This window comes from Vreelandella andesensis, assembly GCF_003989795.1.
Lineage (GTDB): Bacteria > Pseudomonadota > Gammaproteobacteria > Pseudomonadales > Halomonadaceae > Vreelandella > Vreelandella andesensis.
In genome coordinates this window covers 57,672-115,342 of record NZ_RZHG01000021.1, presented here as the reverse complement: position 1 = coordinate 115,342, position 57,671 = coordinate 57,672, and the positions used below count along the sequence as shown (strand labels likewise).

At 52.4% G+C, this 57,671-nt stretch carries 52 protein-coding genes and 1 tRNA gene (2 of these 53 cut by a window edge); 35 read left to right on the top strand and 18 right to left on the bottom strand.

Annotated elements, in window-relative coordinates; genetic code table 11:
* Positions 1–9, top strand: the 3' portion of a protein-coding gene (locus tag ELY33_RS12400; RefSeq protein WP_126948225.1) for an inositol monophosphatase family protein. Its footprint begins 786 nt before the window's first position; 9 of the gene's 795 nt are visible here — the last part of the coding sequence; its start codon lies off the left edge, out of view; its stop codon occupies positions 7–9.
* A gap of 99 nt (positions 10–108) precedes the next feature.
* Here the strand turns inward: ELY33_RS12400 and secF are convergent, their stop codons facing one another.
* The 5 genes from secF to queA all read right to left on the bottom strand — a co-directional run bounded on the left by secF (position 109) and on the right by queA (position 5,745).
* The gene (gene secF, locus ELY33_RS12395) at positions 109–1,035 is read right to left on the bottom strand and encodes a protein translocase subunit SecF (protein ID WP_126948224.1); all 927 of its coding nucleotides are present in this window, start codon (positions 1,033–1,035) and stop codon (positions 109–111) included.
* A 109-nt stretch (positions 1,036–1,144) separates the two neighbouring features.
* Positions 1,145–2,998, bottom strand: coding sequence for a protein translocase subunit SecD (gene secD, locus ELY33_RS12390; RefSeq protein WP_126948223.1), 1,854 nt, complete (start codon positions 2,996–2,998; stop codon positions 1,145–1,147).
* A 134-nt stretch (positions 2,999–3,132) separates the two neighbouring features.
* Positions 3,133–3,459, bottom strand: coding sequence for a preprotein translocase subunit YajC (gene yajC / locus ELY33_RS12385; protein ID WP_083001259.1), 327 nt, complete (start codon positions 3,457–3,459; stop codon positions 3,133–3,135).
* A 71-nt stretch (positions 3,460–3,530) separates the two neighbouring features.
* The gene (gene tgt / locus ELY33_RS12380) at positions 3,531–4,649 is read right to left on the bottom strand and encodes a tRNA guanosine(34) transglycosylase Tgt (protein WP_126948222.1); all 1,119 of its coding nucleotides are present in this window, start codon (positions 4,647–4,649) and stop codon (positions 3,531–3,533) included.
* 64 nt (positions 4,650–4,713) lie between these two features.
* Positions 4,714–5,745, bottom strand: a complete 1,032-nt coding sequence (queA, locus tag ELY33_RS12375; RefSeq protein WP_126948221.1) for a tRNA preQ1(34) S-adenosylmethionine ribosyltransferase-isomerase QueA — start codon at positions 5,743–5,745, stop codon at positions 4,714–4,716.
* Between the two features lie 113 nt (positions 5,746–5,858).
* Between queA and ELY33_RS12370 the strand changes: the two genes are divergently transcribed.
* Positions 5,859–5,945 (top strand) — tRNA-Leu (locus tag ELY33_RS12370).
* 64 nt (positions 5,946–6,009) lie between these two features.
* Here ELY33_RS12370 and ELY33_RS12365 read toward each other — a convergent pair.
* Entirely contained in the window at positions 6,010–7,026 is a 1,017-nt protein-coding gene (locus tag ELY33_RS12365; protein WP_126948220.1) for a tyrosine-type recombinase/integrase, read from the bottom strand.
* A gap of 536 nt (positions 7,027–7,562) precedes the next feature.
* On the opposite strand from ELY33_RS12365, the gene ELY33_RS12360 reads away from it, so the two are divergent.
* A complete protein-coding gene (locus ELY33_RS12360; RefSeq protein ID WP_126948219.1) occupies positions 7,563–8,318 on the top strand; it encodes a hypothetical protein in 756 nt (251 codons plus the stop codon).
* Positions 8,319–8,421: 103 nt separating this feature from the next.
* Positions 8,422–9,582 (top strand): hypothetical protein, encoded by a 1,161-nt coding sequence (locus tag ELY33_RS12355; RefSeq protein WP_126948218.1) that lies wholly within the window; start codon positions 8,422–8,424, stop codon positions 9,580–9,582.
* A gap of 515 nt (positions 9,583–10,097) precedes the next feature.
* Here the strand turns inward: ELY33_RS12355 and ELY33_RS12350 are convergent.
* The 4 genes from ELY33_RS12350 to ELY33_RS12335 form a co-directional block, all read right to left on the bottom strand.
* Positions 10,098–11,777 (bottom strand): DUF3987 domain-containing protein, encoded by a 1,680-nt coding sequence (locus ELY33_RS12350; protein ID WP_126948217.1) that lies wholly within the window; start codon positions 11,775–11,777, stop codon positions 10,098–10,100.
* 129 nt (positions 11,778–11,906) lie between these two features.
* Positions 11,907–12,707, bottom strand: coding sequence for an XRE family transcriptional regulator (locus ELY33_RS12345; protein ID WP_126948216.1), 801 nt, complete (start codon positions 12,705–12,707; stop codon positions 11,907–11,909).
* Positions 12,708–13,090: 383 nt separating this feature from the next.
* Positions 13,091–13,552, bottom strand: coding sequence for a helix-turn-helix domain-containing protein (locus tag ELY33_RS18390; protein ID WP_422822293.1), 462 nt, complete (start codon positions 13,550–13,552; stop codon positions 13,091–13,093).
* Positions 13,553–13,728: 176 nt separating this feature from the next.
* Positions 13,729–14,874, bottom strand: coding sequence for a YagK/YfjJ domain-containing protein (locus tag ELY33_RS12335; protein ID WP_167470083.1), 1,146 nt, complete (start codon positions 14,872–14,874; stop codon positions 13,729–13,731).
* Positions 14,875–15,492: 618 nt separating this feature from the next.
* On the opposite strand from ELY33_RS12335, the gene ELY33_RS12330 reads away from it, so the two are divergent.
* From ELY33_RS12330 to ELY33_RS17885, 17 genes are all read left to right on the top strand, one after another.
* A complete protein-coding gene (locus tag ELY33_RS12330; protein ID WP_126948214.1) occupies positions 15,493–15,849 on the top strand; it encodes a hypothetical protein in 357 nt (118 codons plus the stop codon).
* Between the two features lie 118 nt (positions 15,850–15,967).
* Positions 15,968–16,936 carry a DUF932 domain-containing protein gene (locus tag ELY33_RS12325; protein WP_126948213.1) on the top strand — a complete coding sequence of 323 codons (969 nt, stop codon included), beginning with the start codon at positions 15,968–15,970 and terminating at the stop codon, positions 16,934–16,936.
* A gap of 134 nt (positions 16,937–17,070) precedes the next feature.
* Positions 17,071–17,265 (top strand): hypothetical protein, encoded by a 195-nt coding sequence (locus ELY33_RS12320; protein ID WP_126948212.1) that lies wholly within the window; start codon positions 17,071–17,073, stop codon positions 17,263–17,265.
* 63 nt (positions 17,266–17,328) lie between these two features.
* Positions 17,329–18,114, top strand: a complete 786-nt coding sequence (locus ELY33_RS12315; protein WP_126948211.1) for an ERF family protein — start codon at positions 17,329–17,331, stop codon at positions 18,112–18,114.
* Between the two features lie 50 nt (positions 18,115–18,164).
* Positions 18,165–18,776, top strand: coding sequence for a lambda exonuclease family protein (locus tag ELY33_RS12310; protein ID WP_126948210.1), 612 nt, complete (start codon positions 18,165–18,167; stop codon positions 18,774–18,776).
* A 91-nt stretch (positions 18,777–18,867) separates the two neighbouring features.
* Entirely contained in the window at positions 18,868–19,365 is a 498-nt protein-coding gene (radC, locus tag ELY33_RS12305; RefSeq protein ID WP_126948209.1) for a RadC family protein, read from the top strand.
* A gap of 147 nt (positions 19,366–19,512) precedes the next feature.
* Positions 19,513–20,592: a hypothetical protein gene (locus tag ELY33_RS12300; RefSeq protein ID WP_126948208.1), complete on the top strand. Its 1,080-nt coding sequence runs from the start codon at positions 19,513–19,515 to the stop codon at positions 20,590–20,592.
* Complete coding sequence (locus ELY33_RS12295) at positions 20,592–21,266, top strand: hypothetical protein (RefSeq protein ID WP_126948207.1); 675 nt, start codon at positions 20,592–20,594, stop codon at positions 21,264–21,266. The genes ELY33_RS12300 and ELY33_RS12295 overlap by 1 nt, the downstream gene beginning before the upstream one ends.
* Positions 21,263–22,234 carry a hypothetical protein gene (locus ELY33_RS12290; RefSeq protein WP_126948206.1) on the top strand — a complete coding sequence of 324 codons (972 nt, stop codon included), beginning with the start codon at positions 21,263–21,265 and terminating at the stop codon, positions 22,232–22,234. Before ELY33_RS12295 ends, ELY33_RS12290 begins: the two co-directional genes overlap by 4 nt.
* Positions 22,235–22,353: 119 nt before the next feature.
* Positions 22,354–22,947 carry a type I-E CRISPR-associated protein Cas6/Cse3/CasE gene (locus ELY33_RS12285; RefSeq protein WP_126948205.1) on the top strand — a complete coding sequence of 198 codons (594 nt, stop codon included), beginning with the start codon at positions 22,354–22,356 and terminating at the stop codon, positions 22,945–22,947.
* A gap of 204 nt (positions 22,948–23,151) precedes the next feature.
* Positions 23,152–25,170, top strand: coding sequence for a helicase C-terminal domain-containing protein (locus ELY33_RS12280; RefSeq protein WP_126948204.1), 2,019 nt, complete (start codon positions 23,152–23,154; stop codon positions 25,168–25,170).
* A 186-nt stretch (positions 25,171–25,356) separates the two neighbouring features.
* A complete protein-coding gene (locus ELY33_RS12275; RefSeq protein WP_126948203.1) occupies positions 25,357–26,469 on the top strand; it encodes a FliC/FljB family flagellin in 1,113 nt (370 codons plus the stop codon).
* 141 nt (positions 26,470–26,610) lie between these two features.
* Positions 26,611–27,525, top strand: a complete 915-nt coding sequence (locus ELY33_RS12270; protein ID WP_126948202.1) for a hypothetical protein — start codon at positions 26,611–26,613, stop codon at positions 27,523–27,525.
* 10 nt (positions 27,526–27,535) lie between these two features.
* Positions 27,536–28,723, top strand: coding sequence for a tetratricopeptide repeat protein (locus ELY33_RS12265; RefSeq protein WP_126948201.1), 1,188 nt, complete (start codon positions 27,536–27,538; stop codon positions 28,721–28,723).
* Positions 28,720–29,148 (top strand): FAD synthase family protein, encoded by a 429-nt coding sequence (locus tag ELY33_RS12260; RefSeq protein ID WP_126948200.1) that lies wholly within the window; start codon positions 28,720–28,722, stop codon positions 29,146–29,148. The genes ELY33_RS12265 and ELY33_RS12260 overlap by 4 nt, the downstream gene beginning before the upstream one ends.
* Entirely contained in the window at positions 29,145–29,582 is a 438-nt protein-coding gene (locus ELY33_RS12255) for an HIT family protein (protein WP_126948199.1), read from the top strand. The genes ELY33_RS12260 and ELY33_RS12255 overlap by 4 nt, the downstream gene beginning before the upstream one ends.
* Positions 29,583–29,840: 258 nt before the next feature.
* The gene (locus ELY33_RS17885) at positions 29,841–30,308 is read left to right on the top strand and encodes a hypothetical protein (protein ID WP_167470082.1); all 468 of its coding nucleotides are present in this window, start codon (positions 29,841–29,843) and stop codon (positions 30,306–30,308) included.
* Here the strand turns inward: ELY33_RS17885 and nadS are convergent.
* Both nadS and ELY33_RS12240 read right to left on the bottom strand, forming a co-directional pair.
* Positions 30,201–30,554 carry a NadS family protein gene (nadS, locus tag ELY33_RS18385; RefSeq protein ID WP_126948197.1) on the bottom strand — a complete coding sequence of 118 codons (354 nt, stop codon included), beginning with the start codon at positions 30,552–30,554 and terminating at the stop codon, positions 30,201–30,203. The two genes, ELY33_RS17885 and nadS, sit on opposite strands and share 108 nt — an antisense overlap.
* Entirely contained in the window at positions 30,551–30,730 is a 180-nt protein-coding gene (locus ELY33_RS12240; RefSeq protein WP_208644238.1) for a type II toxin-antitoxin system RelE/ParE family toxin, read from the bottom strand. The genes nadS and ELY33_RS12240 overlap by 4 nt, the downstream gene beginning before the upstream one ends.
* Before the next feature lie 334 nt (positions 30,731–31,064).
* Here ELY33_RS12240 and ELY33_RS12235 point away from each other — a divergent pair, with 334 nt between their 5' ends.
* The 12 genes from ELY33_RS12235 (at position 31,065) to ELY33_RS12180 (ending at position 47,553) form a co-directional block, all read left to right on the top strand.
* The gene (locus ELY33_RS12235) at positions 31,065–31,481 is read left to right on the top strand and encodes a DUF6088 family protein (RefSeq protein ID WP_126948195.1); all 417 of its coding nucleotides are present in this window, start codon (positions 31,065–31,067) and stop codon (positions 31,479–31,481) included.
* The gene (locus ELY33_RS12230) at positions 31,478–31,831 is read left to right on the top strand and encodes a nucleotidyl transferase AbiEii/AbiGii toxin family protein (RefSeq protein WP_126948194.1); all 354 of its coding nucleotides are present in this window, start codon (positions 31,478–31,480) and stop codon (positions 31,829–31,831) included. The genes ELY33_RS12235 and ELY33_RS12230 overlap by 4 nt, the downstream gene beginning before the upstream one ends.
* Positions 31,832–32,539: 708 nt before the next feature.
* The gene (locus ELY33_RS12225) at positions 32,540–38,977 is read left to right on the top strand and encodes a calcium-binding protein (protein WP_126948193.1); all 6,438 of its coding nucleotides are present in this window, start codon (positions 32,540–32,542) and stop codon (positions 38,975–38,977) included.
* Positions 38,978–39,166: 189 nt separating this feature from the next.
* Positions 39,167–39,934, top strand: coding sequence for a helix-turn-helix transcriptional regulator (locus tag ELY33_RS12220; protein ID WP_126948192.1), 768 nt, complete (start codon positions 39,167–39,169; stop codon positions 39,932–39,934).
* Between the two features lie 130 nt (positions 39,935–40,064).
* Positions 40,065–40,421: a RidA family protein gene (locus ELY33_RS12215; RefSeq protein WP_126948191.1), complete on the top strand. Its 357-nt coding sequence runs from the start codon at positions 40,065–40,067 to the stop codon at positions 40,419–40,421.
* A 1-nt stretch (position 40,422) separates the two neighbouring features.
* Positions 40,423–41,358 carry a bifunctional Delta(1)-pyrroline-2-carboxylate/Delta(1)-piperideine-2-carboxylate reductase gene (gene lhpI, locus ELY33_RS12210; protein ID WP_126948190.1) on the top strand — a complete coding sequence of 312 codons (936 nt, stop codon included), beginning with the start codon at positions 40,423–40,425 and terminating at the stop codon, positions 41,356–41,358.
* A 134-nt stretch (positions 41,359–41,492) separates the two neighbouring features.
* Entirely contained in the window at positions 41,493–42,566 is a 1,074-nt protein-coding gene (gene dctP / locus ELY33_RS12205; protein WP_126948189.1) for a TRAP transporter substrate-binding protein DctP, read from the top strand.
* Positions 42,567–42,623: 57 nt separating this feature from the next.
* Positions 42,624–43,169 carry a TRAP transporter small permease gene (locus tag ELY33_RS12200; RefSeq protein WP_126948188.1) on the top strand — a complete coding sequence of 182 codons (546 nt, stop codon included), beginning with the start codon at positions 42,624–42,626 and terminating at the stop codon, positions 43,167–43,169.
* Positions 43,166–44,440: a TRAP transporter large permease gene (locus ELY33_RS12195; protein ID WP_126948187.1), complete on the top strand. Its 1,275-nt coding sequence runs from the start codon at positions 43,166–43,168 to the stop codon at positions 44,438–44,440. Before ELY33_RS12200 ends, ELY33_RS12195 begins: the two co-directional genes overlap by 4 nt.
* An 18-nt stretch (positions 44,441–44,458) precedes the next feature.
* Entirely contained in the window at positions 44,459–45,493 is a 1,035-nt protein-coding gene (locus ELY33_RS12190; protein WP_126948186.1) for a histone deacetylase family protein, read from the top strand.
* Complete coding sequence (locus ELY33_RS12185; protein WP_126948185.1) at positions 45,494–46,600, top strand: class II histone deacetylase; 1,107 nt, start codon at positions 45,494–45,496, stop codon at positions 46,598–46,600. It begins immediately after the preceding gene.
* Positions 46,597–47,553 carry a branched-chain amino acid transaminase gene (locus ELY33_RS12180; RefSeq protein WP_126948184.1) on the top strand — a complete coding sequence of 319 codons (957 nt, stop codon included), beginning with the start codon at positions 46,597–46,599 and terminating at the stop codon, positions 47,551–47,553. Before ELY33_RS12185 ends, ELY33_RS12180 begins: the two co-directional genes overlap by 4 nt.
* Before the next feature lie 57 nt (positions 47,554–47,610).
* Here the strand turns inward: ELY33_RS12180 and ELY33_RS12175 are convergent, their stop codons facing one another.
* From ELY33_RS12175 to ELY33_RS12150, 6 genes are all read right to left on the bottom strand, one after another.
* Entirely contained in the window at positions 47,611–48,720 is a 1,110-nt protein-coding gene (locus tag ELY33_RS12175; RefSeq protein ID WP_126948183.1) for a pyridoxal phosphate-dependent aminotransferase, read from the bottom strand.
* A gap of 41 nt (positions 48,721–48,761) precedes the next feature.
* Positions 48,762–50,144, bottom strand: coding sequence for an FAD-binding oxidoreductase (locus ELY33_RS12170; RefSeq protein WP_126948182.1), 1,383 nt, complete (start codon positions 50,142–50,144; stop codon positions 48,762–48,764).
* Positions 50,145–50,178: 34 nt separating this feature from the next.
* The gene (locus ELY33_RS12165) at positions 50,179–51,834 is read right to left on the bottom strand and encodes an ABC transporter ATP-binding protein (protein WP_126948181.1); all 1,656 of its coding nucleotides are present in this window, start codon (positions 51,832–51,834) and stop codon (positions 50,179–50,181) included.
* 9 nt (positions 51,835–51,843) lie between these two features.
* Positions 51,844–52,677, bottom strand: a complete 834-nt coding sequence (locus tag ELY33_RS12160) for an ABC transporter permease (RefSeq protein WP_126948180.1) — start codon at positions 52,675–52,677, stop codon at positions 51,844–51,846.
* Positions 52,674–53,651, bottom strand: a complete 978-nt coding sequence (locus ELY33_RS12155) for an ABC transporter permease (protein ID WP_126948179.1) — start codon at positions 53,649–53,651, stop codon at positions 52,674–52,676. Before ELY33_RS12155 ends, ELY33_RS12160 begins: the two co-directional genes overlap by 4 nt.
* A 63-nt stretch (positions 53,652–53,714) precedes the next feature.
* Entirely contained in the window at positions 53,715–55,271 is a 1,557-nt protein-coding gene (locus ELY33_RS12150) for an ABC transporter substrate-binding protein (protein WP_126948178.1), read from the bottom strand.
* A 304-nt stretch (positions 55,272–55,575) separates the two neighbouring features.
* Between ELY33_RS12150 and ELY33_RS12145 the strand changes: the two genes are divergently transcribed.
* Complete coding sequence (locus ELY33_RS12145) at positions 55,576–56,250, top strand: GntR family transcriptional regulator (protein ID WP_126948177.1); 675 nt, start codon at positions 55,576–55,578, stop codon at positions 56,248–56,250.
* A gap of 144 nt (positions 56,251–56,394) precedes the next feature.
* Positions 56,395–57,671 carry the 5' portion of an ATP-binding protein gene (locus ELY33_RS12140; RefSeq protein WP_126948176.1) on the top strand. It continues 2,389 nt past the right edge of the window, so only the first 1,277 of its 3,666 coding nucleotides appear in the window; its start codon is at positions 56,395–56,397; its stop codon lies off the right edge, out of view.

Here is a 57,671-nt window from a genome sequence, read left to right as displayed (position 1 = left end):
CATTTTTAAACGTTAAAAAATGATCTAATTAAAAAGCCCTGCTGGTGAGAACCAGCAGGGCTTTTTTGTTGTGCGCCAGTTAAGGCGTTGGCGCGACAGAGCTGTTGTTTAAGGCAGCTCTTCTTCCTCTTCGTCCAGCTCTTTCTTGGTGGGGATAAGATCTTCCCGTGAAAGCCTCAACGGGATAAGTAGCGCGCCCGAGATATAAACCGAAGAGAAGGTGCCTACGACAACGCCAATCAGCAGTGCAACGGCAAAATTCTCAATCATATCGCCACCCAGCAGTAGCAACGCCAGTAACACCAATATAGTAGTGCCAGACGTGGCGAGCGTGCGGGATAGCGTGGCATTGATCGCTTCGTTGAAGATTTGCGGCATATCATCAATGCGCGATGTGCGAATAGTCTCGCGGATACGGTCATAGACAACAATCGTATCGTTTAGCGAATAGCCAATAACAGCCAAGATCGCTGCCAATACCGTTAGATCGAAGTCCAGCTGAAACAACGCAAAGATACCGACAACGATGATGACATCGTGTAGCAGGGCCAGCAGGGCGCCAAGAGCAAATTTGTATTGAAAGCGGAAGGCAACGTAAAGCATTACCACGCCCAAAGCCACCATTAGGCCTAAGCCACTTTGGTCACGTAACTGGTCGCCGACCTGTGCGCCAACAAACTCGGCCCGCACGAGGCTAACGCTATCGCCATTGGCGCGTAGCAAACTGACGACTTCGTTGCCGACATCAGCATCGAACGCCTGCTGAAGGCGAATAAGTACTTCTGTCGACGCTCCAAACGTTTGTACCGACACGTCTTGGAAGCCACTGTCTTCGAGTAATTGACGAATAGCGTCTAGGGAAGGCGCTGCGCCGTAGCGCACTTCGACCAGCGTACCGCCAGTAAAGTCCAGCCCAAGATTTAGCTGCTGAAAAATAATCGCGCCAATCGATATTACTAGCAGCACGGCAGAGATAACGAACGCAAGGTTTCGTCGTCCCATAAAGTCGATTTGCAGTTGTGATAGGGGTTTCATTACCACCTCTTAAAGTCTGGGCTAAGCACGTGGTTCAGATCCATGCTTTTCAAATCCATGCTTTTCAAATCTATGTCATTCAGATCTATGTCATTCAGATCCATGCTTATTAAATCCACAGCTTTTTGACGGGTTTGCTGCCATAGGTCAGGTTGACCATGGCGCGCGTCACCAGCAGTGCCGTAAACATGGAGGTCAAAATGCCAATAGAGAGCGTAACGGCAAACCCTTTCACCGGGCCGGTACCGATCGAAAATAGAATCACGGCTACCAATAGCGTGGTGATGTTGGCATCCACGATAGAGGTGAAGGCGCGCTCGTAGCCCGCATGGATCGCCTGCTGAATGGACAGGCCGTTGCGCAATTCTTCGCGTATGCGCTCGAATATCAGCACGTTGGCATCCACTGCCATGCCTAGCGTAAGAACGATCCCAGCAATGCCCGGTAGCGTTAACGTGGCACCTAGCATCGACATCACAGCGACGAGCAGCGTTAAGTTTAGCGCCAGAGCGATGTTGGCAAACACACCAAACACTTTGTAGCGTACCAGCATAAACAGAACGACTAGCAGCAAGCCGATTTGAACTGACAGCAGGCCACGTTCAATGTTTTCGGCACCCAGACTTGGGCCAATGGTGCGCTCCTGCACAAAGTAGATAGGGGCGGCCAATGAACCAGAGCGAAGCAGAAGTGAAAGCTCTGCCGCTTCCGTTGGTGAGTCTAAGCCGGTGATCCGGAAGCTATTGCCCAGCGCACTTTGGATGGTGGCAAGGCTGATCAAGCCGCGTTCGGTGTAAGGCTCACGTACAGTCGTTTCTTCGCCCGTTTCGGGGTCTATTTCTACCCGGTCTTCACTTTTATGCTCAATGAACAGCACTGCCATATTGCGCCCGATGTTGGTGCGCGTGGCGCGGTTCATTAGCGTACCGCCGGTGCCGTCTAGGTTAATGTTGACCTGTGGACGACCATTTTCATCAAAGCTATTGCTCGCGTTGGATACGCTGTCACCGGTAATAATGACATCGCGCATTAACACTGCTGAACGGGCTGGTTCATTACGAAATGCGAAGCGCTCGGTTTCCGCATCAGGCGTATCGTTGCGCGCCTCTAGGCGAAACTCCAGGTTCGCCGTCGCGCCTACAATGCGCTTTGCCGCCACGGTATCTTGAACGCCGGGCAACTCAACGACGATTTGACTAGGACCTTGGCGTTGAACCATCGGCTCAGCCACACCCAGTTCGTTCACGCGATTACGTAGCGTGGTTAAGTTTTGATTAATCGCATAGTCCTGAATCTCGCTAACGGTTTGATCGGTTAGCGTCATCACGAGGCTAGCGGCGCGGCCATCGCCTTCACTGCTATATTCAAAGTTAGGAAAGTCGCGGTTAATCAAGCGCCGAGCGGTATCGCGGTCTTCTGTGCTTCCAAAGTCGATTGAAAGTGAGCGCTCTTCGATGGTGGTATTACGATAGCGAATGCGCTCTGTTCGAAGCAGTTCACGCATGGCGCTGGCATTCACTTCCAGGCGCTGGGTAAGCGCGGCGTCCATATCCACTTCGAGTAAGAAGTGTACGCCTCCGCGTAAATCGAGGCCCAGCGTCATGGGGGATGCGGAAAAGGCTTGCAGCCAACCAGGGGTAGCGTCAGCGAGGTTGAGTGCGACAGTTGCGTCACTGCCAAGCACGTCGGTGGCAATATCACGAGCATCTAGCTGATCATCGTCATTCTGCAGGCGAATCAGCCATTGGCCATTCGCTTCTTCAATAGCTTTAATAGCAATATCGCTATCAAGGAGTGCTTCTTCAACGCGGGATATTTGCCGTTCATCCAGCGAGTCGCCTTGGGCATCACTAACCTGGATGGCGGGATCTGCGGGGAATAAATTGGGAAGCGAATAGATAAGGCCAACCACCAGGACGACCAGTATCAGCAGATACTTCCACAGGGGGTAACGGTTGAGCATGCAAGCCCTGCCTTCAATTACAAACGGAATTGCTGTGCACGGACAAACCGCGCACAGCAAAGTTCACCATCGTGGCTACCATGTCACCCCTGCCGGGGTGGCTGGCACTGAATCGGCAGGGGGAGATGCAGGCGTTAGATGGACTTAATAGTACCTTTAGGAAGTACGGCAGCAACGGCATTTTTCTGCACGTTAACTTCGGTGCCTTCAGACACTTCCAGGGTTAGGAACTCATCATTAACTTTGGTCACGCGACCAACAAGGCCGCCACCGATGACGACTTCATCGCCTTTGGCCAAGCTGGTAACCAGCTGTTTGTGTTGCTTAGCGCGCTTCGCCTGGGGGCGCCACAGCAGGAAGTAAAAAATCAGTACAAAACCAACCAGCATAACAATTTGCGCGATGCCACCGCCGGCTGCGGCTTCTTGGGCATGGGCTGGTGAGATGAAGAAATCCAGCATTGCAGAGAACTCCTGGGTTAGAAAACTCAATGGGTGAACCGATTAAACCAACCGCCAACGGCGGGAGGCGATTAATTCGCTAGGGGAGGCACTGGCAGACCGCGCTGAGCGTAAAAGCCTTCCACAAAGGTCGTCAATGTACCCGCTTCGATTGCCGCGCGCAAATCAGCCATTACCCGTTGGTAGTAGCGTAAGTTATGGATGGTATTGAGCATGGAACCGAGCATTTCGTTGCAACGATCCAGATGGTGCAGATAGCCACGTGAGAAATTCTTACAGGTATAGCAGTCGCACGCCTCATCAAGCGGTCGGGTATCAAAGCGATGCTTGGCGTTACGGATCTTGACGGTACCTTCTGACGTAAACAGGTGGCCGTTGCGTGCATTACGGGTGGGCATCACGCAATCAAACATGTCAACGCCGCGGCGCACGCCTTCAACCAAGTCTTCTGGTTTGCCGACGCCCATTAGGTAGCGCGGGGTGTCGTCAGGCATCCATGTCGGCAGATAATCGAGTACTTTGATCATCTCTTCTTTAGGTTCGCCCACCGACAGCCCGCCAATGGCTAAGCCATCAAAGCCAATGTCGAGCAGCCCTTTTAATGAGCGCTCGCGAAGTTCAGGGTGCATGCCACCTTGAATAATGCCGAACAGCGCTGAAGGCGAATCACCATGTGCATCGCGTGAGCGTTTCGCCCAACGTAGCGAAAGCTCCATGGATTTTTCCGCTTCTTCAAAGGTGGCGGGGTACGGTGTGCACTCGTCGAAAATCATTACAACGTCAGAGCCTAAAGCGCGCTGGACGGCCATAGATTCTTCAGGCCCCATAAACACCTTGCTGCCATCTACCGGCGAGCGGAAGTGCACGCCTTGTTCGGTGATTTTGCGCATTTCACCCAGGGAAAATACCTGAAAACCGCCGGAATCGGTCAGAATAGGCTTGTCCCACTGGGCAAAATCGTGCAGATCGCCATGGGCTTCAATAACGTCGGTGCCTGGGCGCAGCCAAAGGTGGAAGGTATTGCCGAGAATGATTTCAGCGCCAATCTCTTTCACGGAGTCTGGTGTCATGCCCTTCACCGTGCCGTAGGTGCCCACCGGCATAAAGGTGGGGGTTTCTACGGTGCCGCGGGGAAAGTGCAAACGCCCCCGGCGCGCACGGCCATCGTCGGCAAGGCGCTCAAAGTGCATAAAACATTCATTTCGCATCTAAATAACTCGTCAATAATCGGTTAGGGCGCTGGGTGCTTCGTGTTTAGCGGATCAGTAGCATGGCGTCGCCATAACTAAAGAACGCGTAGCGCTCGTCAACTGCCGCGTGGTAAGCGCGCATCATGTGTTCATGGCCTGCAAACGCGGAAACCAGCATCAGCAGGGTTGATTCGGGCAGGTGAAAATTAGTAATCAGGGCATCCACACAGCGCCATTCGTAGCCGGGGTAGATAAAAATATCGGTGTCGCCGCTGTAGGGGGCAATCTGGCCGTCACTACTTTTCAGGCACGCGCTTTCTAGGCAGCGCACGCTGGTAGTACCAACAGCAATGACTCGTTTTCCGGCGGCCTGAGTGTCGCGAACTTTCTGACAGGCCGCCTCAGAAACCTCAATCCACTCGCTGTGCATATGGTGTTCGAGGATGTTATCGACGCGCACTGGCTGAAAGGTGCCAGCGCCGACGTGCAACGTCACAAATGCACTGTTAATGCCTTTTTCGGCTAGGGCATCCAATAACGGTTGATCAAAGTGAAGGCCTGCAGTAGGCGCTGCTACTGCACCGTCGCGGCGGGCATACACAGTTTGATAGCGTTCCCGATCACTCAGCTCATCGTCACGAGTGATATAGGGCGGCAGTGGCATATGGCCGTGCTTTTCAAGCAGGGCAATCATCGGCGTGTCGCCTAAAAAGCGAAGCTCAAACAGCGCATCGCGGCGGCCTTCAACAACCGCATGAATATCCCCTTCAAAGATCAGTTCGGTGCCAGGCTTTGGCGATTTACTCGAACGGATATGGGCTAAGCCACGGTGGCTATCCAGCGGGCGCTCCAGCAGCATTTCTACTTTTCCGCCGCTAGCCTTGTGGCCGTGTAAGCGCGCTGGTATGACGCGCGTATCATTGAATACCAGCAAGTCGCCAGGCTCGAGTAGCTCAAGCAAATCAGGAAACCGGCGATGTTCAAGCGCGCCGCTTTGGCCATCCACGCATAGCAAACGGCAATCGCTGCGCTGCTCAGAGGGGTAGCGAGCAATTAGCTCGTCGGGTAACTCGAAATGAAAATCCGCGCGCTGCATGGAAATGGCTCTTTTCAGTGGTCAAACAGGCGGCATAGGATAGCGCTTTAGATGGATAAAGTCAGTCAATGTGATTGACCTGCGAGGTTATCTCCGTATAATACGCAGCCATTGCCGGTGTGGCGGAATTGGTAGACGCAGCGGATTCAAAATCCGCCGCCTTCACGGGTGTGCCAGTTCGAGTCTGGCCACCGGCACCATATTTAAAATCAGGGGCTTAGGCCCCTTTTTTTTGCCTAAAATATGGCTCTTGGCGGCCTCTGATTAGTGTCTGGTCGCAGTTTGGTCGCAGAACGCCGAGCTGAGCTGCGGCAGTCTTTTCCCAATATCGTCCAGGCCTGAATCGAAAAAATGGCTGTATCGACTCGTCACCAGCAGGCTGGAATGTCCCAGCAGATCCCGTACCCGTGTCATGCTCTCGCCCGCTTGCGCTAACAGACTTGCGTAGCTGTGTCGCAGGTCGTGAAACCTTAGGTCATCCCGTTGAATTGCTTTTCGTGCTGCTTCAAACGTCACCCTGATCGTGTGCTTTTTACTAGCAAATGGCAGGTCATGCAGCCACGATTGTGCGTCAGCGGGTACCGGTATCACACGCACCTTTCCGTTCTTAGTTTGATCTGGTCGCAATATGATGCGACCACCATGCACGTTCGATGGCTCTAGCGATAACAGTTCGCCTTGTCGCAGCCCCGTAACTGCTGCTAGGGCAATGACTTTTTTATCATCGCCTCGACTATCTGGTATCGCCTGCAGCAGTCGCCGCAAGTCTCCCTCCGTAAGATAAACATGCCGCTCGTTTTTTGGGTTGGGCTTTTTGAGCTTGTCCCCCAGCGGCTGGCTTATCCACTCCCACTCTCGGTAAGCAAGATTTAGAACCCGTTTTACTACCTGAACGTGGTTATTGATCGTGCTCTGGCTGCGTCCTTGCTTTCGCAGATCCCGTGCCATTTGCCGGGCTTTGTCTACTGCTTCAATGCCCAGCATTACGTCTGACCCCATGTAAGCTACCACTGGCCGGATTGCTTTCACCTGGCTCGCCACGTCATATTCATCTATCCAGCGTTCAACGCCTTCTAGGAAAGTACGCCGTGGCTGACGCCCCATTGTTTCTCCATTAAACTTTGCGTCGTTTATTGCAACTTCGCGTGCCGCTGTGTATTCTCGGGCCTGTTTTTCGCCCTCCCGGTTGCCAGCAAACGTGCGTTGATGTCGCTGACCGTTGTGCGTTTCCGTGACGATCCATTTGTCGCGGCTTTCTCTGTATCGGATTGTGATTCCCATTTGCGTTCCTCGTTCTGAGGGCCGCGCTTGCAGCTCCCAGCATATCTCTCTACTTCGCACTGTTCAAAGCGAACAGCATTACCTAATTGGACGTAACCTATACGGTGCTTGTTGCTGTAGACCCAGCTCACGCTCATGCCTAGTCGCTTTGCGACTTGCTCGGGCCTTAGTAATGAATTGGTCATCGGGTGCTTCCTTCTTTGGCGCTAGCTTGATGGCCAAATATTCGCTTGTTCGGGTGAGATGCTCTATCGAGTTGCTTAGGAGTGTTCTTGCATTAAGCAGCCTGTTTGATTTTTTTGTTTTTTTATGAGCCTGGTTTAAATTGGTGGGGTGTGTTCAATCAATGCTGAAATGTGCATTGCTAACTCAGCGATAAGCGTCAACAAGTAGGCAGAATAGAGATGGTGTGTCATTGGCAGTGATCACTAGGGGGTTGAAAGCGCTTAGTGATCTAAACCGGTTGAGGAGAGCTGACTGAGTTATCGAGACCTTGGTATAGTCGTTTTGTCTAATTGAAAAGAAGAGAGCAAAGCGTGAACCACACACACGAACAGTCTTTGCATGAGCAGAAACGGTTTGAGCATGTCCAGCCTGCGTTAGCGATGCGCTGGGCTGGGGACGAATTAACGGGGCATGCCTGGCATGTCACGGAGCGGGTGTTCGAGCATCTTGGTGTGTCAGATGCTGAAGAGCGAAATGCTCGCCTGGACGAGCTGTTCGCAGACTTGGAGTGTGGTAACTATCGACCTGATGAAGCAGGTGAGCCTATCGCCTTGCGGCAGGGGCAAGTTGCTCTGCAGCAGCAGCGCGATCATCATGCCGATCAGGCTCTTCGTCAGGCCGTTTCCGTCCAGTACGAATACCGAAGAGGTTTGTCACCCATGACAGCGTCTGGCATGGGAGCATTTGACAGTAGCCTGAAGCGCTCCTTTCAGCTGATGCAATCTCGCCTGCTGGAGGCTCAGCGGCACCTCACGGCGCTGGATATCTTAAACAACCTTGAAGGTAAGCATTACTCGCTGCGGGCGCATAAAGGTGGGAGTAAGCGTATCCGGCCCGCGTCGGAGCAGGAGCATCAGGTCTTGCTAGCCGTCATGGTTAAAAACATGTTGTATAACGAGCCTGAGGCGATCAATCGCCACAAAGGCAACCTCGACGCCTTGGCCGCAGAGTGGGCTCAGAAGTTGTTTAAACTCAATAATGAATATCAAATTCTTGATATTTCATGTGAACAGCTCCAGGTGGATATTCATACGTTTCTATTGAAGCGTTCAGAATCTCTTGAGTGATAAGCCGCGGGGTGGCAATAGCTTTTGCGAGGTGTCGGTTTTTTTGCATCGTTAGTATGGCTGTTCTCAGCCGAGCCAGTAGGTGATGATTTTAGGGAATGTCGTGTCAGCTAAACCCCAGCCTAACAAGCCAGTCGCTTTTAAAGAGCCTCGTCCCGTTGCTGCTGCGTCGATGTGGGGAAGGGACTGTGTTTTTGTTCGTCCCCCCTGTCAGCCTTTCAACCCTCATTCTGCGCTGCTAGGGCCAGCGGACGCCTTGGCCATGCGTGCTCAACAGACTGTAGAGCGTGTCATAGCGCTCGAAGGGTGGGAAGACGAAGAAAGTAAGCGCGAAAGAATAAAGGGTGCTGCTGCCAAACAGAGCGAGACAGAGCCACCTCCCGTTTTGCCGATCCCCATTGATAACCCGTTGGCAACATCAACGTCCTCAGTGGCCCTGAGCAAGCGCTATGCCGACCAAGTGCTCAGTCATGCGCTCTATGTCGCCCGCCAACATGCTCTCCTACAGGCGGCGGTCTCAGAACGTCAGCTAGGTGGGGATGCGCCTTTACTGTTTTCCCAGATGTCATCTTCTCTTGTCGAGGCTGAGCGGCACCTAGCCGCACTCACCATGGTGGTGCCTACGCCTGAGTGTGCTAAAACGCAGCGAGCCTCAAAGGGAGGGCATGCAAAGAACAACCCGCCGTCGCAGAAGGATCAAGAGGTGGTGATGGCCTCGCTTATCAAGGCAATGCTGTTCAATTTCTCCTCTGGAGAGAAGATCCACTGGCCAACGGCCCACAAGGATTATGGGCAGCGAATAGCGGATAATATTTGCTGGCTGAACCACTCGCTCAAGTTATTTACGTGCTATGCCAACGATCAGCAAATTCGTGATGCCGTTGAAGATGTTTTCTACGACAAGCTCAAAAAGCTCCAAGTAATAGATGAGCGGAGTGGGCCTAGCAGCCGCATTGGCCGAATGCGCTACGCACTGCATTTTGGTGGACGGCGGGGCACCGAGCCGAGCACGCAGATTCCAGGTTGGCAGGGCTTATCATTAGAAACGTTAGGCTGCATTCAGCGTGCGGAAGAGAGGCTGGCTAAAGATATTTTAATCTTCTTGCTGGAAGACCGTTTTGGTGAGCTATCTGTCACGTTGGAAAAGCAGGTCGACCAGCTCAGCTCGTTGGAGGATGTCGCCGTTTACTTTTCGAAGCTCTGGGAAGCGTTGAGTCTGGACGACATTTTTGGCAATGAGTTGCTGACTGATCTGAAAGAATGAAGCTTCTTTGGTTTGCATATTAAATGCTGTTGTTAAAGCGGCACGATCAATGGTGGACGATTTATTTTAGTTTGTACGAGGCGTTCAAAGTCTCTGGTGTATAGCCGAGCTCGCTGGCAATGGAATGGTTCTTTGTCTACTTAAAAGGATGCTGTTTAGGGGCTAAACGAACAGCCCGCTCCCGAATTTCCAGGGAATATCGTTTTGGTAGGTTCATAACTCCACCCTCTCAAGATATGGATACTCTGTTAAAATTGGGGCAGTTCACATAATGCCGATACCTAACTTGACTCCACCGGTGAGGGCGCTCGTGGCGCCCAGCACTATTCAGCCCCATTTCATGCTGAACATGTGTAAACGAAACGGGGAGTGCTAACAAGAGAATAGTTAAGCCGTTTACACAATGGCGATTTAAATCCTTTTTTTAAAGAGCTGCCTACGGCTCCCGAACGACAAAAAAGTTGTTGTCACGGGGCTTAATGCGCTAGTTGGCTGACTATATGAGACCAGTCTGTTCAGAGCTGACCGAGGCGGTACTCTTGTTGGACGGCTTGATCAAATTCCCACTGACTGTGGGGCTGTAGTGGGAATAAATCGATGACCACAATGGGCTTCGTCGGTCGGCCTTGCTGGGTATGGCGCGGATAAGGCACCAACCTGATTTCCTGCTGCTGGCACATCAGATCCAAGACCACGTTGGCTCGGCTGACGGGGCGAATAGGGCCGTTGGAAGTCACTACCTTTTTCGGTAAATAGCGGCACTGTTGACGTTTGTCACCAATATATTTTTGCATAGCAAGGTGGTGCTTTCTCTCTTCGCTCATTATGGGGAAGAGTCGTTGAAATTCGGTCGAGAATACGTTGACCAGCTCGATGGCAGACGTCAGGGTATTGACGGATATTTCGTCACTCGGTTCTTGATCGTAACTGTGAATTATCGCTGCCACGCGGAGCCACTGATCTGGTAATTTACTCGCATGATCTTTGAATTCTGCATAGCGACCGCCTGGCCGAAGATTGGATTCACATTCGTTGAAGGCCTGATGCCAGAGTGCCTTTGCTTCTCTGGAAAGCTTCAGTGTGATGCGCTTTTCCCCCAAATGGTGGTCGGCCTGATACAACTTTTTAGATATCCAGCGCCGATAGCGCTTTTTCGTCGCCTTGATATTTAATAGTGATACTGGGAGTGTCCGAAATGCAAAACGTGATGTCCCTATGGGCACTGGCTGATGACCCTCAGGGGGTTGCAGTGGGCGGTTGCCCTGCGTGGTTTGTGGGAAGGCAATTAGAGCGCGTGCCAGTGTCCCTGTGCCACGCATTTTAGCGCCAGGAGAGCCAAAGGCCTTCACAGCAACGTCAGGTTGCACAAAAATACATGTGGTAATCGGTACGTTGTAGCTTTGATCACCTTCGCCGACGCGAAAGCGTTGAGTTGCCTCGCCACTGTAGCCTTTGTTGAGAATCGAGCTTTTATGCTTGATACCGTTGGTGAGTATTTCTTCTCCCTCGGGCGTAATGATCCCTAAACTGCTGATACGCCGCTCCTTGATATACTTAGGTATTGCCTGAGGAGTGGCATCGCTGAGGATACCGATGCTTGCCCGCTTAGGCAGTATGGGCTTAGCTTTTTTTAGCCGTTCCAGTGCTTGCTCTATTTGTTCAAGAGAAAGGGAGTTAGCTGCTTTAGACATCCTCGCGTTGCCTCCCTTCGCAAGTCGGTCTGCAAAGGCATTAGTACGCCTACTCATTAAACGCTTATAGGTTCCTTCCCACACAATCTGCTCTTCAGCATAGTGTTGCCATGCTTGGGTATGCTTGTCCTCTTGTGCGGCTAGATAAGCCGTCACTGGCGCCATGAAATCATCCATGATTTTGGATTTGCGCTCTCCTGACTCAGCAATGCCTATCACGAGCTGGGAAAGGGGTAACGCTTTTCCATCGTTTGGTCGTTCAACAGTAAATTGGTTTTGTAGAACCAAAGCTCCCACGGCCAGCGCTGCCTGAACGCAAAGTAGTGGGGGTACTAGGTTTTCTTCAGTAACAGCCTGAATAATATTGGCGAACAGTCCCTTGTTCGAGCCAGTTAGTTCCCAAGTGTTTCTAGGGTGCGGTAAAGCAGGCGGGCGTAGGTCTGAAGGTAAAGGGTAGTCTGAGCCCACCATTAAATTTTGAGACTTTATGTTTGAGTATTGCATTCAATCGCTCCTTTGCTGAAGTGGGGCTAGGTAGCCCATGGCAGAAAAGTACAACGACTGAATATTTTTTTCAATATTCATTATGAATAAAATTATATCAGTGTCTTTTCCTTACTTCTTTTCTTTGCTCTAGAGAGCTGTTCGTGCCTCTAGTGCGCTCGCCAAAATTAACGTGTCGCTCTTCACTAGAGTCATGGGGTAGGCTGGGTTGAGGGGCTTAAGCAGTCGCTCGCCCGCTTCTTCAATGAGTAACCGACAGGTTAGTGTGTTGCTGGAGGGGAGCATCACGAGCACGAGGGTGTCTGATGTGACGCGTTTACCGGTATCAAACAGTACCTTAATACCTTCTGGGAGTGTCGGCATTTGGCCCATCGGAGCGGCCATGGCATCACCTTTCATCGTAAGCCAGAAACCACGCCCGGCAGCTTCGTAACCAGAATAAGCGCAGTTTTTTTTGCTTACAAACTCAGGGTCATTTAAAGCATCTAGGCGGTTTGTTTCTCGCCATGAGAGTTGTGGATAGAGATAGACGGGAGGAGGGCTAACCGATCTAGGTTTTTTAAGTGCTTTCAGAGCGCTGATGACAGTGCCGCCGACCACTGAGGCAACAGGAAAAAAAGAGGCAACCCCTAGCGATACTGACGCTATCCCTGTGGCTGTGTCGGCAGTACAAGCACCTTGCGTGTTGGTATTCTTTGCGCCGGAGTCATCTACTATACCGTGCATCAGGAAATCAGCAGATACACCTAACGTGCGCGCTATTTTTGAGACGTTGTCATATTTAGGTGATTTGGTTTTGTCATGCACAAGGCGGTGAATGCTTGGTTGTGGAACACCTGAACGCTTCGATAGCTCGCTATCACTGATGCTGTGTTCATTCATTAACTGCTTGAGACGTTTACCTAGAGTGCTGAGAGGAACCATGGTCATTGCCAATCTCTATTCAAAATTACCATGTTGAATAATGGGCCTGGTGGGTGTCAGCAGTCAATGAAGTAACAGTAATGAGAGAAGCGGGCACGCCCAGTGTAGGCTGATTAATATCATTTCTTTACAACGCCTGGTCTTGTCAAAAGTTTCTTTATTACTGTTTTCTTCATTTCCGTAAAAGTAGGCAACTATAAAAAACCTGCAATAGTGCAAATATTCGCATAATTGCAGGGTTTTTGAGTGGTCTAAATACCCAGCTCGCATATGTCTACTTCCCTTCGCCTATTCGTTTGGCTCAACTCCTTATCCTTTATTTCATTCTTTGGTCGTAGGCGTGTGTTGTTGGATATGAAATATAACGCACCCTCAGCATGAACCCAGCACTACAATATCTGCTGATTTAACATTGAGGTCGCTCGCCCAGAAGGCCGTCGTCGACCCTGCTCCCAGTCTTGGTACGTCCTTATGCTGATTCCTAAGCGTTGGGCAAATTCAGCCTGCGTGAGGCCAAGGTCGTGGCGACGTGCGTTGATTGCTGCCATTAACTCAGGCCCCTGTAGCGACGCATCGCTGCAGCTAACTGTCGCTTCAAACGCTGGGTTCAGGGGGAATGTTGTGTGCTTGGCGGTGATGTACTGCCGCCACTTACCCAGAGCGTCAGCTGGCTCCGTTTCAGAAGATGTCGAATCGATGTGCTGCATGTCGTCGCGCTGCCGAGCGTCGATCAATTGGTGAATGCGTTCAAGATCAAACGGGATGCCATTCGTTTCAGCAAACTGCCGCATCACATCGGCATGACCAGGGTACTTCTCTAGTTGAAGGGAGAAGAAGAGTGAATGATCCATTGGGTAACCTCGTATCAATGAAGACGCCCGCCATTGCGGCGTCATGGATGTGTCCATAGCATGTCGCTGCCGTAGTGGTGGCTACGGCAGGCGTCTTCGAAGGCTTAAATGACGGGTTTTACGGGGAATGATGAGCAAAGTGATACGTCAAGGCCGTGCCGCTTCACTTAGTGGGGCTAGGCCGGTGACGCATGGCGTCGAGGCCGTCCAAGGCGCTTAGCGTCAAGGCCACGATGTGGTTTGGGAGACTGGCTGTGACCAAGGTTATCACCACGAACCGTTAGCGTTGCGTACTCGTCTATTTTCGTTAAGTAATTGACAATATGCGTCAGCCCTTTGCGCTTTTTGGCATCGTGATAGGTCACTAGCCCCATCGCGTTGTCATGATAGCGCTCCTCAGCGAGATAGTTACAGTTGAAATACACACCATCACCCTTGGTGACGGTAATGTTCCAATACTCCCCGATACGCTGGGCATAGCGAATATCCTGCCTTACCTCGGCGCCATTGAAGAACAACAACAAGTGGTAGTGAAAACCTTTATACTCGCCGTACTCTAGCTTCCAGATGTAGCCCAGCAGGCGAGTAAATAAAGGATGCTGTTGGAAGGCTTTACATAAACGTTGTCGATGCTGACGCGCCATGCTGGCATCCATATACGGCGCGGCATACTCGGTGTAGCCCAGGTCCACCCGAATGACGAGCAGCTTGGCATTGCGTTCAAAGAGCCCTTCCATTAACTGATTTGCTGCACGTCGATTATGGTCACGCTTACGTGCGAGATAGCGCCGCCGTTCCCGGCAAGCGCTGGACTGTGTCGCTTGGTGAAACGTCGCTAACCGCTGCTTTAGGTCCCTAAGCAGGAAAGGCAACTCTGTCATTGTGAGTGGCTGTAATCCTTCTGTCATTATTTCATGAAGATAGTCGCAGTCCTTAAAAGCCCATAAGAAACACTCGGCATAGGCGCTTGGACGAAAGTGGTGTTTTAATGCTCTGTCTTCAAACCACCCCACCAGTACCGTATAGATCGAGAGGAGCGTTGTGATCAATGGCGAATGATGCAAGGTGGCACACCCTGGCTGCTCCACCACGGGGCAAGGCATTAAGGCGTCTATCGAGCAAGACGGCTGTAGCAGCCATTCAAGATCCTTCTCTGCTCCAACCAGATCCGATAGCCAAGGCAGCGTCTCTTTTTTTTGCTCCCTTACCGTTCCATACGCGTCCGTCGCTATCTCGTCGCTGTCATATTCCCAATCATCCAAAATAGCCCGCACATCGTCGTGTGTGGGTAGGTCATCTGAGTGAGCGGTTATGGTCTGCATGGTCATCTCCTTGGCAGTCATGGCGCAGCGCGTATTGCACGACGCTCACCAGATACCGCTCAGCATTACAAAATTACCACGCAGCCCCATGGCCCCCATTGGGGTATCAAAACAGCGAAGAGCGGTGCTGAGTTTGTTCAATCGCACGCTTAATGCGTGCGTTAATGGATACCGCTACTTCTTCCTCATGTACGTTTGCTCACGTCTCTGCATCGTCTAGTCGGGTATCTTAAGGATACCCTCTACTGCGCTACGTAGGCTTATCTTTACAGCACTATGACGCTGTTATGAATAGGTTTAGTAGGTGTGTCGTTGACACAGTTAACGCACGTAAGCAATCCGTAATAAAAAAGGACCCCAAAAGCTTAGAACGGCACGACCTATTAGTTACCGACGAAGTAAAGATCTTTTGAGGGGAAAGCCCTCGCCATTCCTGTGTGTCAGGCAGACTTTTTGAGAAGCAAAGTATCACCGAAACAGCGTTTTAGTGACGCTCTTCTCAACCTCTATACCTGAGTGTAGTGGCTCATTCAAATAACTAATTTTCAGCCCCGTATTACTTGAGTGAAGCCCTACTGCTTGGGCTCTTTCTATTCACTACACTCAAGGAAATTGCTGATGACAGCTCACTGTCCCCGCTGCACGTCCACGCAGCTTATCCCTCGTCAATTAGGTCGTCATATTGGTGCGACCACCGGTGTTGTCTCCGGCGGTACGACCGGTGCTATGGGCGCGCTTAGCGGTGCCAAAGCCGGTGCGGCTGTCGGTGCTGTGGCAGGCCCGGTGGGAGTATCGATTGGCACGCTGGCAGGCGCATTGTTTGGTGCCTTAGTGGGCGGCACCGCAGGCGGTGTGGCCGGTGCCCGGCTTGGAGAAGAGTTAGATACAAAGGTGCTTGATAACATCGAGTGCCGCGCGTGTGGTCACACCTTTCGGTTGCCGCTAGCGGAATATCCTAGCTATCCGTCTCGCTAATCGCAGCTCACCCATCCCTATCTTCCATGACGCTATCACGGCTTAGCCCGCTTCCTGTTAAGGCGGGCTGTTAAGCCGTTCGTGTTGATACCTATTGAAATTCTATGAGGAAATTATAATGGCTCATCTTGTTGAACAAATGGCTTACGTGGGCGCTACCCCGTGGCATGGCCTGGGGCAGCAGTTGTCTCGTCATCAACCATTAGAGGTCTGGCAGCAACAGGCCGGTATGAACTGGCATATCGAGGAAGCACCGGTGCGCTTTATTGCCGAAGGGGCCAGCCACCTGGGCAGTATTCACTCGTTCCCTGAGCAGAAGGTGCTTTACCGCTCCGATACCAAGGCTCCGCTGTCGGTGGTGTCGCAGCGCTATAAGGTAGTACAGCCCGAAGAAATTCTGGAGTTCTACCGCGATCTGACCGAGTACGCGGGGTATGAGCTAGAAACCGCTGGCGTGCTCAAAGGCGGGCGTAAGTTCTGGGCCTTGGCCCGCAGTGGCCTAAGCACCTCGCTTAAGGGCCAAGATGAAGTCAACGACTACCTGCTATTGGCTACGTCCTGTGACGGCACCTTGGCGACGATGGCCACGCCAACCACCGTCAGGGTGGTGTGCAATAACACGCTACAAATTGCCGTCGATGGCACCTCGCAAGCGGTGAAGGTGCCACACCGTTCAGAGTTTGACCCGCGTGCAGTGAAGCGTCAGCTGGGTATTTCGGTGTCTCAGTGGAATGACTTTATGTACCGAATGAAAAACCTAGCAGAGCGTAAGATCACTCGACACGAAGCCCAGCAGTATTTCCAGTCGGTGATTTGCGGGGCCGAGACGCCGCTAGACGATCCTTCCAAGCTGCCTAACTACCGGGCACTCAATAAGGTGCAGAAGCTTTACCACGGCGAAGGCCGAGGGTCTCACTTGGTGACGGCCAAAGACACGGCCTGGGGCTTGCTCAATGCGGTGACCGAATACGTCGATCACGACAAGCGGGCACGCAGTAACGACACGCGAATGGATTCAGCGTGGTTCGGCCAAGGCGCTCAGCTCAAGCAAGAAGCACTGGATGCGGCCTTGGCACTGGTCTCCTAGCCAACCTTGAAGCCACGTTCCTTCTACTCCAAAACGCGATTCACCCAATGATAACCACTCCCTCCACGGCATAAACGCCCAGCCCCTCAAAGGCTGGGCGTTTTGCTGTGGGGCTTATGCTGCGAGGTACAACCATGCGCTTTATCTCTGATGCTATTGAAATGGCACTCACACGGCTCACCAAACAGCTGTTAGATCACAACGCCCATAGCGCGACGTCGCTGGTCTGTGCCCAGGGCGAGTTTTACCGAGCGGAGGTACGCCTGGAGCGAATTGACCCTGCTGACATTGCCCATCACTTACCCGACGAGACCGTTCACGCTCAGTGAGCTCACCCATGCATGGGCGTTATTCGCCCAGTGTTTTTCTCTTAACGTTACAGGAGGTGCCCCATGGCACAGCGTACTCATGTAGTAAATGCGGCTAATCGCAAAGTCCCACCGTCCGCCCTTCAAGCAGACGCTAATGCGACAAATACCCCTACCACTGCCGCGCTAGAGGCGCATCCCACGGCTGATAGCACCGCGATCATTCAGGTGATTGAGCGTGCCGCACTCAACCCGGACGTCGATATCGACAAGATGGAGCGTTTGCTGCAAATGCAGGAACGGGTCATGGATCGCCAGGCCATGATGGCCTACAGCACCGCCATGGCCGCGATGCAGACCGAACTGCCTAGCATTGAAGAGCGGGGTAAAACCAACAACGGCTTCTACGCCACGCTGGAAGATATCGTCGATACCGTGCGCCCCATTATGCAGAAGCACGGCTTTGCGGTGAGCTTTCGTATTCAGACCCAGGAACGCGGTATTCAGGTAACGGGTGTACTGATGCACAAAGACGGTCACCGCGAAGAGACCAGCATGCTATTGCCTGCGGATATGAGTGGTAACAAAAACGCGGTACAGGCGTTTGGATCTTCTACCAGCTATGGCAAACGCTATGTGCTGTCTGCGCTGCTTAACATCACTACACGCGGCCAAGATGATAACGGGAGTGCTGCCGGTGGCGTCAGGCTAGTAACGCCCTTCCAGGCGGGGCAGATTCAGCGCCTGATCAGCCAATGCCCAGCGACCACGCAAGAGTGGTTCAGCGGCAAATATGGTTCGGCGGTGCAAGTGCCCCAAAGTGACTTCGATAAGCTGCGGGCCTCGTTAGCCAAGCGCGCCGTCCAATAACCGGTGTTATTACCTTTATTCACCTTAACCCTCATCCAAAGGAGGTCGTTATGGACGTGCTTCACATGGAGCAAGGCTCCCCCGAATGGCTGGCGGCGCGCTTAGGGCGCGTCACCATGTCGGAACTCAAGACCTTGCTGGTCAACGGCAAAGGCCCCGGTGGATTTGGCACTGGGGCCTTTTCGTATATGCACCAACTGATTGGCGAACGCATCACCGGTGAATTGGCCGAGCCGTTTCAAGGCAATGCTCATACCCGAAGGGGCCACGAGCTGGAAGCCGTGGCCCGAGAGCTTTACTGCGATGCTACCGGTGAGCCAGCGCCACAGGAAGTGGGCATTATCCTTAACCACCACGTGGGCTATTCGCCTGACAGTCTAGTGGGGGCTAATGGCCTGCTGGAGATCAAGACCAAGTTGCCCAAGTTCCAGATTGAGGTGTTGCTCAGCGGGGAAATCCCAGCGGAACACGTGGCGCAGTGCCAAGGCGGGCTGTGGGTCAGTGAACGAGAGTGGATCGACTTCGTGAGTTACTGGCCCGGCATGCCGCTGTTTATCAAACGCGCCTACCGCGACGACATTATGATCCGCACCATTGCCGAGCGGGTCGAAGCTTTCCACGAAGAGATGGAGCGGCGCATCAGCCAAGTGATGGCGGCGTGACCGACCCACTATTCAACAATATCCATCCATCATTAATGACATAGATGCCGGGGCCACCACCCCGGCATTTTTTTATTTTTGGGAGGCAACAATGACTCATTCCAAACTCAAAGCCGGTGAAGTGGCAGGCACTTATCACGTGACAGCGCCGGTCACCGAAACCGACATCATCACCATGGCCAAGCGCTTTGCGCGGCGTAAGCTCGCCAAAGGCCGCAAGATATCCCAGCCTTCGCAAGCGTTTGAGCATCTACAGCTACTGCTTCAGGATTATGAGTACGAAGTGTTCAGCGTCCTATTCCTGGACAGCCAGCACCGCGTGATCTGCTTCGAGGAAATGTTTCGCGGCACCATCGATGCAGCCAGCGTTTATCCACGTGAAGTGCTGAAAGCAGCGCTGGCCTATAACGCTGCTGCTGTCATCCTGGTTCACAACCACCCCAGCGGCGATCCTGAGCCTAGCGATGCGGATCGACGCATTACTGAGCGACTGAAAGAGGCGCTTGGCTTGATGGATATAAGGGTGATTGATCACGTAGTGGTGGCGAGCGATGGGTGTCAGTCATTTGCGGAGATGGGTTATTTGTAAGTATTCGATGAAGCTGTCCCTTGCTGGGACGGCTTCAAAACGCCGAAACGTATTATTTTTTGTACGCACAACGCATTATTACTCTCCTGACCGATATGCCATCATAGTCTTCTTTGGTTTCGCTGATGACAGGAACGCCCAGTTACTATGAACACCACCCCGCTTGCCTATCAGCTCTCCGGCCATATCACTGCCGAAGCACCCATCACTGTGAGCTACTTCGGGATGGATGAACGGCTGCCCCGTACTCCGCACGGCCAGGTGTTTCTTAACGGTGGCACGCTACGGGGGCCGTTACGCAAAGCGGGCCTGAATATGCTGATTCGCGAGCTGGCGAAGGCGCACGATAAACCTGAAGACCGTGTTTTCGACCGTGCGCAGATGTATATGTTGGGCGAAGGTATTGATGTTTCCCGCCAGGTGAATAACGAAGCTACCGGCACCAGTCATGACCCCCGTGCGGAAGGTTTTCTACGCCAGGCAAACCCTTTTATGAGCCTGTTTGGCCGTTGGAAGTTGGCCGGTTATCTTGAGGTAGGGCCGCTGCTAACCAGCGTAGATAACCTGATGACTGCAGGCCAAGGGGCTCGCCATGATCAGTTCGAGCACGACCCACGGCTGGTCACTTACCTGAGTGAAGATGAGCAAACGGCGCTAATGAGCGAAATGCGTAGCGCACGGGAAAGCATGGTAGAAATCGAAGCCATCAGGGTGAAAATTCGCGAGATTAGAGTCGCGTCTCGCCAAACTGATGACCGCGAGGCTAAGCAGGCATTTGCAAAACAAGTCCGTGAACTGGAAGCACAGGAAAAAGAGGTTCGTAAACAGCGTGAAGGTTCAGACGAATCTATAAAGCATCCGCTAACAGGCTACGAAGCGATTGCGCCGGGTAGTGAACTGCAGAGCCGACTGCGGCTTATCGAAGGGTCGCCAGAAATTCTTGGACTGCTGCTGCACTGCCTAGCGGAGTTCTCACACCGTCCACGTCTTGGCGGGCACTTGGCCAACGGTTTTGGGGCCATTAGCGCCGAGTGGGAAGTCTTGCAGCGTGCCCCAGGGGAGCGCCGTGCGTTGCCCATTGGTACGGTAAAACTCGACGATATTGGCATTCAGCTTGAAGGCGATGTCCTCGAAGCAGCATGGCAATCATTTATAACGGCGCTACCCCATTACGACTTTACCTTGTTTAACCGCCAAGAAGCCCGCAAGCGTTGGAAGCAGGGCTAATGGTAGAAGAACACCCTGCGTATCAAGGCATCGATCCTCACCAGGCACATGCCTTTAAATTGTTGCTTCAATTGCACACGCCATTGGTATTGCCAAGGATAGTGCCGCGATTAGATACGCTATTACAGGAAGCCGCTAGCCGCCGAGCGCTGGATTGGTCAGTCGCGCACCCGCTGCCGCTGGTATTTGATCAGCAACAGGGCGCGTTTCGTGCATCACAAATGATCTTTGGTGTTACGCCACGGTTTGGTCTGGAAGCCCACGGAGTTGGCTTAGTGTCCCACCTTTATAAGTTGCCGTTGCTAGCAGCGCGTAATGTCCGCGCGCCCTTACGTATTGATGGCGGTGACTGGGCACCAAAGCTAACGCAACACAAAGGGCGGTTATGCCCCTACCTGATATTTTATGCGGAAGGGGACGCGCAGGCGTGCCTGGATCTACTGGGTGAAATCCCCCATATCGGCATTGGCTATAGCCGTGGCCAAGGGGCTGTTACGGCAACAACGTTTGAGCCAGATACGCAACGCCGCTGGTGTCAGCGTAGTTGGCGCGACCAAGCGATGCACGCGGGCATGCCTTATACACCGCAGGCTGATTACTTGCGCCTGACCCCTAAAGGAAAAGATGAGCCTGTCTATCGGCCACCACGAATACTGCGTGAGGTGCTTGCGTGAAAGAAGAGGCACCACTGCACAGCAGCTTTAACCCGCGCCACCGTGCCTATCAACTGCTTTACCATGCCACGCATCCTTTAAGGCGCAGCGCTTTTATTAGCACACTAACGCCTAATACTCCCAGTTGTGCCTGCTGCGACCGGCGCTGGGCAGACGTAGAAGCACCTTTTCAAGCTATTGAGTATCGTTATGGTAAAAACGGCGAAACAGAGTACGTTTGCCTCTCTTGTTATACTCCGCGCATTGCCAGCCAAGAGATGTTGGGACTAGAGCGCTTGAACGTCACGGGCAATACGCGCACGCCGATTTATGGCAAGCTCGGTATGCTGGTGGGGTCGGGTGGCATCATTACGCCAAAAGCAGAGCTATACCTCACGTTGCCCCCCAAGCTGTTTGAAAAATATCGCCAAGGTGAATGGGGGCAGCAAAGCCGGTTAAGCACCGAAAAACCGCTCACGAGGCTATTGGCGCTGCTAGCACAAGGCGAGCTTGACCCAATCAGCGAAGGATTTGTTTATATTGAGAATTGGGGGCGAAAGGTCGATGGTTTAATGCGCCACTTAACGCCCACCACCTCGCTGCATGAGCTTTGGTGTAACAGCGAAAGCGGTGTTAGCGCATTGGATTTACACGCCATGATCATGACTGCCAAGCAGCTAAGTGAGCAGGGCCTAACCGTTCAAGCAGACCGTATCACCTTTTGGAAGCCAATTTTAGACGCGGCCCAAGGCCAACGGGATGACAAAGCCTTCGCCGAATGGCTGGAAAAGGTGCCCAAGCCGGAATCACTGCTGCAAACGCTACCGGCAGACCCTTTTGATCGCCTAAAACTGCCTGCGGTATTAGGTGCGATCATGCCCCATTTGCAAGCCTTGTTACCTTACTGCCGTCCCTTAGCGGTTGAAACGAACCCCGCGCCTCAGCGCGATGCTACGCCGGATACCCAACGCCAGGGCACGTTGTTCTAACCAAGGGTTTCTTAATCAGCGGTTTACTAACTCTAAGTAGTGCTTTCTACTTTTGAGACGTACCGTAAGAAGTCGTGTAAGAAGAACCATTAGAAGCCTCCTTAAAGAGTAATGAAGAAATGCAGGTGCATTACTACGAAGCCACGGCGCTGTGCCACCCAGGCCATGCGCCTGATCAGACAGTCACGCTGGAAAACTACCATCGCACCGCATGGCAGCTGTTTTCTGGTGGTGCACACACGCCAGCCCGTCAACGGCCCTTTATTTTTCGTTTCGATTGGCTAACGCAAGAGCGCCATCTTTTTAGCGTGCGTTCAGCCCATGAATTTCCACACGCGACTAAGCGGGGGTTAGCGCTTTGCCAGGGAGACACGTTGCGATTGGAGTGGTGCTGGGTACCCACGATAGCCACACGGTTATCGCCTAGCGGTGAAAAGCTCTCCCGCAGCCAGCATATTCCCGCGCCGCGCGAGCGCTGGGAAAATGTGGTCACACAGCGCATGCTCCACCAAGGGTTTAACATTAAGGCAGATACGCTCTCTTTCAGCCCACTGGGGAGTTGGCAGCACAAGCCGCACCACCCCTCTCATCAATCGGTAGTGCTGGTTAACGCTGAAGTAACGGTGATTGATGAAGCGCATGCTGCCAATGCTTGGTTGCAGGGTGTTTCACGCCTACGCGCCTACGGCATGGGAATGCTTTGCCAACGTTAGTAAGACGCATACTTTATGGTTATTATGGTGGCGTTTCGCCTTAGCGGAAGTGTTTGCAACGAATTGCAGACTTCGATGGAACGTTTGAACCTCTCGCCTTTGCGGGAATCCTTTTGCTTAAACTGTCTTTGCGAAATCATCTTCGCTAAAACAGTGCCCCAGCCCGCTGGGGCATTCGCTCTTCCCACCTAGATACTATGGCCTATGCACCCGGTTATTCACTACTTAAGCGAGGTACTCCCTCAGCGGCCCGGCTTTCAACGCAGCCCGGTGCAAATTGCCTACGCTGAAGCGTTGATTGACGGGTTATTACAACAAGGCAAACTGCATTTTGTGGAAGGTGATGCGGGGATCGGCAAGTCGCTAGCCTACCAATTGGTATTGGCCGACTGGGTTGCCAAAGGCAAACTCATGGGCGGTAAGCAGGCTGCCCGCCGTGCGTTAATTTCGACCCACTCCCGCATACTGCAACGTCAACTGCTGCAGCCGGATAACCTCGCCATCGTGAGTGACTATTTGCGCCATGCCCAACTGCCGCTACTCAGCTTTGCTTTACGTATGGGGCGTGAAAACTACCTAAGCCCTGAACGCTTAGCGCTAACGTTGGGCGTACCCAGCCTAGAAAAAGCCTCTACCGCTGACCACTTGAGCACTACGCAGCGTCGCCTGGCAGGCTGGGCACTTGAGAGTGATGGCTGCCTGCTCGACCTTGACCCCGCTTGGTTGCCTGAAGACTGCCTATTAGCGGATATAGCGCTGCGCGCCAACGACCCAATCCCAGAAGCCCTGGAAGCACAGCAACGGGTTGCCCAGCAGAGTGATGTATTAGTCATTAACCACGCGCTGCTAGCGGTAGACCTCGTTACCCAAGGGCAAATTACCCAGGCGCAGTCACCCTATGTGCTGCTATTGGATGAAGCCGAACACTATCCAGCCATTGCTGAACAGCTACTTAGCAATCGCGTATCACTGCAGTCAGCCACGCACCTGCTTCAACAGTTAAAACAACATCGCGTGGCCAAGCAGTGGCAAACGTTGTTGGAAAATATGACCGACCGCCAGCGCGCTGGCAGTGCTCACAGCTTAACGCCCTACCAACGTGAAGCACTGCAAAGCAGCATCACTGGGCTACTGGCGTTGCGCCTACGTGAAAGCAGCCACGAACTCTCCCGTTGGCGCGAGTGGCAGCACCTACGCCAAAACGCAGAAAAAATGGCCGCTCGGCTGCGTGAGGAAAGCCGTTACTTAGCGATTGATTACTCCCCCGTTCGCGGGTTACCGGGTGTGGTGGCCCACGCGCCCAGCGCGGCATCAAGCCTAAAAGCAGGTGCCAGCGAGCGGGTCACGTTTTTAACCTCTGCAACGCTTTCTGATTTAAACCATGAACCCGGTGAAACGCCTAACTTTCGCTATATGCGCAGTCAGCTACAGCTGCCGATAACGCATAAACGCAGTGGCCTACAGCGGAGCTTTCAAGCACAGCGCTTTGGCACCTTGCGCTTCCGTCTACCCCGCCAATTACCGCACCCCCTAATGCAGCAAGCAAACGGCGATTATCGGCTTGCTAGCGACTTTTGCCAGCAAGCGCTGCCTTATTTGTTGGATTGCCCAGGCCGTACCCTGGTGCTATGCGCAAGCTACTCGGATGTTGCCGCATTGGAAGCGGCTTGGCCGTTTGAACACGCGCACCGGCTCGTGGCGCATCATCCTGGTACGGGGCTGAGTGATGTAGTGGCACGGCTAGCCAAAGATGCCATTTTGCTAACGCCCGCTGGGTGGGAAGGGCTTTCACCGCAACGCGAAGCCAACCAGGCGTATTGGCAGCACTTGGTGATTGTGCGTAACCCGCGCCCAATACTCAGCCAAGTAGAGCAACATTTAATAGAGCAATCACTACAACGTCGTAATGTCGGCGCGGTAGAAGCCGCCCAGATAGCCAAAGGCATGCTGCAGCGTAAAAACACGGTACGTACGCTGCACAAACTACGCCAAGGGTTAGGTAGAGCTCTTCGCCACCCAGATGACGACGTATTAGTGACCCTATTAGAGCCGCGTATTCCACGCCCTTCCGGCTATCCGGCGCTGGCAGGTGTTTACCCAAGGCGCACGCTGTTGGGCGCTATTCCAGCGCGTTTTATGCTGGCTTACCAAAATGCGCTGGAACCCGGCGGAAAGCCAGCAAGCACTACGGCAACAACAACGCCTTTAACCGCGCTTTTGTAATGCACTCAAAACAGCGGCCCTCCCATCACCAGAATGAAAAAGCTGCTATTTCAGTTACCAACTTTTACATTTTTTTTTACCACTTGCCCTAAAGCTTTCCCTAGCTGAGCCGTTAACTAATATAACGGCACAAACAGTGGCCGAAAGCAGGCCTCAGGGCCAGTGTCCAAAGCAAGGAGAATCACCATGTCAGTGATCAATACCAACATCACATCAATGATTGGCCAGTCTAACCTGAACAAGAGCCAAAGCGATCTTCAGACCAGCATGGAAAGACTTTCTTCTGGCCTTCGCATCAACAGCGCTAAAGATGACGCCGCTGGTCAGGCCATTGCCAACCGCATGAGCGCCCAGATCACTGGTCTGTCCCAAGCTCAGCGTAACGCCAATGATGGTATTTCTGTCGCGCAAACCGCTGAAGGCGCCCTTAATCAGGTCAACGACAACCTTCAGCGTGTGCGTGAACTGACTGTCCAAGCACAAAACGGTACCAACTCATCCGATGACTTGACATCTATTCAGGATGAAATCAATCAGCGTCTTTCGGAAATTGACCGTATCTCAGGTGAGACCAACTTTAACGGTGTTAAAGTTCTTTCTGAAGAACAGGAAGTTAAAATCCAGGTTGGTGCAAACGATGGGGAAACTATTTCAGTCAACCTGAAAGAAATTAACGCAGATACATTATTTACTAATACTACTGACTTTAATGTCAATGGGTATGTTGGGACGGCTCCGACTGCAGCCTCCGCCGGGGACTTAAATATTTCATCAAGTGCTGATTTTGCGGGAAGTACGCAGACATTCAGTGCTACGGTTGCTGATATTACGTTGCCAAGCGGTTTCTCAAGTGGTGCTCTAACTTCTGACAGTGAAGGTAATCTCTTTGTCTCCGCAACAGATGATGCTACTTCAGCAACTGTTTACTTTACGGCCTCTACTTCTATTACTCGAAATGACGATGGAAAAATTGCAGCAGATGGAATCAAGGTAAATGTTGGTTCGCAAGTGGCGGGTCAACGTTCTGAAGATCCACTCGCAAATATTGATGCTGCACTAAATACAGTAGATAGCTTACGTTCAGACCTTGGTGCTGTGCAAAACCGCTTCGAGTCTGCGATCACCAACTTGAACACCAATGAAACTAACCTCTCCGCCGCACGTTCGCGCATTGAAGATGCCGACTATGCAGTGGAAGTAGCCAACATGACACGCTCACAGATTCTGCAGCAGGCTGGTACTTCAGTACTGGCTCAGGCTAATCAGATTCCACAGAATGTGCTGTCTCTGCTGGGCTAATCTGACTGCCAAGATAGAGCTTATGCTTGATCACTGAGCAGCATAATGAACCGGCTCCCATGTGGGCCGGTTTTTTATTGGGCAATGTGGAGTGGGCTGGCATACTGCTTGCCATGTTCCACGGTAAGAGAGTGATTTTATATGAGCCAAGTGCTAACAAACGCTGAAGATAAAGAAGCCCAGGAGGTAGAAGGTTTTCAGTGGGATATGCGTGGTCGTATAGTGATAATGGATAACGGCTGTAACTTAGTCGGCCGGAAATTATTCACTACCTATATGGGATGGAATAGCTTTGCCGTGATTGCTTTTGACCCCGGTAATGTCTATGTAGAAGATGAATCCTTAAAAGGGTTAGATGAATTTCAGTTGTTTCCACAAGCAACCTTGGGTAGCGGCCAAGCAGGTACGCTATACCACTGCTTGGATGCCAATTACAGCACTACACTGCTACCCATGGAGAACGCCTGGCAAAAACAAAAGAGTACCCGCCAAGTAATTGCCAAGACCCCAGTAAGTTCTGTGGCGCTTGATCACATTGAAGGTTTACCCAATATTGAATGGCTGCTGCTGGATGATCGGCACGACAATGTTGCTATTTTAGAGCATGGCAACCGAGCGTTAGCTAACACGTTGCTGGTGCAAGTACGTATCCCCTTCCGCCCTACTCATCACGGTCAAGGGGATATTGCTCAAATTAGCCACTGGATGGCACGCCATGGCTTCCGTTTTTACTGCTTTCAAAACTCCGCATTTCATTCGCATTTGCCCACGGAGCGCACCCTGGAAAAAGTTCAGGCAACTGAACTATTAAGTGCAGATGCCCTGTTTGTGCCGACGGACGAGCGGCTAGCTGCCATGGACGTAAATCAGCTTACCAAGCTCGCATTTATTTTACATAGTGTGTATAAATTTTATGATTTATGTTATGAGATATTTACTTATATAGACGCTAAAAAATCAGAAAGCTATTTAGTAGCACAAGGCTATGTGTGGCCCGTAGATGAAAGCCATGAATTTAAGATGACATGCGATTACAGTCCAGATATTTGGGGGTGAAAGAAAGATAATGGTTAAAAGGCGAAAAGCATCTTCGATTACTTATGGAAAAAATGATTTCTCTTTATTACTTTCTAAGGCAAATAATGCAATTTCAAATGGGGAAATAGATAAGTCAAGTGAGATTGTTAATAAGGCTAAGAGAGCCGCGAAAGGTCCACATCCTATGCTTTCTATCTTAGTATCTAAGATAAAAATAAAGCAGGGTGATCTTGAATCTAGTATTAAAGAGCTAGAGGAAGCACTGGAGAAGTGGCCTGATAATGTAGAACTCATTGTAGAGATGGGGCAGCTGCATGCAAAATATGGCAGTGGAAGAAAATCTTTTCAGTTGCTGGCTAAAGCAATAGATAAAGATCCTGATAATTATAAGGTGCTAGTTGCGTTTGCAAACGCCTGTCAGCGAAATAAGCAACTCCATGAAGCTATAAAAAACTATAGAAAATGTCTTTTTGAACTATCGAAAAAAAATATTTCTAAGAATATTGATGGTAATAAAAGAAAAGAGGGTTTTAATAAGCCGGAAACTGAAGTTCTGCTATGGAATACCCTTGCGCAACTTGCAGAAGCAGGAGTTCATGCATTTCCATCTCATGGTACTCTGTTGGGTATTGTCCGAGAAGGTGGTCTTTTAGACCACGACAAAGACTTGGATATTGGAATACCTTTTTCAGAAGCGGAAAAGGCTGCTAGAGTATTGAAAGAAAATGGCTGGATACAACATAGGAATAATTTTGGCCTGATTAATCCTATTTCCTTTGTGCATAAAGAAAATAAGGTCTCGCTAGATTTGTGCGGGTTTGTAGTTGAGAAAACCACAGGAAAGACTCTTTATGGCTTCTGGATGCCTAGTATCCCTAAAAATTGGAATAGGATATTGGAACTGTCTGCTGTTGATCTGCAGAGGAAGGAGAGCAATGGTTACAGTTACTGGTTTCCTAAAAAACCAGCAGATTTTCTTAAATCACTTTATGGTAACTGGGAAACGCCGGATCCTGATTATGATGCGTTGATTGATTCAAATGGGTTGCGTGATTTTTCTCTTCTGACTGAATGCTATGCTTATAGCAGTATTGTTTCTGCGCTTGATAAAAATGATTTTGAGAAAGCAAAAAAGAAATTTAAAGTTCTTTTGAAGCATTATCCGAATGATGACCTTGCACAGCTGTGGCTGCAAAAGCTGGAGAAAGTAGCATGACAACAGTTTACACTTGTGGAACGTTTGATATGTTTCACGTTGGGCATTTGAATATGCTGAAAGCAGCTAAGGGGCTGGGAGATAAGCTTATCGTAGGTGTATCTACAGATGAGGTTGTAGAGGAGTATAAGCCAGGCTCATTGGTAGTGCCTTATGAGCAAAGACTCCAAATAGTTTCATCTATAAAATATGTGGATGTTTGTGTGGCGCAGACTGATCGTAACAAATATAAGGCATGGGAGCGGCTTAGATATGATGTGCTTGTTGTCGGAGATGATTGGTTTGGAAAGCCTGACTTTAATGAATATCAAGAAAAATTAGATAGGCAGGGTGTGAAGGTGGTTTATTTGCCTTATACGCCTAGTGTTTCATCGTCTATGATTCGAAATGTGTTAGAAAAGCGAGGGAGGGGGAAGTTGCTATGAAGGAGATTGATAAATTTAACAAAAAATTTATAACGCAAGCGCTTGGACTATTTGCAGTGGGGAGTTGGAAGGTATCTGTTCGTCCTGTGCAATTGACGCCAGGTTCAATGGTTCTATCATTGCAGCGTGAAGTATTTTCTCTTGGTGACCTGGTTAAACAAGAAGCTATTGATATGTCCATTGCAATAAAAGAGATCGAGAGAATTCTGTCGATAGTATACTCTCCGGATAAAATAAATTATCTTGCATTGATGATGATTGATCCAATAGTACACTTTCATGTCATACCTCGTTATTCTAAATCAGTGGATATTAGTAGTGTCAGTTATCATGATTCATTTTGGCCAAAGCCAGTGGATCTATTAAAACAGAATCAGAGTATGCCCTCTCCTGAAACTGTTGCTAACGACCTACGCAATTACATATCAAGTTAAAGATGACGAGCATGAATGTGACTGTGCTTGTTAAGTGTTATTCAAAATTAATCGCGTGCTCAGCTCGTAGTTGGCCGCCAAGGTAGTGCTTATCACACAATTAGAAGGGAATCGGCGGTGGATTCAACACAATTGGTACTCATGATCGCAATTTTGTCGATCTGGTTTAGCATTACCTGTGGTTTGGTGGTTTTATATTTGCTGTTGAACGGAGGAGTACAGAGATTAAGGTTCCGTTCTACTAAGCGTGCTAAACCTTTGCCCGTAACCCCATCCATTCCTGCAACACCAGACGATGCCCCTGTGCTAGTAGATGAAAATGCCGGTGCATGGGGGCTATTTGTAATGTTTGATGAGCCGACAATGGCAAGCAACGAGCGCCTAAGCATTGCGCTTTCTTCGTCCGGCGCGGTGTATGAAAGCAGCAGTAAATCTTTCACCCTCGTGGGAGACTCGCCCCGCAACCCCATCTATATCGCTAACGCCTACCCACCTGCCACACTGCCTTCCTTCAACCAAGATAACGGCCAATTTCCTGTAAAGGGCGTGACGGTGAAAATGATCAAGAAGTCGCGCAGTGCTACACCTAACAAACTTCAGCTGGTGCGTTTAGTGAAGCTAGCGAAAGAGCTCGCGCGGATTGGCGGCAAAGTAGTGGATGCTAGCAACCAGCCAGTTACCCCCATTGGCTTTCAGTCGGTAATCGACGGCAAAGCGAAGGTGTAAATAGGGAAAGTCGTTAGCTTTCGCGCTAAGGCCAGTAGGGTTGCGACGTTTGGTTTCCCAGCTTTTGATGGTATCCACACTGGTTCCCATGGCACTAGCAAATTCCGCCTGAGAGACATGTAGCTTGTCGCGAATGGCTCTTACATCAGCCACTTCGTGCCGTGTGATGCGGCTAGCCTCAGCTTTGCCCTGTTTAATCTCAACGGCTTCCTGCAGCGATGTTTGGAGTTTGTCAAAAAAGCTCATTCAGAAACCTCCGCCTTCAGTTGGTGGGTCAGTGTTTTCGGTGCGGCCTTTTCAGCGGGCGTTAAGCTGTCCTTCATGCTCTTGGGGTAGGCCAGTATCCGGTAGATTTTTTCTGCCGTTGCCAAAAAGTAGATAACTCTGGCACCGCCGCTCGTGCCTTGGTTACCCAACGCCATGCGGATTTTCTCAGGCTCCCTATCAGCATATTGGTGACCTACGAGTATTGTAAAACTGAGAGAATGTTCAGCTTAATCGAACACGTGGCTTGCTACGCGGCGCGAGAGGTCTGCGACGTGGATAGTTACATTCCGAGTTTGCTTTTGGTCGGCTTACCAGTAGGAAGTGTCTTCAGAGTTTTTGCGGCGCTTTATTTTTTTATTTTTATCTTAAATTTTTGATTTTTATAAATTAGTAATAACAATTTTGAATTTTTGGTGTCGTGTTTTTGTATTTTTAAGCTTGAAGGTATAGAGTAAAATTCTGTCATAATCCAGCTGCTGGAGGTGTTACATGACTACTCAAACGCTTGAGTCACGCATTCGTGACAAAATTCGCAAAAGTCGGCGAATGGTTTTTCTACGTGATGATTTCGCTGCTCTGGGCGGTTATGACCAAGTTGGCCGTGTGCTTCATCAACTAGAAGCGCAGGGACGATTAGTACGTATTGGAAAGGGCTTATACGCCAAAGCGCGCCAAAACCGTATTACGGGTAAACCCATGATTGCAGCGCCTGGTGGCTTTGACCAGGCTGCCAAAGAGGCATTGAACCGCCTAGGAGTGCAGTGGGAGCCAGCCAGTGCAGAAAAGGCTTATCAGGCGGGCCGTACACAAGTTCCGGCGCGAGTGGTAGTCAAAGTAAAAGGCCCATTTAATCGGCAGATTGCTTATGGCAACTATCGCTTAGGTATCGAGCGAGCTTCTGCATGAACATTGATCCGGGAATGTTTCCCGATGTGGCGGATGCACTGGGTGTCGACAGCCCCGCGATTGTGGAAAAAGATGTCTATGCTGTTCAGTTGTTATGTCTGCTTTCAAAGCTGCGTTCTGAGACGTTTGAGCTGGTATTCGCAGGGGGAACCAGCCTAGCCAAAGCCCACCACAAGCTTTTCCGTATGTCCGAGGATATTGATATCAAGCTAGTGATCCATCAGGATCGCTACGAGCGTTTTATTGGGCCGTTGGTCTATCATGATGAGCCTGCTACCTGGGGTGAAGCCTTACAGACTGTGGTCAAATTGGCCCAACAGCTGCTGCCAGACGGTAGTGCTGAGAGCTAACGTCTACTTTTCTAAATACCTACCGTGTGTAATTTACTTATTACGTTGCACCTAAAATAATTTTCTCAGTCGTTTTGTGCAGCTTAATATGACGTCCTCGTGTCGGGGGTATGCCAGGCAGTTCTTATGTTGAAAAAGCCCTCGATAGAGAGTTACCGCCTACACAGCTATCAATCGTCGACTGAAGACTTCAATGCCATTTGGTCGCATTTTGGTCGCAGATTGGGTGTGACCAATGTGCTGAGTGCAAATATAGTAAATCGGTAAACTGCTGATTTTTATATAAAGCCTTGTGCAAGCGCAGCCTTAAAAGTGTAGCTGTGCGGATTCAAAATCCGCCGCCTTTACGGGTGTGCCAGTTCGAGTCTGGCCACCGGCACCAAATTCAAGGGCTTAGCGATTTATCGCTAGGCCTTTTTTTGTGGCTGATTTTTACAATCGCTCTTCATTTCGCCGTGCTTTTCGGCTGACTCCCATGCTTGTACGCTACCGCGTTTCGGTAGTAACGACGCGTCTAATGCTCTGTTACCGCACTATAACCAGCCTTTTTCAGGGTTTGGCTAATACTTCTTTGTGGAATACTTACGCTTATTTTTCTAATGCGCCTGATAAGCACGGTGTGTGCAGGCGTGTGGGCGATGAACGCCAACCAGATATAAAAACGATTAGGCGCCAAGCGCCTGCGAACTTTCAGCGGAGAAGTGCCCAATGGCGATATCATCAGCCGATATTCTTAAGTCGACCCAGCCCGGTGTAATGAACGGTCACTTGCTCAATGGTGTCAGGGTGGGTCCAGTTGACTCCCAGGGCGACTGGCAAGCGTTCGCGGATGCCCAAGATGGTGTGGCACGCATAGAAATACCGGCTGATCCCCAGGCACGTCTTGCTTTCGTTCGCCGTTGGATGGCAAAAAATCAAAAGGTATTAAAGCGCGGTGGAATGGCGGCAACGCTGGTGTTACCGCTGATGGCTCAGCAGGCGATGGCAGATGACATGGTCGCTGTTAATGACCTACAGGGCGTTGATGAGGTCATTCGCCAGCCAAATGGCAGCCTGACGCTGGTGATGGATAACGGCCAGCGTATTTATCTGGCGGGAGCGGATGTTGCGCTTGAAGGCGGGCGCGTGGTGGTTGATATCACGGCGCTGATGGAAAAATTAGATGCCGACAGCGGCCTGCTTGTCCCGTTAAGCCAGTTGCCTAATGTGCAGACCTGGGAGCTGCTGCCCGATGGCAATGTGATGATTACCCGCGCTGATGGCTCGCTGTTACTGGTAGAGCGGGGCGCTGTTGTTCAACAGGGCGATCTGTTGATGATCAGTCCGAGCAGTGCGTTGCAGCAAGGCGTGGCAGAAAGCACTGACTTTGCCACGCTGCTGTTTGTGCCTAGCGCGTCATTTTCACCCAGCGCTAACGGCAGCTTCAGCGAAACCTCGACAGGTGGAGCAAACGCCAGCAGTGCCCCGGTTAGCTCTTTTGGCGATATTCCGCCTTGGCTTTATATCGGCGGCGGGGCGCTGGCGATAGGGGCAGCCGCCGCCGGTGGCGGTGGGGGAGGCGGTGGTTCTACGCCACCATCTGTGCCGTCAACGATTAGCGGCTATGTGATTGATGGCTATATTGCTGGCGCAACCGTTACCCGTGCCGTTAATGCCAACCAAGTGGAAACCGACAACAGCGGTTTTTTCACTGGTCTGCAGGGCAGCGGTATCTTGACGGCTACGGGTGGTGTGGATATTGCCACGGGGCTGCCCTTCAATGGGATATTGCGCGCGCCAGAGAGTGCCACGGTGATCACCCCGCTGACCACCATGATGGTTCAGCTATCGGCGCAGTTTAATGTCAATGATGCTAACGCCCAGAGCATTGTTAAAACAGCGTTAGGGCTGGATGAGCGACTTAATTTACTGACCACCGACCCCTTGGCGGAAGCGTCTTCTAGCGTTGAGTTGCTTGTCGCGGGTGTCAAAGTGGCAGGCCTGTTGGCGATGGCCGACAACGCAGGCATTAGCAACAGCGACGCCTTGTCGCTTCTGGCTAACGCGCTCAACCAAGCTAATGAAGCGGGGCGTGAGCTGACCAATCAGCAAATGGCCGATGCGCTAGGGCTGCCATCTATTGCAGGCCAGGTGAAGGAGGCACTGGACGCTATTGATAAAGCGGGCGCAGATGTCAGCCTTGATGCCTATCGAGACGGCGACAGCAACCCGCTCCGCGATGCCCAGCAGGCGGCCCAAAACCCTAATAGTGATCTTTCTAATACGATCGATGTTCGCGCCGATCTGCCTTATCTCACGTTGCAAACGGCGGTTAATCTTGCCCAAAACGGAGACCTGCCCTCTCAATATTTAATCAACCCAGGCCAGGCTTTCCCTGCAGGCACGTTAGGGTTGACGGTCGCTGCCGACCGTTTAGCGCTGGTAGAGAAAATCTTGGCGGGTGATTACGATGTCGGAACAGCGCCTATCGAATTGTCCGACATTTATACATGGTCGATTCGCGCCAGCGTCGAAGATGTGTTGGTGACTGGCGGCTTGGAGCGCCCCGCTGTTTTAGGGGCTGAACAGGTCACTTTGACAGATGAGACGATTCGGCCGGATCAGTTTGCAGACCTGAATACGCTGGATAACTTTGTACTTGGCAGCACCGTGGTGCCTTACACGCTTGAAGAAGCGCTGAAAACGGCAGAGATGCCTGCCAACTACACGTTAGATCCTGCGGTGCCGCTGAATAAAAATGCCTTAAGCCTACGTGAAGCCGCAGAACTTATTGACGAAACACGACTGCTAACGGATCGCGCACTGAATACTGGCGATGATGGCCTAACACGTGAAATGTTGTTGAATTGGACCATTTTCGATAGCTTTGACAACGTGATGAGTGCTTCCAGCGCTGACCCGCAGCTTAATGAAGCCCGCCGTGTTGGCGTCACAGAAGCAGTGATTACCCCTGCGCAATTTAAGCAGCTCGACGCAATAGACAATTTCGAGCTAGGCGCTACAGAAGTCGGCTACACGCTTGCGCAAGCCCTTGATGCAGCGCCGCTGGCCAGCAACTACCTTATTGATCTCGATGTTCCGCTTAATGTAGGCACCGTGACCGTCGCACGAGCAGCGTCAGACTTTGCCGATGTATCGCGTGTATTGGAAGGTGCCAACAATCAACCACCGCTGACGCTATTTCAGTGGGCCATCAGTGACAGTGCCAGTGCCATTATTGCGGATATCAACGATGGTCATGTCACGGGTGCTAACACCATCACGATTAGTGATGGTGCGATAACCGTTGGTGAGTTCGACCAGTTGAATACGCTGAAAAACTTCCAGTTAGGCGATACGGTTGTAGGCTACACCTTAACGCAAGCAATCAGTGCTGATATGCTTGCCGATAACTACGAGATTGCCCAGCAACCGCCCTTTAATCCGCCCAGTGTTAGCGTGTTGGATGCAGAAGAAAAACTTTCAAACGTAGAGAACATTCTGGCTAACGCGGTTAATTCAGAATCGCTCAATGCCGATCAGCTCTTCAACTGGAAAGTGCTTGATAGCGCTGATGCCATTCTTGGTGTGGGTGACGTTGCCCATTTACTGCGTGCCAATGCCGTTAACGTCAGCGATGGCGCGATTACTTTGGCGCAGTTTGAAGCCTTAATATCGCTTCAGAGCAACTACGTACGCACCGGCGAAACCGTTGAGTACACGCTTTCAAGCGCCATTACCGCTGATAATAATGAGTCGCTGCTCAGTAACTACGCAATCAATCCAGAGGCTATTCGTGAGGCTGGCGAACTCTCCGTGGCAGACGCACGGGATCAATATGCGCAGATCGATACGTTAGTAGAAAACGCTGAAAACAGCGAAGCACTGCGCGAAAACTTGCCATTTAGCTGGGAGGTGATCGATAACGCCAACACCATCATTGGCGATATTGCTGAAGACCACGTGACGCTGGCGGATCAGGTGCGTGTTGCTAATGCAGGGATTAATCAAGCCCAGTATGAACGTTTGGCGATGTTAGAGAACTTTGAGCTGGCCGACACCGTTGTTCGCTATATCTTAGAAGGTGCGGTTGGTACAGACATTGAGCTGGCGAGCAATTATCAACTTGCGCCAGATGTTTATAACCCTGGCGAGCGCAGCGTTGCTGAAGCAAACGTAGAACTCGCCCGTGTAGAAAATATTATCAGCGGTGCCAATAACGCCGGTGGGCTAGACGTTGACGCGCTGTATAGTTGGGTGATTAACGATACCGCTGAAGCGGTTTTAGCCGCTGCACAAGGCGCACCGCATATCGCCCGCGCCGATGAGGTTCGTGTCACTGATCAAACGATTACGATTGACGATTACACGGCGTTGTTAGCGATTGAAAGCGATAATGATGGCTATCAGCGGGGTGACGAGCAGGTGGAGTACACGCTAGCGCAGGCATTTACTGGGGGGGTAGTAGAGAATTACATCATCAGTGCTGGCGCGCTGTTTGCGCCGCAACCCCTGACCGTTCAATTTGCTATTGATGACCTAGCCGATGCGCGCCAGCTGCTAGATAACGCTGAAAACGCGCCTAGCCTTAACAATGTTTATACCTGGAGCGTGCTTGATAGCTACACCACTATCCAGGCGCAGTTACGGGCTAATCTTCCAGACGGGTTGCAGCTTGCGGATACCGTTCAAGTCACTAACCCCACCTTAACCGCTGCGCATTATGAGCGTTTAGATGAGGCGCTAAATAATTTCAGTTTAGGTGAGACGACCGCTGTCTCCTATGCCGATATTAGCGATGCGTTGCGTGCCGAAGAAGCCGATCTGCTCGCGCCAGAAGGACGTTTTAGCCTGCTTGATGACACAACCGCCCTGGTGGACACCTTAACGGTCGCAGAATCTGCCGAGACCTTGGCAAACATCCGCACAGTGCTGGAAGCGGCTAATGGCCTCGAAAATAATAATGAAACAGTTCAACGATTATTTGACTGGACGGTAAACGACACGGCCGACAACGTTATTCGAGCGATCAATCAGGGCCATGTAACGCTGGCTAGCAATGTCGTGATTACGGATGACCAAATCAGCTATACGCAATATCAGTCGCTGATGACCCTTGGCAACTATCAGTACACCGATGATCCTATTGAGGTGTTGTACTCCCTTGAGGAAGCATTCGAAGTCATTGACGCAGAGGGTGTCGAAAGTCTCAATAAAGACCCAAGTGATAACAGCGTGGGTTATCGCATTGCCGATGAAGAGTTATCTGTTGGTACTTTCACTGCTGCCGACGTTAAACCGCTGGTAGATAAAGCGCTCTCCGCGCTGGCCAATGCCAATGCGCCCACGCCAGCGGTAAACGCATTGCTGAAGTGGACGATTGTTGATACGTCAGCAGTCTTGCTAGAGGCCCAGGCTGACAATCAATTTCCGCTGCATATTACCGGCGCGCAGCAGGTATCGGTGAATAACGATATTCTAACACTTGCCGATTTAAATGATTTATTAGATCTAGATAATTTTGAGCTTGGCGATACGCCGGTGCGGTTTATCTTAACCGCCAAACTAACACTCAATCAGATTGAAAGTATTGCCAATAGCTATGAAATTATCCCAAACAGTGGCGGGCTGCCAAACTTCGCATTTGCCACAGTTGCCGATGCACAAGCCCGATACCAGTCGGTTCAAGCAATTGTCGACGGCGCGCTAAACAGCCGCAGTGTCAGTGTAGAAACACTTCAGACCTGGAGCATCACTAATGCTCAGGCGACTAACCTGTTGGTGGCAAGTGAAGAAGCGTGGGTAACAGGCGCAACTAGCATCAGCTTGGAGTTGGGAGCCGGTGAACTGCTGACCGCCGAGCAGTACGTGGCGTTTGTTGCGCTAGGCAACGTGACGTTGGATAGCGTCGACGTGGGCTACGCACTGCAAGAAGCAGTTGCCGTCATCAATGCTGGAGAGGTACTGCCTGCCAGTACCGAGGAGCGTCCAGGTAGCTATCAAATTTTGGCTGATCAACCTTTCGATGCTTCCTCGTTAACCGTCGCGGAAGGTGAGCAGCTGCTGGCTACCGTCGCCTCTATACTGGCAGACGCCAACAATGCCGCTGAGCTGGACCGCGACGCGCTGTTGAATTGGATGGTAGAAGATGACGCTCAACAGCTTATCGACGCTATCGATAGTGACGTGCTCTTAGCGGCGAGCAGTGTGCGCGTTAATACGGATGAAATCGGCTCTCAAGATTTTGAAGCGCTTAGTGAACTAGCTAACTTTGACCAAACAGGGCTAACGGTGTCTTACCCCCTGGCCGAGTTGGTGCAGCGTTTTATCAGTGGAGGAAGCCTTCCTGCAAACTACGCGCTGGAAACCGATCAAGCGGCATTCTTTGATGCGGGATTGTTGGATGTTCACGCGGCTGAGGAGCTGTTCGACACCGCCAGCATGCTGCTAGAGGGCGCGGTCAATAGCGATGTGCCGCTCTCTTCGCTCACTTCGTGGGTAGTCCAGGATACCTACCACAATATTTACACCCTTAATGTGGCGGGTAATGGGGATGTGCCTGCTGAGTTTCTGGTCGATGATGCGGCAAGTATTGTGATTATCGATGACCCGCTGGAAGAAGACGCCGAACAGGAGCTAGATATTGCCTTCAAATTTAATGGTAATGGCTACGAGCATCAGCCGGGTGCTGAAGCGGGTGGCAGCGTTGCCCAACTAGCCCAGACCTTCACGGTGGATGGTCAGCCTGGTGGCGAGGTGATGAGCATCATTGACTTCCGTGTCGGCGATGTGCCAGGCGCCGACGAGTTACGCGTTGACCTGACCGCCGAGGAGTTCGCAGCACTGCGCGGCGAGGGCAGTGGGCTTGTGATCAGCGAGGAGGCACAGGCGCTAGACGATAATGAGGCCTTCGCTGTGTTCACGACCGCTGAATTTGAAAGTGGCGCTGATTGGCTCGGTCAGCTTGGCCTGGAAGCCGGTGACGTGGTGTATTTGCTAGCAGGAGATGGCAATACAAAAGACATTGCCGATGACGCGCTGCTGCAGCGTGTCGAAGCACTCTCAAACAGCGGGTTTGAGACTGATACGCTAGCCTCATTCGAGTCGATCAATCTTGGCGACTTTGACAACGTTAACTGGAATACCAATTACAACACACTTGTTTAGCGGTAATGTGAAGGCGGTACTGACCAGCCTGCCGCTTTTCACAAGTGAACTTAGCTATTTGTTAATTGGGCATTTATTAAATTGTTTTAAGTAAAAAGAAAGCGTTAGCCAAGCGTTGGCGCTTTCTCGCTTTTCTATGGTCAGCCGTTTTATAGTGCAATCGTCAACGTAGAACCAAGCGGTACGTCCATGGACCAGTTTGAGCTTCATAACCGTAATTTAGCCCCAGAACAGGTGTCCCATTCACACGATTTTCACCAGTTAATTCTGGCGACATGTGGTGTGACGGAGCTTGCTATGGAAGGGCAGAGCGAACGCGTTACGGCTCGCCGTGGCTGCTTGATTCCGTCGTCTAGGCACCATGAGTACCAAGGCGATGGCAGCAACCGTACACTCGTGCTGGATATTCCTGTCAAGCACTTGGCTGTGTTGGAAAAAGGCAGTGAAATCGAACGACTGTTCGACAAGCCGCGTTTTTTTACCGTGCCTCCAGCGCTTAATCAGCTTACCCACGCCCTAACGCATCAATTGGAGCAGTGTCCCGCGCTGCAAAATGAAATTGCCGTGCTGCTGCTTCGGGCGTTGTATATGTACCTGCAAGATGAGCCCAAGCACATTGTTGATCAGATTGGCGCTCGCTGTATCAGTGAACGGCTTGATCTAGAAAGGTTGGATGCTTGGCTAGATCAGCACTTAGCAGATGATATTCGGGTTGAGCAACTAGCCGCATTATGCGCGCTAAGCCCTGGGCATTTTCATGCCTGCTTTCGAGAGCTAACCGGTGTGACACCCTTAGCGTATGTTCAGCGCAGGCGGCTTGAACACGCCCGCACATTGGTTCGGCACAGCGCGCTAAGCCTGGGCCATATCGCTATGCTGGTCGGCTTCCGCGACCAAGGTAGCTTTTCACGTGCGTATCGGCGCTACTTTGAGATTGCCCCCTCCTCAGACCGCTAACCGGGTCAGCCATCATCCTCACTCGATAAGTTTTAACACTTACGGGCAAATTTACCTGAGTTTCGGGCAAGCATGCCGCTCATCATCGTCGTAGTCTCAAGAGGAACCCCACCTTTCTTGGAGAGACACCATGAGCGTTACCTATCAAGACAGCAATGTCCGCATGAGCCAAGTAGCGATTCACAACGGCACCGTTTTTCTCGCTGGCCAAGTGCCAACGGATGCAACGGCCGATATGCGTGGTCAGACGGAGCAAGTGCTCGCCCGCATTGATCAACTGTTAGCTCAGGCAGGCACCTCTAAAGAGCAACTTGTTTCTGCACAGATTTGGGTCACCAGCATGGCTGAGTTTGATCAAATGAATGCTGCTTGGGACGCCTGGGTGGTGCCTGGCCGTCCGCCGGTACGCGCAGCGGTTGAAGCCAAGCTTGCTAAGCCGGAATGGAAAGTAGAAATCATGGTCGTTGCTGCGCTGCCGGAGGCTTGATATGCGGGTTGTGTCTGCGGCGGAAGTGGAACGCTATCTTTCCTGGAAAGGGTTGATCAAGCGGCTACATACCACCTTTGTGAACGGCGTTGAGTCTCCGCCCCGCCATCATCATGCAATGCATCGCCCTGACGGTGAAGCCACCATGCTGCTAATGCCTGCCTGGGAGCCAGCAGGCTATATTGGCGTCAAAATGGTCAATGTGTTTCCCCAAAATGCCCAGCACAATATTCCAGCTATTTCAGGGCTTTATTTGCTGAGTGAAGGTCAGCACGGCCAGCCGCTGGCCTGCATTGATGGCAGCGAGCTAACGCGCCGCCGCACTGCAGCTGCTTCTGCCTTGGCGGCACAAGCATTGGCCAACGAGACCGCTGAAACGTTACTGGTTGTGGGTACTGGCAAGCTGGCCCCTATGGTCATTGAAGCGCATGCCAGCATTCGGCCAATCAAGCGTGTGCTGGTATGGGGCAGAAACCCTGAGAAAGCCTCTGCTATTGCCGAGGCCTATGCCGATCGTTTTGACACCGAGGTTGTAAGCGATCTACAGGATGCTGTTGTGCAGGCTGATATCGTCAGCTGCGTCACGCTCTCCACGACATCGTTAATTAAAGGCGAGTGGTTAACACCAGGCACGCATGTTGACCTTATCGGCGCGTTTCGCCCGCAGATGCGTGAAACCGATGCCGAGTGTCTGCGTCGAGCTGACGTGTTTGTAGACACTTATGCAGGGGCTAAGGGCGAAGCAGGCGATATTCTTCAAGCAATCGACGAAGGCGCGTTTCGTTTTGAGGATATCAAGGCAGAGCTTGCCGAGGTGCTGGCGGGAACTAAGCCAGGTCGGCGCTCTGAAGAGGCCATCACGCTGTTTAAATCAGTCGGTGCATCGCTGGAAGACTTAGCGGCGGCCATTGAAGTATGGGAAGCCATTAACGAGTAACCAGCAGGGAGCAGTAACTTGTAGAGCGCAGTAACGTTCGCCATCGACGGCGACAACAATAATGAAACGATGACATCGTGAGTGGAAACGCCAGTCATAACGCAAACCAGCTAATAACCAAAACGAGGTAAGTTATGAAAACTAAGCACACTTTTTTAATGGCCGCTATGGCCGCGCTGCCACTGGCTATTGCCAGTGCCACCGCCCAGGCGCAGTCCTATGAAATGGTTATCGCTACCCAGCTACCAGAGGATATGAAAAATAACGAAATCTATCCTGCCCTGGTGCATTTCAAGAACCTTGTGGAAGCGCGCACCGATGGAGACCTTGAAGTCTCTATCTTTGGCGGTGGGCAGCTAGGTTCAGAAGTAGAAAACGGCTCAGAAGTGCAGGGTGGCCGTACGCTTCAGTCGACCATTATGTCAGCGGGTGCGATGTCGTCGTTCTATGGCGACTATCAAGCAGTAACAGCGCCATTTTTGTTTACCAGTTGGCGCCAAGCGTGGAGCTTCTTTGACAGCGAATGGTTTGCTGGCTTTATGTCGGGCACCGTTGAAGACGCCAATATGCGCTACTTGGGTACGTTCGATGATGGCGGCGGCTTTGTGGCCTTCACCAACAACGTGCGCTTAATTGAGACCATGGAAGATCTAGAAGGGCTCAATATTCGTACCGAGGAGAACCCCGCTCACGTCGCTATTATGCGCTCACTAGGTGCCTCTGCCACGCCCTTGCCTTGGGGTGAGCTGATTACTGCCCTTGAAACGGGGCTAGCGGATGGCCAGTTTAACGCGCCCGTACTGAATACTACGTTCAATTTTGATGCGGTGACGGACTACACCACTATGACCGGGCATGTGTATAACAGCGCTCCCTGGGTGGTCAGTGAGTCCTGGTATCAATCGCTGCCGGAAGAGCATCAGCAGGCGTTAATCAGCTCTGCCCGAGAAGCGATCCAGCTAAGCCACGGTATGTCTGGCGCGCTTGCCACTGCCAGCTGGGTTGAGTCCTGCGAACGCTTTGAGGCGTGCTACCTGATGCCAGACGCCGAGCGGGAACGCATGGCCGAAGTTGCCCGTCCTGCATGGAAAGAGTGGATTGTTGATGACTTCGGTATGGATGAAGCCCGTGTGCAGGGGCTGCTTGACGAAGTTGAGCAGGTAGGCCAGCAACTGGCAGATGACGATATGCGCATTTACGGCCAGTAAGACTTAGCGACGGACAAACGCTGGGGTAGCAATGTTGCCCCAGCGCGAGGAATCACGATGAGCGTTTTACACTCGTTACGCCGCCTAAGCGATCAGATCAATCAGGTGGCGATTGTGCTCTGCGTTGGCTGTATCTTATCGATGCTGGGTATTTCTTTTACCGCGTTTCTCTACAAACTGGTTACCGGCAGCACGTTAAGCTGGACCTATTCGCTGGCCCGGCTTTTTTTGCCATGGATAGGCTTTCTTTCGATGACCATTTCACTGCGCTATGGCGAGCATGTGGCGATGACGCTGCTAGTGCGCAGTCTGCCGAAAATATTAGTAAAAGCAGCAGCGGTGATGTGTCTAGCAATCATGGGGCTGTTTGCGCTGATGCTTACTTGGTACGGCTGGGGCTATTTCACCAACGCGACGCAAGTCTACATGGTGTCAGACCAGATCCGTATTCCTAGCAAAGTGACCGCCATTGTGGTTCCCATTAGCGGCCTGATTATGTTGCTGCACTTGGTTCATGGATTTGCACTGCTTGAGCACTTCATTAGCGGGCATGAGGTGATCGATGAGCTTCTTGAAACCACGGAAGGGGAGACCCGCTCATGACACCGGCAATTGTGGTATTTGTGCTGTTACTATTTATTGGTGCGCCGGTGGCCATCGTCATGGCAATGTCCGGGTTGGCAGGCGGTTTTGCCTTAGGCGGCGAACGCATGCTGGGCATTATTGCCGACCGAATGTTTTCAGGGGTTTCAGGCTTTTTGCTGATTGCCGTGCCCTACTTTATTTTTACCGCCGAGCTGATGAACCAGGGCGGGCTAACGCACAAGCTGATTGCGTTTAATAATTCGTTGTTTGGTCGTGTTCGGGGTGCTCTTTCCCACGTCAATATTTCGGTATCGGTGTTTTTTGCCGGGTTAACCGGCGCGGCGGTTACCGACACCGTGGCGATCGGCAAAATCATGATTCCCGAAATGAAAAAGCAGGGCTACGACGCTGAATATGCGGCAGCGGTAACCGCGTGTTCATCGATTATTGGGCCAATTATTCCCCCCAGTGTGGTGATGGTGGTCTATGCAACGCTGCTGCGCGATATCTCGGTCATTGATTTATTCGCAGGCGGCATTATTCCTGGGTTGCTCATGGCGCTGGCGCTGCTCTGCGTGAGTTTTTTCCTAGCCTGGAAGCGGGGCTATCCCAAACAAGCGCCAACACCGCTTAAAGTAGCGCTGATGTCGTTTGTTGTTGCGCTGCCTGCCATGGTGGTGCCGCTGATTATCTTGGGCGGTATTTTGTCGGGCTTAACCACCATTACCGAAGCCTCTGGGTTTGCGGCAGTGTATGCCATCGTGATTGGCGTGGTGTTTTACCGGAATCTGACGTGGCGAAAAATTTGGGATGCGCTGGTGGTGACAGTGCGTTTTTCAGGCGTCGTGTTTTTCTTACTTGCCACCTCGGCGGTATTGGGTTGGTTTGTAACGCGCTCAGGGATTGCCAGAGACGCCGCTGGGCTGATTACCACGTTCAGCGATGCCGCTTTTTTGCAGCTAATGATGGTGTGCTTGCTACTGCTGGTGATTGGTACCGTAATGGATGTGCTACCTGCGCTAGTAGTGGTAGCGCCTGTGCTTGTGCCCGCCATGATTCAGCTTGGTTTTGACCCGTTGCACTTCGCCATTTTGATGATTGTCGTGCTTAACGTCTCTAATGTGACGCCCCCTGTGGGGATGACGCTGATGACCGCCGCCCGAATAGCCGAAGTGCCCTATGAACGGGCAATTGTGGCATCACTGCCATTTTATGTGGCGTTTATTGGCGTTATTGTGCTGTTAGCGGCGTTTCCAGCGCTCTCTACCTGGGTTCCTTCACTACTTTAAAAAGGCAGATTGCGACACATGAAGTGCTTTTACCATCCTGACCAGGATTACCATGCGCCCCCCACCTTTCTGCTGCGCGGCCAGCCGGCTCCTTCACCAGAAGGGCCGGTACGTGCCGAGCTGCTTAGCAAGGGGCTGACGGCGGCTGGTTTGAGCCTGACCGCGCCTAGTGAAACCGACTCGCCGATGCTGCGTAAACGTCTTGAACAGATTCATACGCCGCGCTATTTACGTTTTTTGGAAACGATTTATGAGCGTTGGCAGACGCTGCCTAACGCAGCGGCACTGGTGGCGCCTAACGTTCACCCTTGCGGCGGTGCGCGCCACTATCCGGAGCACCCGATTGGTCAAGCGGGGTGGCACTTGCACGATATGGCTTGCCCGATAAGTGGCACTAGCTTTCAGGGGGCGCTGGCCTCGGCGTCTAGCGCCGTGGCCGCGACTGAGGAAGTAATGAGCGGGGCGTCACGGGCTTATGCCCTGTGTCGACCACCTGGGCATCACGCGGGGCCGGATAACGCGGGCGGGTTCTGTTTGCTGAATAACGCTGCCTTGGCTGCCAGCGTGCTGCGCGAAAAATTTGCCAACGTAGCGATCATTGACGTGGACCTTCATCACGGTAACGGCACTCAGGATATTTTCTACTCCCGGGGTGATGTATGGACCGGTTCGGTACACGTTGACCCGAGTGTTTTTTACCCCTTCTTCTGGGGTGGCGATGACGAAACGGGTAGCGAAGAGGGCGAAGGCGCCAACGTCAATCTGCCGCTGCCACTGGGTAGTGATGGAGACGCCTATCTTGCTGCCGTGGCCGCGCTGATTGAGCAGCTCAACCGTTATCAGCCCGAGGCGGTCGTGGTGTCTTTGGGGCTGGATGTTCACAAGGATGATCCGCTGGCTGGGTTCAGTGTGGAAACGGAAACCTTTGTGGCGCTGGGCGAGCAGCTAAGTGCGTTATCGCAGCCCACCGTGGTAATTCAGGAAGGCGGTTATCCGACCGAGCATCTAAGCGCCAACCTTGCTGCCTTTATGCGCGGCTATCAGAGAGGCTGAATGAGCAACACAGGATTTTACTGGCACGAACGCTGCTTTTGGCACGACCAGGGGGCGATTGGTGTTTTCTCCGCGCCTGGTGAATTTCTGCAGCCGCAGCCAGCGTCGGAAAGCCCAGAAAGTAAACGGCGGTTGAAAAACCTTCTTGAGGTCAGTGGCCTGATAGATGAACTGAGGGTGGTTAAACCGCCCGCCGTTACTCAAGAAGATCTGCTGCGCTTTCACACCCCTCGTTACTTGCAAATGCTTGCGGAAGCCGATGCGCGTGGCGGCGGCAATGGCGGTGACTGTGCGCCCTTCACCCCTGGCAGTTGGGCTGCCGCACGACACTCAGCAGGGCTTGCTGTCGCTGCGGTTGAGGACGTGGTGTTAGGGCATGTAAATAACGCTTATGCGCTTTGTCGCCCGCCGGGGCATCACGCCGAGGCGGATCAGGGCCGCGGTTTCTGTTTGCTGGCTAATATCCCGGTTGCTGTGATGCGTGCCCGGGCGTTGGGGCAAGTGAAGCGGGTGGCGATTCTTGATTGGGATGTGCATCACGGTAATAGCCAACAGTCGGCGTTCTATGCCGAGTCTGAGGTATTCACCATCTCAGTTCACCAAGCTGCTAACTATCCCCTCGACACCGGTAGTTTTGAAGAACAGGGAGAAGGCGAAGGGCTTGGCGCGAATCTCAACCTACCATTGCCGCCGGGCTGTGGCCTGGGCGCTTATCGCTATGCGATGGAGTCGCTGGTGTTACCAGCGCTGGAAGCCTTTAACCCAGACGTAATTGTAGTGGCCTGTGGCTATGATGCCTGTGCAAAAGATCCGCTGGGCAAGATGCTGCTCAACAGTGCTGCGTTTGCTGACATGACCGCACAGCTAAAAGCACTTGCTACACGTTGCTGCCAGGGAAAACTGGTCTTTGTGCATGAAGGCGGCTACTCAGAAGGCTATGTGCCGTTATGCGGGCATGGCGTTATTCAGACCTTGGCGGATAGCACCATTCGGGTTCCCGACCCGCAAAACGAAGAAATTGCTTCCTGGGGATACCAAGCCTTACAACCGCACCAGCAAGCGCTTATCGACGGCTGGCGCCAACAGTGGGAGCAACGCACGCAATGACACCGCTTTATGATCGTGATGGTTGGATTTGGCAGGATGGCGAATGGTTAGTCTGGCGTGAGGCCAAGGTTCATGTATTTACCCATACGCTGCACTACGGAATGGGCTGCTTTGAAGGTGTACGCGCCTATGAAGGGGAGCAGGGGACGGCGCTGTTTCGAGTTGCTGAGCATACCCGCCGCTTAGCCGAGAGCGCTCACTCCTTAGATATTCCGATTGATTTCAGTGAAGAGGCGCTCATCGAGGCACAGCAGGCGTGCCTGCTTAAAAATCAGCTGACTAACGCCTATCTCAAGCCAACGGTTTTTCTTGGTGCGGAAGGTCTTGGCCTACGAGCCAAGGGGCTAAGCACCCATGTGATGATTGCTGCCTGGGATCTTGGGCCGTATTTGTCGCCGCAGGCAACCCGCTGTGGGTTACGTGCGCTAACGTCTTCTTGGGCGCGCCATCATGTTAATATCAGCCTGTGCCGTGCCAAGACCAGCGGCCATTATGTGAACTCGATGCTGGCGCTGAATACCGCTGTGAAAGCAGGGTTTGATGAAACCATCATGCTTGATCCGGAAGGTTATGTGGCTGAAGCATCCGCTGCCAATGTTTTCTTATTGCGAGACGGCGTGCTGCACACCCCAGAAGTGACTTCCTGCCTGCAGGGTATCACCCGCGACAGCGTGATTCAGTTGGCCCGCGAGGCCCTAGGCATTGAAGTGCGCGAGCGACGCATCACTCGCGATGAGTTATATACCGCCGATGAAGCGTTCTTAACCGGTACTGCGGCAGAAATCCTGCCTCTGCGTGAGCTGGATGGCCGCCGCATTGGGGTAAGAGCGGGCGCGCCAGCTGTTGATGCGCCGATTCCTGATGACAGCGTGACGGCGCGTTTGCAGCGCTTGTATCGCCAAGCAGTGCGAGGCGAGCTGGCTGCGTTCAAACACTGGTTAACGCCCGTCTAGGTTCTTTGTTCGCTATTAGCCAGTGCTTGAATAATGCCTGACTGCCTCTACTGGCTGTCAGGCATTCTCTTTAATGGCCTGCTCAAGAATCGCCAGCTGCCCTGGTTCCAGGGCGTCCGCGACGGCGGTAATGCGTAATACATGGCCAAGCGCCGGGTGTGCGGGGCGAGCGATTAATCTGCCGGCTTCCAAGAGTTCGCGGTTCACGCGCTCGGCCAGTTCGGCACTGGGTAAGCGAATACCGATAAAGTTGGTAGCGCTAGGCAGTACGTCGGCGCCCAGTGCTTGGAAATGAGCGGCTAACTGTTCCCGTCGCGCTTTCACTTGCGCAATGTGTTGGTGTACTTCGTCTGGGTGATCGAGCACCACTTCTGCAGCAGCCTGGGTGAAAGTAGAGACCGCGTAGTGAATACGTACCTTCATCATTAATGCGAGCACGTCAGGGTCAGCAATTGCATAGCCAATGCGCAAGCCTGCTAAACCGTGGGCTTTTGACAGCGTGCGCAGGCGAATAACACCAGGCAGTGCTTTGGCGGCGAACTCACTGTTGGCGTCATCACGAAAATCGCCATAGGCCTCATCCAGCAGTAGCCAGCAGGTGTCTGGCAGTGCATCACGTAGCTTGAGAATGTCACTGTCGCTATGCAGATGGCCGCTGGGGTTATCCGGATTGGCTAAATAAACCAGCTGGGCATTTTCCTGGTGCGCGGCCGCTGCTAACGCTTCTAGGTCAGGGGCAAGCAAGCCTGGGGCTTCAACGTAGCTAGGTTCCACTAAGTGGCAACCCTGGCCTTTCGCAAAGTAACCAAAGGTGGGGTAAGTGCCTGCTGTGCTAACAACTGTGTCGCCCGCTGTGCAGGTGGTGCGCAGTGCTAAGGCAATCAGGCTGTCGGCACCGGCATCGACCAGTATGTGATCAAGCGGAATACCCTGCTGAGCGCTTAGCCGCTGGCGCACGCCGAGGGCCTCCGCATCACCGTAGCAATAAACATGTTCGGCAACGGCGTCGCCAAAATGCTCGCGCAGCGCACGGTGGGGCATGTCCAACCCTTCATTAGAGCCCAATCGATGAGGGATCTCGCGGCCAATGCGGCGCTCCAATACTTTAATTCCAGGAAACGGATTAAGGGGGCCTTCACCGTTAAGATGATCGGGATAGGAGGGCATATTGGTGTCCTAGAAAATCAAATAAAATAGTGAAAAGTTTGTTAGCTCAAAATTTTACCGCGGTTAAGCAGCTGGTGCGGGTCAAACGCCTGCTTCAGTGTGTGCATTAATTCGATTTCCGCCTCAGAGCGGCAGGTGCTTAGCCAGGGACGCTTTTCCAAACCAATGCCATGCTCTGCTGAAACAGAGCCGCCTAGCGCTGTAAGGGGCGCGTAAACCAGCGCTTCTACCGCGTGGCGCTCTTCAGGCGCGCTGCTGCCTACGCTAACGGAAATATGCAGGTTGCCGTCGCCAAGATGGCCAAATACCACCAGGCGCCCGTCTGGCCAGCGCTGAATCAGCTGCTTTTCTAACGCATCGGTATAGCGCTGCATATCGGCAATGGGCAGGCTGACATCAAAGGTAAAGATGGGCGCAAGCCCTTTGATGAGTCCTTCAATATCTTCACGTATCGCCCAGAGACCCTCGCGTTGAGCGCTTGACTGGGCAATCACCGCATCGACAATCAATTCTTGTTCCAATGCCTTTTCAAGCGCTTCTCGGAACTGAACTGCATGGTGAGTTTCATCACTGCCCAGCGACTCGATAATCACATAAAAAGGGTGTTCTGGTGGAATAGGAGGCGTGTGCCTAGCCAGTGTTTCGGTGAGCAGGCGGTAGTGGTTTTGCCACATCACTTCAAAAGCACCCAGGCCACCCCCGAGCGCTTTACCCATGTAGCTCAACAGCCCGGTTAGCGCATCAAACGAGTGGCAAGCAACCAGCGCCGTTTGCTCGCTGGGTGTCGGCGGTTGAAGCCGCAGAACGGCGCGGGTAACAATCCCCAGGGTGCCTTCACTGCCAATAAATAGCTGCTTTAAATCAAACCCTGCATTGTTTTTCAGCATCCGGTTCATGGAACTGACAACACGCCCGTCGGCCATCACTGCTTCAAGCCCGAGTACTTGCTGGCGCATCATGCCGTAGCGAATGACTCGGACACCGCCAGCATTGGTCGCGATATTACCGCCAATCGTACAGCTTCCACGGGCACCAAGATCCAACGGAAACTGCATTCCTACCTCATTAGCGGCTTCCTGCACTCGCTGAAGTGGCACGCCTGCTTGTACCGTTATCGTGCCGCCCACATGGTCAATCTCTTCGATAGCGGTCATGCGCTCTAGAGAAATCACTAGCTCTTCTGGACTAGCGTCAGCGCCATGGACTAACCCGGTTAAGCCACCGTGGGTAACCACTGGCTGCTTAACCGCGTGGCATGCCTGCATAACAGCCGCTAATTGTTCGGTGTCTGCCGGGCGCACAATCGCTCCCGCTTGGCAGGGCGCTCCGGTCATCCAGTCAACGCGGCGGCTTGTAACATCATCGCCCGTCAGCACGTGGGCTGAACCAACAAGTGCGCGCAGCGCCTCCAGGGTTATCTGCATGTGTGTTCCTTAATAAAGAGGTTAACGCTTGTCATTAGGCGGTAGCGGCCACCGGCGCTTGACGGCCGGGAATCGCATCAAGAAGCGACTGGGTATAGGCCTCTTTCGGGTGAAGGAATATTTGCTCAGCGCTGCCTTGCTCAACAATACGTCCATGCTGCATCACCACAATTCGGTCGCAAATTTGCGCCGCTACCCGCAGATCGTGGGTAATAAATAGCAGTGACAGCGAAAGCCGCTGTTTCAGTTCTTCAAGCAGCTCTAGTACCTGGGCTTGAATAGACACATCCAGGGCTGAGACCGCTTCATCCGCCACAATCAGTTCAGGGTTTAGCGCCAATGCACGGGCAATACCAATTCGCTGACGTTGTCCGCCGGAAAATTCATGGGGGAAGCGTTCCACGGCGCTTGCGCCAAGGCCGACTAGATCAAGCAGTTCTCCCGCCTGTTTCAGTGCAGCGGCTTTGGGTGTGCCATTGGCCATAGGCCCTTGAGCAATAGCCATGCCCACCCGAGTCCGCGGGTTGAGCGAGGCGTAGGGGTCCTGAAAAATCATCTGAACGCGATGGCGTTCGCGTCGCAAAGCATCGCCTTTAAGCTGTGAAAGATTAACACCATCCAGCAATAGCTCGCCGCTGTCCGGGTGCTCAAGGCGCACTACACAACGACCAAGGGTAGATTTTCCTGACCCTGACTCGCCAACAATGCCCATGGTTTCGCCACGCGCCAATGTCAGCGAAATATCATCCAGCGCGCGGACTTCCCGAGCCGACTTAAACCAGCCCCCGCGTGAACGAAAAACTTTATTAAGCTGTTTGATCTCTAGCAGCGGCGCGACTTGGCTTGTCTCGCGGTGGGGCGGCACGGCATTGCTGGGAATGGCAGCAATCAGCGCTTTTGTGTAAGGGTTTTGTGGATTTTCCAACACGTCTTTTGCTTCGCCGATTTCGACAATCTTGCCATGGCGCATGACACAAACACGGTTGGCAACTTCAGCGACAACGCCAAAATCATGGGTGATAAACATCACGGCCATACCACGACGGCGCTGCAGGTCGCGAATAAGCTCGAGGATCTGCGCCTGGGTAGTCACATCTAGCGCCGTGGTGGGCTCGTCGGCAATTAGCAGCACGGGCTCCAGGGCCAATGCCATGGCGATCATCACCCGCTGACGCTGGCCGCCGGACAGCTCAAAAGGGTAAGCGCTGATGGCCTTTTCTGGCTGAGGGATACCGACTTCAATCAATAGCTCCAAGGCACGTTCTTGACGTTGTTTTGGAGTTAACTGGCCATGCGCCTCAAACACCTCCGCGATTTGTGCCCCCACTCGCATTAACGGGTTTAGCGCGGTCATGGGTTCTTGGAAGATCATGCCGATTTTAAGACCGCGCAGGGCGCGATGCTGCTTCTCGGGTAACGTGATGACGTTTTGCCCTAGAAAGTTAACCTCACCTTGAACGGGATGTACCCCTTTGGGTAGCAGGCCCATCACGGTATTGGCGGCCATCGATTTGCCCGAGCCGGATTCCCCGACCACGCACATGATTTCGCCGCGATTAACGTCGTAGCTAACGTCTTCCACCGCCAGGGCACGGTCGGCCCCCTTGGGCAGCGCCACGCTCAAGTCGCGTATACTAAGGACTGTTTCAGCAGATGAATGCTCTGTTGCAGAATCGGTAGTGACAGGCATAAGGGGCTCCTAGCGCTCGCGGGACAGTTTGGGATTCAATGCGTCGTCTAGCCCTTCGCCCACGAGATTAAGCGCGAGGACGGTTAGCAGAATCGCCACACCAGGAAAGAAGCTCAGCCACCACGCTTGGCGAATAACCGTACGCGCTGCGCCAATCATATAGCCCCAGGACATTACGTTGGGGTCGCCTAAGCCTAAAAACGATAGCGCCGATTCCAGCAAAATAGCGGTAGCCACCATCAGCGAGGCCAGCACAATAATTGGCGACAGCGTGTTAGGCAAAATTTGACGCAAGATAATGGTGCTGTTGGTTTGGCCGACTAAGCGAGCCGCTTCAACGTATTCACGGTGGCGCAGTGACATAAACTCTGCCCGGACCAAACGCGCTACGGGCGGCCAACTGACCAGCGCAATCGCTAGCACAATCGACGTGATGCTAGGTTGCATAATTGCCACCAGCACAATCGCCAGGGCAAAGTTAGGAATGGTTTGAAAAAACTCGGTAAAGCGCATCAAGAAGTCGTCAACCAGCCCTCCGTAGTACCCGGCAATCGCCCCCAGCGGCACACCAATTAATAGGGCGACGCTGGTGGATACCAAGCCAATCAGCAGCGATACCCAGGCGCCATGCATTAACCCTGCGGCCACGTTGCGTCCCATGGTGTCGGTGCCGAGCAGGAAGCCTTCCTGAGAAAGCGGCGGCAAAAAAGGCCGCTGGACCATGCGCCAGGGGGACTCAGGAAATAGCAACGGCGCAAGAATCGCCATCACAATAATCAGCAGTAGAATAATCAGCCCTATCAGGGCACCACGGTTTTGCGCGAAGCGTGCGAAAAAGCTCATGAGGCCCCCTTGATACGTGGATCAGCCAAGCGATAAACCAAGTCGGTAAAAATATTGAAGACAATTACCAAGGCCGCCGAGAAGAAGAAAATACCCAGCAGCAGGTTGTAGTCACGCTGTTGAAGCGCTTCAAACATCAGTCGCCCAATACCTGGCCAGGCAAACACGGTTTCCGTCAAAATAGCGCCACCGACCATCTGCCCAGCCTGCAGGCCTGCCAGGGTGATAATCGGCAGTAAGGCATTGCGCAGAATATGCCGACGCTGAATAACGCTAGGTTTTAGCCCTTTCGCACGGGCGGTTTTGACGAAGTCCTGCTGCGCCGCATCCAGCATTGAGGTGCGCGTCATGCGGGTGTAAATCGCCATAAAAAACAGTGCCAACGTCGTGGCAGGCAGTATCAAGTGCTGGGCGATATCCAACACAAGCGCAAAGCCAGTGTACCCCGCGCCAACGGTGTAAAGGCCGTAGGCGGGCAGCCAGCCGAGGTAAACGGAAAACACCAACACGGACATCAGCGCTACCCAAAACAAGGGCGTGGCATAGAACACCAGCGCAAGCGCCATAATCAGTGAACCAGAGGGTTTTTTAACCCGAGCCGCCGCCATTGAGCCTGCGACAATGCCGAGTACCAACGAGAGTACAAAGGCTGTGCCCGTTAGTAGCAGTGTGGCGGGCAAGCGATCCATGATCAGATCAAATACAGGTACACCGAGTCGGTAAGAGTAACCAAAATCGAGCATGACAATCCCCGACACGTAGCGCCAAAGCTGCACATACATCGGTTGGTCTAGGCCAAACCGTTCGCGCAACTGGTTAATAAATTCTTGGTCAGCAGCGCCCGCTTCACCGGCTAAAATTGCCGCGGGGTCGCCGGGGGCCATCTGGATAAGAAAGAAGTTAAAAATAACGATCAAAAGCAATACGATAACGGCTTTGAGAAGCCGCATTAAAATCAAGCGAGCGTAAACCATAGAGACCTTCCTAGCGCAGCGTTAGCACCCAGGCAGCTTGCGCCACCTGGGCGTGGCTTTGGGTTAGCGTTCTAACCAAGCATCTTTGAAGCCATCGTTGACACCCACACCGGAGGTCACTAGGTCTTGCACGTTACAGCGGTAAAGGGTGGGAAAGCCCAGCTCCATCAACCAGCCGACGGGCACGTCTTCATGCAGAATTTCCTGCACTTCATGATATAGCGCTTCCCGCTTTTCATCAGGGAAAGCCGTGGCAGCAGCGTTAAACAGTTCGTCAACACGTTCGTTTTCGTAGCCTTCCACATTGTTCCAGGGTGAACCCTTAGCAATGTTATCGGATAGGTAAGTGCGCGAAATGCCCAATGCCGGGTCGCCGTACTGGAACAGATAGGTGAAGGCGAGATCGTAATCCCAGTCGCCAAGGCGCTGGTTCCATCCGCCCACGTCGCTTGCTTGGGTTTCTACATTAATACCTACTTCACGCAGGTTTTGTTGAACGGCTTCAGCCCAGCGGGTCCATGTTTCGCCGTAAGGAAGCGGCAGAATAGTTATCTCTTCGCCGTCGTAATCCATTTCAGCCAACAGCTCACGAGCGCGGTCTGGATTGTAATCGTAAGGTTCTAAATCGTCATTTTGGAAGCGGGCGTTGGAGCCAAAAGCTGAGAGCGGCACATTGCCTAAACCATTCCACAGCACATCTTTGGCAAATTCGCGATCCATGGCATACATCACCGCTTGGCGGAAGCGCTTGTCGGCGGTGGGGCCTTCACGGTTGTTCATCCACAGCATGGCGAAGGGGCTAAAGTATTCGTGGCCTTCTTCTGTCATGCAGACGTTATCCATGGCGGATAAGCGCGGTATATCGAAGTTCTCAACGGTGCCGCTTGGCAGCACATCAATGGTGCCATTTTCGAAAGCGACTGCGCGGGAGCCACCGTCGGGAATAATGTGCCAGTTTACGCCGTCCAGATAGGGAAGCCCGTCTTCGTAGTAGTCGTCGTTTTTAACCAGTTCGATAACGGTGCCGCGTTCCCAGTTGGCGAACTTGAAGGGGCCTGTGCCAATCGGGTGGTCGTTGTGTTCATTGTTGCGGAAGTCGGTGCCCGCATACAGATGCTCAGGCACCATGGTGAAGGTGCCTGCCTCAAAAGAGATCAAGAACGGGCCGAAAGGCTTGTTTAAGGTAAACACAACGGTGTAATCATCCGTTGCCTCGATGTTTTCCACATGTTGTAAAACGGCCCGCGCACTGGGGTTCAGCTCGCGGTGGAAAACATCGGCAGAAAATACCACGTCGTCAGCGGTGAAGGGTTCGCCGTCGTGCCACGTCACGTCTTCACGTAAATGAAAGGTATAGGTGCGGCCATCGTCGCTAACTTCCCATGATTTAGCCAACTGCGGCATTGGTTCAAGGTCAGTGGTGTAGCGCAGCAGCCCCTCATAGATATTACCTGCCACGGTGCGTGTCGGTGCGTTTTGCACCATGCCCAGCACTAAGCCTGGCGGTTCTGGTTGAACAATGGTGTTAACGGTGCCGCCCGATTGTGGGTCGCCTGCCAGGGCGGCCGACGAAAAAGCGAATGCTGCAGCGGAAATTGCTAAAGCCAGTGGTGTCTTCATGTTTCCTGCTCCTCGGTTATTAGCACGTAATAGATTTACGTTGTCGTTAGGCGAGCAAGGCGTGATACAAAACAGCCCAGTTGTGATTGTTGTTCTAGATTATTGTTGCCGTTCGTTGTTATGAATCGTTGTTATGAATCGTCGTTATGAATCGTCGTTATGAATCGTCGCCGTATTCGTAATGGGCGACCTCTCTGACCATAGCAGTGGTTTGTAATACTGTCGACAGTCGGCAATCAGACGTCGACAGGATGTTTTTTTTTGTCATACTAAAAGTACGGAATACTTAATAAGAGTAGACACTATGGCCCCTTCGACAACGGCCCCCGGCGCGTTTATTCAACAACAAAATCTTGTTGAACAGGTGGCCGACTATTTGACGCAAGCGATTATTCAGCAACACTTTTTGCCAGGTGAGCGGCTTTCAGAAGTACAGCTTTCTCGGGATTTAGGCGTCAGTCGTGCGCCGGTTCGCGAAGCCGCTCGTTTATTGGAAAGTCGCGGGCTTTTAATTTCAAAACCGAGGCGTGGTTTCTTTGTCAGGGCGTTGAATGCCGTTGAATTAGAGGATGTCTTTGATCTTCGGCTATGTTTTGAGCGCCATGCTATCCAGCGATTATCAGAGCGTTATAGCAGCGACGCTGAGTACGCGTTAAGACAGCAGATAGAGATATTGTGCGAAGTGACCGCCAGCAACGATGGGACGCGCCGGATTGAGGAAGACCTGCAGTTTCATCGGCTTATGATTCATTACGCAGGGAACGCGCGGTTACTGCGGGCATTTGATGGTTTAACCCACGAGCTGCGCCTGTGCATTACGCTGATTACCAAAACTCACGAAGCCCCCGATACTATTGCTACCAGCCATTTCAAATTGCTTGATGCACTCGCCAGTGGCGATTCTGCCGCTTGCCGAGAGGCAATTGATTACCATATTGGGGTCGCTCGGGATTTTGTGGTGCGCAGTGTGGGCGAATAAGCGTCAAGAAATAACAAGATGCAATGTCTGACGTTAATGACCCTTGCGGTCGTGTGAATGAATAGTTCACATCTGAACAGATGTCGCCACGGCCGGGGTCTGGCAAGATAGCGGTTTCGGACGTTCGACGATCAAGGACACGGCATGGCGCATTTGCTACGCATCGTAATGATTCACGGCCACCTGTCGGGGGTGGTTGAACTCAATGTGGATGGTCACACCAATATTTGTGGCACCAACGCGTCGGGAAAAACCACGCTACAGCGCTTGGTGCCGGTGTTTTACGGCGAGCTGCCTAACAAGGTGGTGCCGAAAACCCGCATGAAGTTTGATGCGTTCTATTTGCCCACTCGTCAAAGCTATCTCGTTTACGAATACCGTCGAGAAGCGGGCAATATTTGCCAAGTGGTGCTAACGCGCAAGCAAGAAGGCGGCGTTGAATACCGCTTTGTCGGCGCGCCTTATCGGCCAGAAGACTATCTAGTCGAGACCGAACAAGGCCCCTTGGCGCTGGAGTACCCGCAGTGGTCTAGCGGGCTGCGCCGCAACGGAATTCCTGTCTCTTCTAAGCTGGGCGCTACGTCCGAGTTTCGTTCGGTAATCCAAAATGACTTCACCCAACTTCACGGTAATAGCCGCGATGGCCTAAAACTGCGCCAAATCGCAGCGCAATTTAGCCTAGTGAACCCCGAACGGCGTATTCGTCATATCGAAAAGCTGGTGTCTGCGGTGCACGCCAAAGAGGGCAAGATGGACACCCTCAAAACCATGCTGGCGGCCATTTTTGAAGAAGATGGCGTCGAGCTGCCTGTCACTCGTATTCGCAGTGCCAAAGCGCGGGAGTGGATTGCTCAAATGCGCCAGTCTATGCGTTTGGAGCCGCTGCAAGCTGTGTTGACCAAACTAGGTGGCATCGACCGCGAATTGGCCCAGTTAGAAACCACGCTTTGGCAGCTGAAACCACAGCTAAGCGCCGACCACCAGCAGGCGGAGCAGCGCATCGCAGATCTGGAGGGTGAATTAAATCGCCACCAGCGCGAGTTCCAGCAGCGCGAAAGCGAATACACCCAACAGCGGGACGAGCTGAACGACCGCCAAAGTGAAGTGGCGAGCAATTTACAGCACACCCAGCGCCGCTTAACTGACCTGCAAACCCAGTTTGAACACTATTCTGATGCCGATATGACGGGCCTGGAGCGGGATATCAACGCACTGCCCCAGTGGCGCGAACAGCGCGATCAGCTTCAGAAGCACCTGCACGTCATGCAAGAGGCAGTAAAAGAGAGCCAGGCGCGTTTAGATGGCCGATTACGCGAGCTCTCCGAAGCACTTGCCCGCCAAACCCAAGAAAACCAAGAGCTGATTGACGCCCTGGTCGAAGAAAAAGCGCAGCGCCGAGAGCAGCAATGGCAAGCCGAACA

Coding starts and splice junctions, on each gene's coding strand:
- ELY33_RS12185 (WP_126948185.1), top strand. CDS start 45,494: ATGAGCAACACAGGATTTTACTGGCACGAACGCTGCTTTTGGCACGAC.
- ELY33_RS12300 (WP_126948208.1), top strand. CDS start 19,513: ATGAACACCACCCCGCTTGCCTATCAGCTCTCCGGCCATATCACTGCC.
- ELY33_RS12280 (WP_126948204.1), top strand. CDS start 23,152: ATGCACCCGGTTATTCACTACTTAAGCGAGGTACTCCCTCAGCGGCCC.
- ELY33_RS12285 (WP_126948205.1), top strand. CDS start 22,354: ATGCAGGTGCATTACTACGAAGCCACGGCGCTGTGCCACCCAGGCCAT.
- dctP (WP_126948189.1), top strand. CDS start 41,493: ATGAAAACTAAGCACACTTTTTTAATGGCCGCTATGGCCGCGCTGCCA.
- ELY33_RS12155 (WP_126948179.1), bottom strand. CDS start 53,651: ATGGTTTACGCTCGCTTGATTTTAATGCGGCTTCTCAAAGCCGTTATC.
- radC (WP_126948209.1), top strand. CDS start 18,868: ATGACTCATTCCAAACTCAAAGCCGGTGAAGTGGCAGGCACTTATCAC.
- ELY33_RS12310 (WP_126948210.1), top strand. CDS start 18,165: ATGGACGTGCTTCACATGGAGCAAGGCTCCCCCGAATGGCTGGCGGCG.
- ELY33_RS12175 (WP_126948183.1), bottom strand. CDS start 48,720: ATGCCCTCCTATCCCGATCATCTTAACGGTGAAGGCCCCCTTAATCCG.
- ELY33_RS12345 (WP_126948216.1), bottom strand. CDS start 12,707: ATGACCATGGTTCCTCTCAGCACTCTAGGTAAACGTCTCAAGCAGTTA.
- ELY33_RS12180 (WP_126948184.1), top strand. CDS start 46,597: ATGACACCGCTTTATGATCGTGATGGTTGGATTTGGCAGGATGGCGAA.
- ELY33_RS12230 (WP_126948194.1), top strand. CDS start 31,478: ATGAACATTGATCCGGGAATGTTTCCCGATGTGGCGGATGCACTGGGT.
- ELY33_RS12350 (WP_126948217.1), bottom strand. CDS start 11,777: ATGCAATACTCAAACATAAAGTCTCAAAATTTAATGGTGGGCTCAGAC.
- nadS (WP_126948197.1), bottom strand. CDS start 30,554: ATGAGCTTTTTTGACAAACTCCAAACATCGCTGCAGGAAGCCGTTGAG.
- ELY33_RS12330 (WP_126948214.1), top strand. CDS start 15,493: ATGACAGCTCACTGTCCCCGCTGCACGTCCACGCAGCTTATCCCTCGT.
- ELY33_RS12325 (WP_126948213.1), top strand. CDS start 15,968: ATGGCTCATCTTGTTGAACAAATGGCTTACGTGGGCGCTACCCCGTGG.
- ELY33_RS12160 (WP_126948180.1), bottom strand. CDS start 52,677: ATGAGCTTTTTCGCACGCTTCGCGCAAAACCGTGGTGCCCTGATAGGG.
- ELY33_RS12190 (WP_126948186.1), top strand. CDS start 44,459: ATGAAGTGCTTTTACCATCCTGACCAGGATTACCATGCGCCCCCCACC.
- ELY33_RS12335 (WP_167470083.1), bottom strand. CDS start 14,874: ATGCAGACCATAACCGCTCACTCAGATGACCTACCCACACACGACGAT.
- ELY33_RS12295 (WP_126948207.1), top strand. CDS start 20,592: ATGGTAGAAGAACACCCTGCGTATCAAGGCATCGATCCTCACCAGGCA.
- ELY33_RS12200 (WP_126948188.1), top strand. CDS start 42,624: ATGAGCGTTTTACACTCGTTACGCCGCCTAAGCGATCAGATCAATCAG.
- ELY33_RS12275 (WP_126948203.1), top strand. CDS start 25,357: ATGTCAGTGATCAATACCAACATCACATCAATGATTGGCCAGTCTAAC.
- ELY33_RS12225 (WP_126948193.1), top strand. CDS start 32,540: ATGGCGATATCATCAGCCGATATTCTTAAGTCGACCCAGCCCGGTGTA.
- ELY33_RS18390 (WP_422822293.1), bottom strand. CDS start 13,552: ATGGATCATTCACTCTTCTTCTCCCTTCAACTAGAGAAGTACCCTGGT.
- ELY33_RS12195 (WP_126948187.1), top strand. CDS start 43,166: ATGACACCGGCAATTGTGGTATTTGTGCTGTTACTATTTATTGGTGCG.
- yajC (WP_083001259.1), bottom strand. CDS start 3,459: ATGCTGGATTTCTTCATCTCACCAGCCCATGCCCAAGAAGCCGCAGCC.
- ELY33_RS12320 (WP_126948212.1), top strand. CDS start 17,071: ATGCGCTTTATCTCTGATGCTATTGAAATGGCACTCACACGGCTCACC.
- ELY33_RS12365 (WP_126948220.1), bottom strand. CDS start 7,026: ATGGGAATCACAATCCGATACAGAGAAAGCCGCGACAAATGGATCGTC.
- ELY33_RS12150 (WP_126948178.1), bottom strand. CDS start 55,271: ATGAAGACACCACTGGCTTTAGCAATTTCCGCTGCAGCATTCGCTTTT.
- lhpI (WP_126948190.1), top strand. CDS start 40,423: ATGCGGGTTGTGTCTGCGGCGGAAGTGGAACGCTATCTTTCCTGGAAA.
- ELY33_RS12235 (WP_126948195.1), top strand. CDS start 31,065: ATGACTACTCAAACGCTTGAGTCACGCATTCGTGACAAAATTCGCAAA.
- ELY33_RS12145 (WP_126948177.1), top strand. CDS start 55,576: ATGGCCCCTTCGACAACGGCCCCCGGCGCGTTTATTCAACAACAAAAT.
- ELY33_RS12260 (WP_126948200.1), top strand. CDS start 28,720: ATGACAACAGTTTACACTTGTGGAACGTTTGATATGTTTCACGTTGGG.
- ELY33_RS12270 (WP_126948202.1), top strand. CDS start 26,611: ATGAGCCAAGTGCTAACAAACGCTGAAGATAAAGAAGCCCAGGAGGTA.
- ELY33_RS12170 (WP_126948182.1), bottom strand. CDS start 50,144: ATGCAGATAACCCTGGAGGCGCTGCGCGCACTTGTTGGTTCAGCCCAC.
- secF (WP_126948224.1), bottom strand. CDS start 1,035: ATGAAACCCCTATCACAACTGCAAATCGACTTTATGGGACGACGAAAC.
- ELY33_RS12240 (WP_208644238.1), bottom strand. CDS start 30,730: ATGGCGTTGGGTAACCAAGGCACGAGCGGCGGTGCCAGAGTTATCTAC.
- ELY33_RS12255 (WP_126948199.1), top strand. CDS start 29,145: ATGAAGGAGATTGATAAATTTAACAAAAAATTTATAACGCAAGCGCTT.
- ELY33_RS12315 (WP_126948211.1), top strand. CDS start 17,329: ATGGCACAGCGTACTCATGTAGTAAATGCGGCTAATCGCAAAGTCCCA.
- ELY33_RS12215 (WP_126948191.1), top strand. CDS start 40,065: ATGAGCGTTACCTATCAAGACAGCAATGTCCGCATGAGCCAAGTAGCG.
- ELY33_RS12265 (WP_126948201.1), top strand. CDS start 27,536: ATGGTTAAAAGGCGAAAAGCATCTTCGATTACTTATGGAAAAAATGAT.
- queA (WP_126948221.1), bottom strand. CDS start 5,745: ATGCAGCGCGCGGATTTTCATTTCGAGTTACCCGACGAGCTAATTGCT.
- secD (WP_126948223.1), bottom strand. CDS start 2,998: ATGCTCAACCGTTACCCCCTGTGGAAGTATCTGCTGATACTGGTCGTC.
- ELY33_RS12165 (WP_126948181.1), bottom strand. CDS start 51,834: ATGCCTGTCACTACCGATTCTGCAACAGAGCATTCATCTGCTGAAACA.
- ELY33_RS12220 (WP_126948192.1), top strand. CDS start 39,167: ATGGACCAGTTTGAGCTTCATAACCGTAATTTAGCCCCAGAACAGGTG.
- tgt (WP_126948222.1), bottom strand. CDS start 4,649: ATGCACTTTGAGCGCCTTGCCGACGATGGCCGTGCGCGCCGGGGGCGT.